Source organism: Pseudanabaena sp. PCC 9330 (genome assembly GCF_055795045.1).
Window position 1 is genome coordinate 1 of sequence record NZ_JAYFES010000012.1, and the last position, 57671, is coordinate 57671.

Below are 57671 nucleotides of genomic sequence, written 5' to 3' on the forward strand. Positions count from 1 at the left end.
CACCGACAACAAGACCTTCAATGGGCGGAAATTTGGGGCAACGTCCCAGGTTGTTGCCCCGCTGTCCCACCTTGAGATACTTAAGTTGACACCAATGACAGCGGTGCGCCCTGCCGCATCGGAGTTAGCCAAGCAGGGTTTGGTCCAAGACCAAATCCGAAATCCCCGATTCCCCCAAGGCCAACGCTAACGGCGATCGCCCCACCAGCCCCACACCACCGCCAGCCCCAGCAGCAGCGGCGTCAGCCAGTCGCCCCAGCGAATGTAGGGGGTCAGGGTTGGGCGGCGATCCAGCTCGGTGCGGTGGGTGAGGTAGGTCTGGGGTTCCCCCAGCCAGAGGGTGCGCCCGTGGTTATCCACCAGGCCCGAGAGGCCCGTATTGGTCACGCGCAGCGCCCAGCGATCGCTCTCTACCGCCCGCAGCACATCAAAGCCGTGGTGCTGCCGCATCATCCATACCGGGTAGGGGTCGTTATTAGAAGCGGTGACAATAAACTCGCCCCCGCTCTTCACCTGGGGGCGAAACAGGCGACTGTAGGCCGACTCGTAGCAGATGCCCACCGCGCCCTGGCCCAGGCTGGTCTCAAACCGCTGATTCGTGGCTCCCGGCACCAGGTAGCTATCCAGCGGCGACAGGCGGCTTATGAGGCGACCCAACACCGCCTCAAAGGGAACGTATTCTCCCAAGGGCACTAGCTGCACCTTGTCATAGTGACCGTAGGTTTGGCCGTCAGGACGAATTTCGAGAATGCTCTGGGTGTACTGGGTTTTGCCCTCTCCCGGCACAGGCGCAAAGGTGCCTAGCCATAGGGGCACGCCCCCCCGCTCCACCGTGCGCACAATGGCTGCAATCTGGGGCGAATTTAGATTCCACAACTGCGGCAGCGCCCCCTCCGGCGTCACCACCGCATCTACACCTTCAGCCACCAGCGCCCGGTAACCATCGGTGTAACCCTGAAGCGCCTGGTTGACCCCCTGGGGGGTGAGCTTTTCGCGGGTGGGTACATTGCCCTGGATCAGGCCGACGGCGATAGATTGGCCAGGCGCTGCTGCTGGAGTTGTGATGTAAAGGAAAGCGCCCAGGGTGTGACCCGCTATGGCCAGACCGATAGCGGAGAGGAGGAGAGAGTGGGAGAATTTTATTCCTGCCCTCTGCCTGCTGACGCCTGCTCCCGCTAAAGCCAAAAACCCATTACTAGCCACAAGAATAGCGGTAATGGCTCCCGGCCCCGAGAGCCTGGCCAAATGCAAAATCCACACATTGCTGGGGCTTTGGGTCAGGCTGAGGGGTGACCAGTCGAGGGGGCTGTGGTTGCGCAGGGCTTCGAGGGCGCACCAGAGGGCAGTGCCCAGCAGTACTAGCCAGAGCGATCGCCCCGGCCAGCGGCGATTGGCCCAGGCCAAGGCCCCACCCCAGGCCGCAATGCAGACTGAGCCCCAGAAAACGATAAAGATCCAAGACGAGAGGGCGATCGCCACGCTACTTGCCCAGGGCACCCCCATCCACATCAGCGGGTGCAGATGGGTAATCCACGCCAGAGAAATGCCGTAGTACACCAGCCCCCACAGCAGCCCATAGACTGTCGCTAGACCTGCTGACGGTGCTGCCAACACCACCCACCACAGCGGTGCTAGACCCACCCAGGCCAGAGGCCACAGGCTCCAGGGCGGTAGCGCCAGGGCCATTAGCCCGCCGCTGAGCACCACCAGCCCTGCCAAGCGCCAGCTCCAGCCCTGGGCTATGGTCTGCCAAAAAATCTGTGCTGATTTCACTTAGTCAGCATTGCTCACATTGTCGCCGTCTGAGAGATGACCCACCCGGCTGGGCTCTAGGGTAGTAGACCGACCGCAGCAGCGATCGATGCCCAAACTGTCAAACAGCAGGTCGCCCACGGCGTTAGCCACCGAAAACTCGCCGTAGAAACTCTCAGAAAAATCAAAGGCCTGCAGCTCGGTCAAAATGGCCATCACCAGCGAACCCACATCGTTTTCGCCCTCCATGCGCTGACGCACAAACACCTGCGCCACCCGAGTGGCAATGGTGTCGTTGGCGGGTTCGGGCAGGTATTCGGCATTGAGCCAGGTGAGCAGAGCCGACTTGAGCCACTCGCCCTCTCGGTACACATCGTCTGGGGGCGGCAGCATGATCGGGTCGAGAGGGTCAGTCATCGGCAGGCTGAGATAACCGTCTTAATCACCCTCAATATTACTGCCTGGGGCTGGCAATCTGCGGGTTGTGTCTAATCTCTAGTGTCGCGCCGCAAACAGGTGATCAGCTGTTTGCAAGCTCTGTGCCGTCGTCGTTGGCTAGATAGTTGTCAAAGCTATGAAACCTGGGCCGCGTTCATACCATGGAGATTAGGAAGGGCGATCGCGCTCCATCCACCTCAACCAATCTTCAGTGCAGAGACCTCTGCACATCACCCGCTCAACTTAGGACAATGCTGATCAAGAAAATACCCAAGGATTTTGCTTCCTGCCGACGGCGCAGGCTACATCGGGGTATCTTTTCCCCCGAGATTTCCTTCAAGCCCTCCAACCCTCCCAATCTTATTCATCTTTCTCGCCTTACTGGGGCTTTCGGTGCCTTAGGGTAGAATCAAGGCCAGTCTGTGACAGAGTATCATTAAGAAAGTTGATGTAAGTAGGTTGGCAGAAGCGATGCCCTACCGGTGCTAACCTTCATTCAGCATGCAGACCTGAGCACGCAGATAGACAGATAAGGAGACGCCAGAGCGAATGGGAAAAGTAGTTGGCATCGACCTGGGCACGACCAACTCAGTGGTCTCTGTAATGGAGGGTGGCAAGCCGGTAGTGATTGCCAACGCCGAGGGCATGCGCACGACCCCTTCGGTGGTGGCCTTTAGCAAAGAGGGCGAGCGCTTGGTGGGGCAAATGGCCCGACGGCAGGCGGTGCTCAATCCCCAAAATACCTTCTACGGCGTCAAGCGCTACATGGGTCGCCGCTACGCCGAGCTTGACCAGTCGTCCAAGCGGGTGCCCTACACCATTCGCCGCGATGATCTGGGCAACGTCAAAGTTCGCTGCCCTCGGCTAGAAAAAGACTTTGCCCCCGAAGAAATTTCGGCCATTGTGTTGCGTAAGCTGGCGGATGAAGCCAGCCGATACCTGGGCCAGCCGGTGACCGGGGCAGTGATAACCGTGCCCGCCTACTTTAACGATGCTCAGCGCCAGGCCACCCGCAACGCCGGGCGCATCGCCGGGCTGGAGGTGAAGCGCATTCTCAACGAGCCGACGGCGGCAGCGCTGGCCTACGGCCTTGATCAGGTGCAGAATGAAACCATTTTGGTGTTTGACCTGGGGGGCGGCACCTTCGACGTATCCATCCTCGATGTGGGCGATGGGGTGTTTGAGGTGCGTTCCACTTCTGGAGACACTCAGCTCGGCGGCACCAACTTCGACACCAAAATTGTTGACTGGCTGGCCGATGAATTCCTTGAAAAAGAGGGCGTTGACCTGAGGAAGGATCGCCAAGCGCTCCAGCGGCTGACCGAGGCAGCGGAGAAAGCCAAGATCGAGCTGTCGGGCGTGGCCAGTACTGAAATTAGCCTGCCGTTTATCACCGCCAGCCCCGACGGCCCCAAGCACATTGAAACTCGGCTGTCGCGATCGCAGTTCGAAGGTCTCTGCGGTGACTTGGTCAGTGCTCTACGGGCTCCCCTCAAGCAAGCCCTCAGCGATGCTGGGCTGACTCCCAACGACATCGACGAGGTGGTGCTGGTGGGGGGCGGCAGCCGCATGCCCATGGTGCAAGACTTGGTGCGCGGTCTGATTGGCCTCGAACCCAGCCAAAATGTGAACCCCGACGAAGCGGTGGCCGTGGGCGCTGCCGTGCAGGCGGGCATCATCACTCAAGAAGTGCAAGACATCATGCTGCTGGATGTCACCTCGCTGTCGCTAGGGCTAGAAACCATCGGCGGCGTGATGAAGAAGGTGATTCCGCGCAACACCACGATTCCGGTGCGGCGATCGGATATTTTCTCCACCTCTGAGAATAACCAGACCTCCGTGGAAGTCCACGTGCTCCAGGGCGAGCGCGAGATGGGGGCCGACAACAAATCCCTGGGTCGCTTTAAGCTGATGGGTATTCCCCCCGCCCCGCGCGGGGTACCCCAGGTGCTGGTGTCTTTCGACATTGACGCCAACGGTATTCTGCAAGTCTCGGCGATGGATAAGACCACCGGGCGCGAGCAGAGTTTGACTGTGCAGGGCGCATCTAACCTGGAAGAGGGCGAAGTGCAGCGGATGATCCGCGAGGCAGAGGAGTTTGCCGAAACCGATCGCCTCCAGCGCGAGCGGGTCGAGAAGCGCAACCGGGCCGAAGCCCTCACCTTCCAGGCCGAGCGGCTGCTGCGGGAGGTGGCCCTCGATTTTGGCATGCAGTTTGCCCGCGATCGCCGTCGCCGCATTGAAGGTTTGGTGCAGGAACTGCGCGACTATCTAGAGCAGAGCGACGAGCGCGGTATCGACATTGCCCAGGCCGAACTGCAGGACGAACTCTACGACCTCAACCGCGAGGCCTATCTATACGAGGCTGAGGATGCTCCTGAAGGCGGCATTCTCGGCCAGATTGGCAACACCCTGAAGAAAACCTTTTCCTTTGACGACGACCTGGAGGCGCGGCCCAACTACGGCTACCAGGGGTCATCCTCCTGGGGCAACTGGGACGACGACTGGGACTACGACAACCGGGGCCGCGCTCCAGGCCAGAGCTACGGTGGCCAAAACTATGGCGGCCAGAGCTACGGTAGCCCTGCCTATGACAATCGCGCCTACGGCACCACCGGTTACAGCGGTCAGGCCTACAACAATCAAGGCTATGATGACCGGGCCTATCGCGATCAGGGCTATGGCAGCCAGGGCTACAGCGAAGGCGGAGCCGTTTCCCCAGATAATCGCCAACCTCGCTCCCGAAATGAGTCAGGCTATGGTGGCTACAGCGACAGCCGCGATGCCGATCGCGCCTACGGTAGCTCAGGATACGATCGCAATTCTTCTCCATCGAGAAATCGCCCCTCTGAGCCTGGCCCGGCCCAGCCCCCTAGCTCTGGCTACGATCGCCCAGACTATGGGCCAGACTACAGCCGAGACTATGGTGGGCAATCCCAAGGTGCTGCCCCTGGTCGCTCTAACCCAGGCAGCGCTGACTATGGCTCCTCGGGCTATAGCGATCGCCGCTACGGCCAGGGCGAGGCCGACTACTCCAATGCCGGAGCCAATACCCGTGCCCCCTCGGCCCCCGACCGCTCGACCGATCGCGGCTACGGTGACCAGGGCTATGGTGACCAGGGCTACGACCCCTATGCCAGTGAACCCTCGGCGGGCAATCGACCCCCCCAGCCCAACACTTGGGACGACGACCCCTGGGGGGCATCTGCCGCCCCTCGCCGATCCCCTGAGCCCCCGGCTCCCGACCGTCGCCCTCGGCAGCCGTCGCCCGAGGCGCGCCCGACCCCCGGCTACGACGACAACTGGAGCGATCGCGACGAGTGGCTTTAGCCAAGATCTCCCGCTTTAGCCGCCCGGCTTTAAATGCCACCCCTGATTTCCTCCACCCCTATCCACCCACCCCTCGATGGAGAACTTTCGGAATTACTACGCCATCCTGGAGATTTCTAGGGAGGCGACAACCAGTGATATTAAACAGGCCTACCGCAAGCTAGCCCGGCAATATCACCCCGACCTCAACCCCGGCGATCGCGCTGCCGAAGAGCAGTTCAAACTGGTCAGCGAAGCCTACACCGTACTCTCTGACGACGAAAAACGCGCCCAGTACGAAAAATTTAGCGAGTACTGGCAGCAGGAGGGCTTTAAGAAAGGCCAGGGCAAATCTGTAGTTGGGGATATTTTTAGCGGTCGTATTTCCCTTGAAGACTTTGGCTTTGGGGAATTTCCTGACTTTAATGTGTTTGTCGACCAGCTCCTCAACCGCCGTTCTACGGTACGACGGGGAGACGGGGTAGGTGAAAATGGCGCAGCTTCCGATCGCAATTTTACCGATTACAGCCCAACCACAGCCCGCGATTCGCGCGATGCCGAGGCCGACCTCACCATTCCCCTCGAAAAGGCCTTTCGCGGTGGGCGTGAGCGCATTCGCCTAGAAGATGGGCGATCGCTCGAAGTCAATATGCCCGCAGGCATGGTCACCGGCCAGCGCATTCGCCTGCGAGGCCAGGGTCTGGGCGGTGGTAACCTGTACCTGCGCATTGAGGTCGATCCGCACCCCTTCTACACCCTGCGTGGCAACGATGTGTACTGCCGATTGCCCATCACCCCCAGCGAAGCCGCCCTCGGTAGCACCATCGATATTCCCACCCTCGGTGGCCCGGTGCGGACTAGCCTGCCCCAGGGAGCGCAAACGGGGCAGGTCATTCAGCTAGCGGGTCGCGGTTACCCTGTTGGCAGAGAAAGTCGCGGCGATCAGATTGTGGAGTTAGCCGTGGTGGTGCCGAGGGAGTTGGGCGATCGCGAAAAAGCCCTCTACGAAGAACTCCGCCAGACCGAGCGCTTTCGCCCCCGCACTGGCCTGATATGAAGTCGGCATGCCCCACGCCAGGTTCACCGCAGATGCGTCGGTCTACCCCTACGAGAGGCAATCGTTACGAATCTTGGGGGGCGACGATCGCAATTGTCCCCACCATGCCTGCCTCGGCGTGGCCAGCGATCGCGCAGTGCAGCTCGTAGGTGCCAGGGCGCTCGGGTACAAACACCCACTCGGCGATCGCCCCCGGCTTTAGCTCCAGCTCGTGAATAGCTCCTTTGACCTCTACTCCAGCCGCCTGTACCTTTTGAGTCCAGAGACCATCGGCAAAGTCTTTAGCGGTGAAGTAGTGCTTCTCAGGGCTGGGGTTGTCGAGCACCAGGCGGTAGGGTTGACCAGCGACAAACTCGAAGTGGTCTGGCTCAAACCGCAGACTACCCGCAGCATTACCCAGGTGTACGATAACGGGCGCTGGGGGGGTGGGTGCTGCGATCGCGGCTCCTCCCAGCCCAACGAACAGGGCTGCTAGGCCTGCCAGGGCGATCGCCACGAGCCATTGCCGCCACCACTCCGCTGACCTCAGCTGTTGTCCAATCATGGGGCTTGTTCCTATAGATACCCCAAGGGAAGATCGTCGGGGTAGAGGGTCTTTAGGGATTCTATCGCGTGCCGGGTACTCGGCCCGATAATGCCGTCAATGGCACCGCTGTAGACCCCCACCCGCTGAAGAAACTCTTGTAACGCCTGAGGCCGCTTTTGCAGATCTTGCCACAGGCTATCGGCCCAGGTTTGGCCCATGATGCGTCTGAGTTTTTGCTGCTGCTGTTGCAGATCGTCTTCGGTCAACAGATGCAGGTGCTCGCCTACCCAACAGTCGGCCTCGTCTAGCCAAAAACTGAGCAGCGGGTCATCCACAGCCTGGGCCAAAATATCGGCCATGTGCTCTTCGGCAGCGGCAGACAGGCTCGGTTCAAGAGCGAGGGTACAGTAGTCAATCAGCGTGGAGCGATACCGCTGAAGTGACTGTCCGAGCCTATGGGCAGAGATATCCCTAGCGGAGAAACGGGCTGTGGTCAACCGCTTTGGAGCAGCCGGTGTACCCGCCGTAGATAGAAAGGGATCGTCTCCGGGCGATCGCCCATGGTCTAGGCTCATGACTCCTCGCGTGGCTCCTTTAGAAAAGCAGACTAATAGAAAAGCAAACTCAACAAATGAAACAGCGAAGCAACTACAGACCCAAAAACAACCCTGGGTCGCTCGGTTGGAGGAGGTGCCGCCCGAGGCCCTACTCGCCAGGCAACTCTCCAAGCCCTGCCCCTAGCATTCTGTTACTGGAGGTAGAAAGGGGGCGAGAGCGTCAGCGCTAGTGTATTAGTGACCCAGTCCCTGGGGTTGTGACAGGTATTCGGTAAGTTTCTTGACGGCTGCCTCCAGAGACTTGGCTGGCTATTGTGCTGGCATGTATTTTGCGTAGTTTCCGCAATGGCCACGGTCACGTTGGAGAACTCTATATCACTGATTAGTGAGTGATGCCGCACCTAACGCCCTAGGGACTATGAGCCAAGTTGACGACACCAGTGGTTCCCATGAGTTACGCTTACCCGCCAATGCTCCAGCCCCAGACGTGTTTGATCAAGCCCTGAGTGACATTCTCGGCAAAGATAACCCCAAAACCTACCCAATTCTCAGTGCGATCCAGAGAACCCTCAAGCAGTACCACCTGGCTGACCAGTACGAAGTTTATGAAATTCTCCACGAAGCCTATCTGAGGGGTAAAAAAAAGCTGCAAGCGGGAGCAGTCATTCATAACCCCTACGCCTGGCTGCGGGCGACAGCCTTCAACATTGTCTACGAGCGCAAACGCAAGCAGCGCAGCAGCGCCACTGACCCCCAGTTAATCGAGGCCGTCTTGGCAGATCCGCGATTGACTCTTATGCAGCAGCAAATCCTCAACAGCGAGATTGACCTGCTCTACGAGGCGCTGGCGGTGCTGTACCAAGAAGACCCAGAAGGTACCTGTCTGCTGTACCTGCGCCATGTGCGCACCCTGTCGTGGAGTCAGATTGGGCAGTGGCTGGCTGCTGAGGGGCAGCCATTGCCCAACGATGCCACCCTGCGCCAGCGAGCCTCGCGGGCCAAGCGTCGCCTGCGCACTATCTTTCTGAAGCGACAAGGTCGAGCTGCCGCCTAAACTTTCCGACGGACGATGGGGCTACTCCAGGCAGCTCCATCCCGCCTGGCCAGCAGCACCCCAAAACGGCATGATAGACACAGCAATAGTAGGGGAAATTCGCCATGAGCAAGTTCTGGACAGGGCTGCGCGACTCTAAGCTCATGCTGTGGGGCATTATTGGGGCGCTGTTGGTGGGGCTGCTTGTTCCTCTGCTGTTTTTGCTGCCTCGGCGCAACCAAGCCAATGCTCCAAATAGCCCCCAAGCCCGCCAGGCGGTGGTTACCCAAGTGATTGGATCGATGGATCGCGCCAGCGTGATTGGCTCATCGCCCACCAAGGGGAACCCTACCGCGCCCATTGTGCTGTTTAAGTTCTCCGATTTTCAGTGCCCCTACTGCACCGTGGCGGCGGGCTATATGAAAGAGTTTGTGGGCAACCACGAAGATGACATTCTCTATGTCTATAAGCATTTTCCGCTGAGGCAGATACACCCTGAGGCAATGCCTGCGGCTAAGGCGGCTTGGGCTGCCCAGCAGCAGGGGCAGTTTTGGCTCTACCACGACGGGCTGTTTGTCAACCAAAGCCGTCTGGGCGAAGACCTCTACCTCGAGCTGGCCGAGGCAATGAATCTCGATCTAGAGAGGTTTAACCGCGATCGCGCCAGTTCCGAGGCCGCCGCCGCTATTCAGCAAGACTTAGATCTAGCCCAGCGGCTTCAGCTCCAGGGCACGCCCTCGTTTATCATGAACGACCTGCTGATACCGGGCGGTGCGCCCCTCCAGCTGTTTGAAGAAATTTTTCAGCAGATCAATGAGCAGATTAACCCCGTATCTTTAGGGGGTTAGCTGACTGAGCTGGGAATTGCCCCGCTGAGAACGTGCCAGTTGATTGTGCCAGTTGGGGCACCTGCTGGGAAATAAGGTCATTTGGGGCCGCTTTGATAGGGCTGGGCGATCGCACTTTAGCTCTCCAGATCTCCGAAAGCCTTGATATCAGGGTATTTGACTGAGAGTGCGACAGTGTCTGGCGATCGCACCGTATTCTCCACTACAGAAAGTGTCATGCCTCTGCCAAGGGGCACCTATCTCCAAGGGCTATAACAGTGTCATGGGCGCAAGCGTAACGCTGCTCCCGCCCCTCCATCCCCCAGCGTCAGCCGCCACGGGATGGCACCGCTACACCGTCGACAACACACAGTTTGCACTTGGAGAATGACTATGAAAACCCGCCTTATCGCTGCAATGGCTCTCGGTCTGGCCACCGTCTCTGTGGCTGCTCTCCCTATGACCGCCAGCGCTCAAGAAAGAACCACTGACTACAACTACGTAGGGGCCGGTGTCGGTATCGGCGACCTGGGCACCGGCGACTTTGGTCTGTCTATCAACAGCAAAGTCACCGTGTCCGACAACATCTCGGTACGCCCTGGCGTGATCTCTGACCTCAACTTCAGCGGCAACGGCGAAACCGTCTTCCTGCTGCCGGTCACCTACGACTTCAACGGCATCACTCAGAATGGTCGCCTGCTGCCCTTTGCCGGGGCTGGCCTATCGGTGTCAACCGAGGGCGAGGGTGCCGTCGGCCCGCTGCTCACCGCTGGGGTTGATTACCGCATCACCGATCGCGTCGTAGCCAACGGCACCGTCAACTGGTCGATCTACGGCAACAGCCAGGTCAATGGCACCGTCGGTCTGGGCTACACCTTCTAGCCTCCTGGCCCTTGGTTAGCTGCCAGCCCAATCCCCCATCCGGCTCACACAATCTCGATTTACAGTCGGTAACCGGCAAGGGTATTGCCCAGCAATACCCTTGCCAAACGGGGGCACACAGACGGGATCGGGCAAACGTTACCGCTCAACCACAAAAGACACCGGGCATTTATGGATAAACCCTAAACGCCCGGTGTCTTATTTTTACTTAAGGGGAACGCTGCTAGCGAGGTTTGGGCTGGTAGTAAACCGGCGAACCCTGGTCAGCCACGTAGTGACAGGCCCGAGACGATCGCACAAAGCTCTGCCAAACCGGCTCGCTAGAGGACCGATAGTAGTCACCCAAAATGGGCTTGATCGCCTCCGTAGCTACCTTCAGATGGTAGTGGGGCATCGTTGAGAAAATGTGGTGGGCAACATGGGTGCCAATATTGTGGTGAATCGAGTTTATCCACCCGTAGTCGCGATCGATGGTCGACAGGGCTCCCTTGAGAAAATACCACTCCTCTTGGCGATACCAGGGAATGTCAGCCTCGGTATGGTGTAAAAAGGTGACAAGGTCTAGCCACACGACAAATACCAGGTAGGGCATTACGTAATAGATCACCAAAAATGCCAGCCCCTGGCTAATTCCTAACCATCCCAAAAATAAAACCATCGCCGACCAGCACAGGGTACTCATCAGCACATCCTGCCGCTCCGATGGGCGAAACAGCTTGCTGCTGGGCAAAAAGTGCGATCCATCTCGCCCTGACGAACGAAAAAATAGGTAGAACGGATAAGCAATGAGCGATCCATAGAATCGTAAAAACTTTGGCACTGGCTGCATCGCCCGGTAGGTTTTCTCAGGAATGGGATACCAGCTTTCATCGGTGTCGATATTGCCAGTGTTGGCGTGGTGGATGCGATGGCTAATGCGCCAGCCGTGATAGGGCACCAAAATCGGTGTGTGGGCCAAATGTCCAATCAGGTTATTCAGCCATTTATGGCGGGAAAATGATCCGTGGCCGCAGTCGTGCCCCACCACGAACAGCGCCCAAAACATGGTTCCCTGGGCCAGCCAAAAAATCGGGAAAAACAGCCACGAGTTCAGCGTGGCGGCCAGGGCATACAGCCCGGCAATAATGCCCAGGTCAAGGGCGAAGTAAGCCAGCGATCGCGGGGTCGAAGGCTTGAAACAGTAGTCAGGAATAGCCGCCTTAAGGTCTTGAAGGGTAAAATTTAACTCCTGGGCCGAACGAATGTAGGCCGACAGCTCTACGTCCGTAGCCTCGGCCGAAATGCGATCTACTTGCACGAAAATACCTGTTTAACCGTAGGGATGAGCGCCCGATTCTGAAAGTCAGAAGAATGAGCGGGCGTTACATAGCTTAACTTTTCGCGGCATAAAATTCCATTTCGGCCTTAGAGCCTATCCGAAAACAGATGGCATGGCGGAAGAGTAGCGGTAGCGTGAGGATGTAGCAACAACTACCCATACGATGACCACCGCTGAGATTGACGCTCGATACCAAGTTCCTGATGCGTTGTGGGAACGGCTTCAGCCCTTGATTCCAAAGGATCCGCCGAAACCCAAGGGTGGGCGGCCTCGGATGGATGACCGTCAGGCATTAGACGCCATTTTCTACATCATGGTCACCGGCTGTCAGTGGAAGGCCCTGCCTCGATGTTTAGGGGCCTCCAGCACGGTGCATGACCGCTTTCAGGCGGCACCTTTGCCCGCTTTTGGCAGGCGTGCTTGGCTGAATACGCGAAGGTTGAAGGGATCGACTGGGACTGGAACAGTATGGACGGCGCGCTGGTCAAAGCGCCGTTGGGGGGAAAAAGAGACCGGCCCTAATCCCACTGACCGAGGGAAATCGGGCACCAAGCGCTCTGTCCTAACCGATGGTAACGGCATTCCGCTGGCCCTTGTGGTAGCTCCAGCCAATCGACACGACATGAAACTGTTTGAGGCTACCCTGGAGGCTCAACAGATGGTTCCGGCTGACCTTAAGGCTGAAACCGCTCGGCATCTTTGTCTTGACCGGGGCTATGACTATCGGGAGGTCCGGCGGATTCTAGAGCAATGGGGCTATGTCGGCCACATCCCGCCCAAAGACGAGCGTGACCTTATCATCCGTGACATTCCAAAGTATCGGGCTCGTCGATGGGTTGTAGAACGGACTCATTCCTGGATGAATCGGTTTCGACGGCTTTTGGTCCGATGGGAGAAGAAAGCCGACAACTACCTCGCCTTTCTCCACCTGGCCAGTGCGGTCATCACATTTCGCTCAGCTGGAGTTTTCGGATAGGCTCTTAGAGCCAGCAACATTTTTGCCTGGGTCTGAGACGAGAGACCCAGGCGAGAGCCAGCGAAAGCTCGAGACAGCTAGCTGGGGATTAGCTCTAGGAGCGGCCCCAGTATGGGGTGATCTTCAACCCATACTGACACCGACCCGCCATGGCAGCGAAACTCTGCCCAGCCGTCGTCGTTGGTGGAGATGGTTTGCTTAATATGCCCAGTCAGGTCGTAGAACGTGGTGTTGGGCTTGCCGACCTCCATCCACTTGGTGCCCTCCGAACCATTGCTTAACACCACCGCCATTGCCCTGGGGTGGGCGTCGGTGCCAAGGCGGGTCCAGCCCACCACGTTGGGGTGGTCAAAGTAGTCATACTGGGGGCCGTAGGCAAAGTGTTTACGACCGATCAGCAGCCGATCCAAAATTTCCCGGTGCGAGTCCATCCAGATCTCATACTCGTTGCCATCCCTACCTTTGTCTTTGTATTGGGCGCCATAGTAGTCGCAGTAAAAAATGCAGGGGTAGCCCTCCTCCCGCAGCAAAATCAGGGCGTAGGCCAGGGGTTTAAACCAGGCTTCTACCACTGACTCCAGCGCCTGGAGTGGCTGAGTATCGTGGTTTTCTACCAGGGTAACTGCCAACAGGGGCATTTCTTTGACCACGGTATTGTCGAAGATAGTGCGCAGGTCGTAGCCACTGCCGGCCTTACTAGCCTGGTGAAAATTGTTGTGCAGCGGTGCGTCAAACAGGTTGAGACAGCCGCCGGAGTTACCGGCATACCAGCTCAGCGCGCCCAGGTCGTAGGTCCAGTACTCGCCTACGCAAAATAAGTCTCGCTGGGAGTAATTTTCTAGGTGGGTCAGCCAGTCTACAAAGAAATCCCCGCAGATGTGCTTAATGGCATCTAGCCGAAAGCCATCGACACCAATGTTGTCGATCATCCACTCGCCCCAGTATTTCAGCTCACCCAGCACCTCTGGATGGTCAATGTCGAGGTCGCAACCCATCAGGTAGTCAAAGCTACCCAACTCCAAGCTCACCTTATCTTCAAAGGTTTTACCCTCAATCAGCCACACGGCACCGTAGTCGGGCTCGTAGCTGTTGTAGTCCACTGCATCAAAGTGGTACCAGTGCCACTTCATACTCGAGTATTGGTCGCCCCGCCCCGGAAAATTAAAGCCTGTCCATGATTTAATTTGGCGCATCTCACCCAGGGGTCGATGGCGATCCCTCGGATCCATAGGCGTCGCATTAAATTCTTCCTCAAAATCTGCCGCCATCTTGTGGTTAAACACCACATCGGCATAGATATTAATCCCCAGAGCGCGGCAGGCTTTTACTGCTGCCACATACTCATCCTTGGTGCCGTACTTGGTGCGTACCGATCCCTGTTGGTCAAACTCCCCCAGGTCAAACAGATCGTAGATCCCGTAGCCCACGTCAAAGCCGCCGCCGATCCCCTTGTGGGCCGGGGGCAGCCACAGGGCGGTAATGCCAGCCTCTGCCAAGGCCTGGGACTCTTGTTCCAGCCGGTTCCAGTGGTTACCATCGGCAGGGGTATACCAGTGGAAGTACTGCATCATCGTGCCGTTAAGCTCACCCCTCTTGTGTCGGCGACGCAAGGCCTCTGCGTTTGTCTCCAGCCATTCTCGTAAGGAGGCCTTAGCTGAGTCAGCCGCCTCAGTTGTGAAGGTAGATCCTAAAGACTTAAAGGTATCCTTGAGCTGCCGAAAGGGGTTAGACATAGCTGCCACCGTGGGATGCGTTTCTAATCACAATAAGCGCAAATCTTAAGAATTTGACAAAAGGAATGTAGTAGATTAAGACGGCGTCAACAGACAAATAATGGGGTCTGATTAACGGCTCTGGTGCTATTGCATCTCCTAGCTAATAGTCTGGAACAATATAGGTCTGGACTATTGGCTGGGATGTGGGTCGGTTTGTTGGCGTTACCCCGGTCAGGCACCTAACTAAAAGAATTTATCTATTGGGCAAGTTTGTTATGCTACTTGCTCTACTCAGTAATCTACGGAGATCCGATCTTTAAGTTCATTGTGCTGCGATTTGTGCTGCGATCGCACACATTATCCCACGATCAATTCCAGGCCATCTCAAAATTTTTAACCGCTTGACAACTTAGCCAACCACGCCATAAACGACCCTGTAAAATATCCGTGATCTAGGTCAATCTAGTTGCCCTAACCATCGCCATATAATGGATGATGCGTAAACTACATAACCCCAAAAATGCCCCTAGTTGGTCAGACTAAACCCAAAAAAGTTGGCAAAGTATAAAAAAGAATGACCCTGGCTGAAAATATACGGATAGAACTTCTTGGGATTAATCTAGCCCTCACAAAACTGTATCAATCCTGTGAAAACAAGCTACAAAATCTAGTCCAGACTATTTTCTTTGATTTGATGAGAGTAGGTCATCTGTCTTTCCGCCCCCGGCTTCCACCGATACCTGGGAGTTGTGCCACAGACAGCACCCCGACCGTCATCATAGAGATCGCATTGGCTCGTCTAAACCGTTCTGATGCCTCCTGCATCCCCCAGCAGGTTCCCCTCGCCCCCAGCCTCCTCTGATGACTCCTACCTGCTTAATTTAAGGAGTACACATTTTGACTATGGCTACATCGGCACCCCATCCATTAGATGCATCCCAAGTAGGCGTTTACGAGTGCGCGATCACCCTCAAGCTCCGGCTGTTAGAAGACAGTCAGGTCATGGCCGATCGCGATCATCTCCTCGAGCTGCTCATAGATGCCTTTTCCTACGGCAGCGACGAGTTTATGGAACAGCTAGAGGCCCAGGTAGAGGTCAACCAAGTATCTGAAATGCAAGCCTCACCGCTAATGCGACGGCAACTCATCCGGCTGCGTAACCTGCCGACCGCTTGATGGTGGCCGCTCAGCCTTTACGCCTTGGCCCCTGAGCCAGAGGCTGTTGAGGTAGATCTAGTTTCCTCAGGGCGCTAACCTGCGTATATTTATTAGTAGGGTTTTGGGGAGTTGCAGCGCATTTCCCATGCCAGTCGTTGCTAATACTTAGGCCCATGAATAGTCAGTCCCCGCAACAGCTTCTTGCCCGGTTAGTGCAGCCCTGGTGGGGCGGCTTTATGAGTCTAGTTTTGTCGGTGGTGTTGGCATTGGGGCTAGCTGTGTCCCCCGCCGATGCTTTAGCCGTATTCCAAATGCCGACGGTGGCTGCGGGCGATGCTACTTGGGTAATTGACGAAGCCAATATCATTAGCCGCATCAACGAGGGCAAAATTTCGGGTCGCCTGGGTGACTTGGCTTCCTCCACTGGCAACGAGGCTCGCCTAGTCACCATCCACCACTTTGACTATGGTGATACCGCTCAAACGTTTACAGACAAGTTGTTTGAGCGCTGGTACCCCACCCCAGAAGTCCAGGCTAATCAAACCCTGCTGGTGCTCGACGAAGTCACCAAGACCGTCGGCATTCGGGTCGGCGATCAGTCTGCGACCTTGTTAGATGAAGCCGTTGCCACCAGCGTTGCCCAAGAGACCGTGCTGTTTCCCCTACTAGAGGGCGATAAGTACAACCAGGCATTTCTATCAGCTAGCGATCGTCTGGTGGCTGTTCTCAGCGGCAAAGAAGACCCTGGCCCCCCTGCCTTTGACGATTCTTTTGACAGCGAAGGTACCTTTGCCACCGCCGAAGAAACCGCCGAGAACAGAGGCAACACAACGATTCTTCTGGTGGTACTACTGGTGCTCGCCACGGTTATTCCCATGGCTACCTATTACTGGTACGCTGGCTTCGGCAATTAGTTTTGGCTAAACTCCTGCCTTAGGGTATCAGGGAGCTGTGGTTGCCGCTTTTGTTATAAACAGAGACTCTATCTACTGAAAGTCTTTGGTTCAATCGCACCGACAATATGGCTGATCGAGCTATTGGCGCTTTGTGGTGGTCGGATTGCTTTCATCAACCACCAGAGGACAAGGGCTGCCGTTGTGGTTGTCTGGTGGCACTAGACCTACTAAATGGGGTACCGGACGAGGGGTATAACCCACCAGAGAATCGCCCCGGTATGCCAGAGATGTGCTGGCACCTGAGTCCAGCATTACTGCATCCCGCAGCCCTGCCTGGTGCAGCAGTTCTCCCAATTCCACTGAGTCGATCATGGTGTGGGTTACCCCGACCACGGGCTGTCCCGCCGTGTTAATTCCCCAAAAGGCCCGGTGGCGGCGTGCATCGTAGTCAAAAAGGGTGCCAAAAGTGCTGGCAGGCTGGGGCAATCCATCTTTTACCAACCAGGCAGCGGCTACAAACGCGTCCGTAACCCCAGATAGCTCCCGGGTGAGACCCGCTAGAGTATTGTGACGATCAGCATCAAATGGTACAAACAGCACGCGGTGAGGCGCCATCAACACTAAAGGCCGACTGTTGAGCTTAGGGTTTTCACCAGCGTAGCCAGGGATAAATTGGCGGGTGCTCTGGCTCAGAACTGGGCCAATCATCACGTTAGAGTCAAGATATTCGAGAGAGAAAAAGCCTCCGTCCACGGCCCCAGTGATGTTAGAACCCGCCAGTATTTCCGGCAGTTGATAACGGCTGTTGGCATGAATAGTCACCGGATGGCCACCACTAATTAACGTAAAAGACTGTCCTTCCACGTCAAATTTTTGCTTGTCTACGGGGGTAGCAAAATTAAACTCAGAGTCAGCCACCGCCACCGGAGCGGCTGCCGTTGCTGGAGCTCCGCCCCAAGCCACATCCACTAGATTGTTCAGGCTTGACTGACCAAAGCGTTCAATGGCCAGTAGCGATTCTGATGCCCCCGCAAACTGCTCATTTTGCTGACGCATGGTAAACGCTGCCAGATATCCCGCATCGGCTACAGCCTGGGCAACACGCTCATCGTAGTGGCCAGTGGGGTAGCTAAAGTAATGGATGGGAACTCCCAACTCACTTTCTAGCCGCTGTTTAGACTCCACTACCTCATAGGCTAAATCTTCGTCATTGAGCTCGCGCAGATCAGCAGGATGAGTCACGCTGTGAGAGGCAATGGTCACCAGCGGATCAGCTGCCATGGTTTTTAGCTGATCCCAAGTGAGCGTCGACCGACCGACGACCTCGCCGTCAACCTTGCCAGGAAACACAAAGAATGTGGCTGGCACCTGGTACTTTTGCAGCAGCGGCAGAACATGTTCATAGTGGCCTGCGTAGCCATCATCGAAGGTGATCAGTACGGGTTTTTCGGGTAGCGGTGCCCCGGTGCGCAGATGGAGCACCAGTTGATCGGAGCTGATCGGCGTCAAACCATTATCTAGAATAGTTTGAAGATGGGTCTCAAAGTCCGCAGGGGTGAGGTCAAAAAAAACCTCTTGGGAATCCAGTACATCGTGGTACATCAGCACCGGCACTCGCGCCTCAGCCGCCTGAGGATGTAGGCTGGGCCAGGGTGCAGCAGCAAGCTGAGTGATCGCATTGGCACCGAGAGTAGACGCCTCAGGGCCTAGTGTTAATGGCCGAAAGAGCTGATTACTGGACTCAGATCTGGTATCCACTGCCTGCGTTATGGCAACTGGGCGTCGGCATAGCCGCTCACTATTGGCTACCGTAGGAAATGCCTCGGCTCCCGGAGCGTCGACCAGGGTAAAAAGCTTGGTATCTAAGGGTTGGGGCTGTCCACCCCCTGTCGCGGTCACAGCGCCGCTGCCACCGAGATTTAATGCGCCAGCCAAGGGCACTGCGGCTCCCAACAAAAACGCCCCAGAACCCAGTGCTACCAGCGCCCGAGCTCTAGCCGATCGCCTGAAATTTGTCTTTTGAGCGCTCTTAACCATCATCCTCACACGCTGCTGGCGCCTAGACCCCAGCAAAAACCCTTTTCATATTACTGGGGAAAACGAGGTTTGTTTGCTTTGAATCGATTGTTTTGGGTTAAAGCTCCGTTAAGCCTATTGCCTAGTCTTGGGTCTCGATTTAACGGTCTCAGCGTAGTATGAAACAAGCCTGCACTGCGCGATCGCCCATGACCATCACCATTGCTTACCTAGGGCCTGAAGGCACCTACTCCCAACTGGCCGCCCTAGCCTACAGCCTTGACCTCGAGCAGCATAGCCCTGATCCTGTAGAGCTGTTGGCCATGCCGAGCATTCCTAGAGCCATGCAGGCCACGGTCGAGGGCGTTGCCACCGTCACTATTGTTCCGGTCGAAAACTCCACTGAAGGGGGTGTGACGACAACCCTCGATAGCCTCTGGCAACTCCAGCGGTTGTCAATCTATCGGGCCATGGTTATGCCCATTCGCCATGGGCTGCTTTCCTACGCTAAGACCCTCGCTCCCATCCAGCGGGTTTACTCCCATCCGCAGGCGCTTTCCCAATGCCAGCGGTGGTTAGAGTACTACTTGCCTCAGGCAGAGCCCATCGCTACTCGCTCAACCACAGAAGCCCTGGAACATCTGGTCGACAACGATACTGTCGCTGCCATTGCCTCTCAGTGGGCGGCTCAGCTCTACAGCCTGCCAATTTTGGCTCACGACATCAACGATCACAGCGACAACTGCACAAAATTTTGGGTGCTCACTGCTGACCGACCCAGCCCAGCCGCCGCAGACGGCCAGTACACATCCCTAGCTTTTAGCCTGCCCATCAATGGTCCTGGTGCGTTGCTGAAACCTCTAGAGGTCTTTGCTCGCTATGGCATTAATCTGAGCCGTATTGAATCGCGCCCAACCAAGCGATCGCTGGGAGAATACCTCTTTTTTGTCGATTTAGAGACCAGCCATTTAGAACAAAAGAAACAGCAGGCCCTAGAAGAGCTGCAAAGTTGTACCGAGGCTCTGGTCAATTTTGGCACCTATGATCTGGTCACCATAGATCCAAGCCTGGCAGCAGCTAAAGCCAAAACTCAGCTGTCTTAGTTCCTCCATACCCAGCCTAGGTGATCTATAGTTTTCCTACAGATCGAACTCCCCTTATTGACCTGGATCTGATTTATTTGCAAGCTTAGAACGTTCTACTCTAGAACTTCTTTCAGGGCCGTCCGGGCCGCCAGGTGATTGCGGGTAGAGGTTAAAATCTCAGCCTCTCGCTCTAGGCGAACACTGGTGTCGTCCATTTCTAGCAGCGCCTGCTGCTCCAGCGCTACCCCATGTAGGTTACTGGCTACCCAGTAAGACAGCTCGATAGGAACATCAGGAATGTTGTCGGGCAGATCAATATCTTGGTCAGTAAGCTTGGCGGATAGATGTACCACATCCCGCAGCAGACGATCCACATCAGAAGCTAGGGGGCTGAGATCTTGATTGGTGGGTTTGTCTTCTACCCACTCCACTAACCCTACCCGATAGGGCTTTTCCCGCACATAGCTAAGCAGTCGAAACCGCTGCTGCCCAATAGTCAGAATTTTGAGGCGATCGTCGGGCAGTCGCTGATAGTGAAGGATCTCAGCACAACACCCAACATTAGCTGGTTGGCCAGTGGTCGGGTCAAGCATCAGTACTCCAAAGCGGCGATCGCTTTGGAGTACTGTATTCATCATGATCCGATAGCGAGGCTCAAACACATGGAGAGGCAAATGCCGACCGGGAAACAAAACCAGTTCAGGTAAGGGGAAAAGTGGTAGCTCTCGCACAGATATGGACTCGGAGAATGCCATTATCGCCTCTTGCGGGATTCAAGCCAGCCATGCCAGGGCGGCAGGCGTAACACTTGTTTACATAAAGCTATTCTAACCCAACTCACCTTGGGAATGCTGCGCCTGCTGACCTTGCCTAGATCACTAGTGAACCTGGCTAAATAAGAACGTCCCTGGGGAAGGGTTATCTCCCGCAGGGACGTAACCACTAGATTAGAGCTTGACTTCAATATCAACTCCAGCGGGCAGATCCAGCTTCATCAGAGCATCAATGGTCTTGGAAGACGGTTGATAAATATCGATAATGCGGCGATGGGTGCGGCTCTCAAAGTGCTCCCGAGAGTCTTTGTCTACGTGGGGAGAACGCAGCACACAGTAAATACGTCGCTTGGTAGGCAAAGGAATAGGGCCAATTGCTGTAGCGTTGGTGCGATTGGCGGTGTCAACAATTTTTTCGCAGGAGGTATCAAGTAGTCTGCGGTCAAAAGCCTTCAGGCGAATGCGGATCTTTTGTTGCTGGATAGTAGCCATAGGTATGAACCAGATTGAATTGTCAAGGTACAGATGGAGTGCAGAAGCCTTATCAGTAAAAGACAGGAGCAGATCAAAGGCTGCTCCTGTCTTCAGAAAAATAGCCTGAGCTACTTCAGAATTTTGGAAACTACGCCAGCTCCCACGGTGCGACCCCCCTCGCGGATAGCAAAGCGCATGCCCTGCTCAATGGCGATAGGGTTTATCAGCTCTACAGTCATTTTGATGCGATCGCCAGGCATAACCATTTCGGCGGCACTACCATCGTCAGAGGTAAAGGCCATGATACTACCGGTTACGTCGGTGGTACGCACATAGAACTGAGGCTTATAGCCAGGGAAGAAGGGAGTGTGACGACCGCCCTCTTCCTTTTTGAGAATATAAACCTCAGACTCAAACTGGGTATGAGGGGTGATGCTGCCGGGCTTGGCCAACACCATGCCACGCTCAATGTCCTCTTTTTGAAGGCCCCTGAGTAACAACCCGGCGTTGTCACCGGCCATGCCTTCCTCAAGGCTCTTCTTGAACATCTCAACCCCGGTAACAGTGGTGCTACGGGTGTCGCGAATACCAACCAATTCAACGGTTTCGCCAACCTTGATCTTGCCACGCTCAATCCGACCGGTAGCTACGGTACCCCGACCCGTGATCGAAAACACGTCCTCAACTGCCATCAAGAAAGGCTTATCGATGTCGCGCTCAGGAGTAGGAATGTAATCGTCAACGCTGTCCATCAGCGCCAGGATCTTGTCGACCCACTCGTTTTCGCCGCGGGCAATTTTAGGTGTAGCTGTCAGAGCTTCAACTGCCAGCAGAGCAGAGCCTGAGGTGATGGGAATATCGTCGCCAGGGAAGTCGTAGGAGCTTAGCAGCTCGCGAACTTCAAGCTCAACCAACTCCAATAGCTCTTCGTCGTCAACTTGGTCTTGTTTGTTCAAGAACACCACAATACTGGGTACACCCACCTGCTTAGCCAGCAGAATGTGCTCCCGAGTCTGAGGCATGGGGCCATCAGCCGCAGAACAGACCAGAATAGCGCCATCCATCTGAGCGGCACCAGTGATCATGTTCTTCACGTAGTCAGCGTGTCCAGGGCAGTCTACGTGAGCGTAGTGGCGAGTTTCGGTCTCGTACTCCACGTGGGCGGTATTGATGGTAATACCACGGGCTTTCTCTTCAGGAGCCGCATCAATCTCGTCATATTTGCGAGCCTTTGCGCCGCCAGCGGCTGCCAGGGTCATGGTGATGGCGGCCGTCAGAGTGGTTTTGCCATGGTCAACGTGACCGATGGTGCCGATGTTGACGTGGGGTTTATTGCGTTCAAACTTTTCGCGTGCCATTTACGTTACGTGTCCTTTCCTTTCTAAGCGTTCCCAGTGTTTTTAGAGATAATGGCCTCAGCCACGTTCCGAGGAACTTCGCCGTAGTGGCTAAACTCCATCGAAAAAATGCCCCGACCCTGCGTTTTAGAGCGGATGTCGGTAGCATAACCAAACATCTCAGCTAAAGGGACATGGGCTGCAACCTTTGCAATACCAGCCTCTGCCCCCATACCCTCGATCTGGCCCCGGCGGGAGTTCAGATCTCCCATGACGTCGCCCAGAAAATCTTCTGGAACTTCAACCTCGACCTTCATGATCGGCTCTAGAAGGACGGGAGACGCCTTTAAGACGGCTTCCTTCATCGCCATTGACCCAGCGATTTTAAAAGCCATCTCAGACGAGTCTACATCGTGGTAAGACCCATCTACTAGAGTAACCTTTAAATCAATTACTGAGTACCCAGCTAGAATACCAGATTCGCAGGCCTCTTTCATGCCCTGCCCTGCGGGAGCGATATATTCCTTCGGAATTGTCCCCCCCACAATCTTAGACACGAACTCAAAACCGCTGCCCTCTTCAGCGGGCTCTACCTCGATTACCACATGGCCATACTGGCCTTTGCCCCCGCTCTGACGAACAAACTTTCCCTCGGCGCTGGTGGCTTTGCGAATGGTTTCTCGGTAGGCCACCTGGGGTGCCCCAATGTTGGCTTCTACCTTAAACTCTCGCAACATACGGTCAACTAGAATGTCGAGGTGCAGCTCGCCCATGCCCGCAATTACGGTCTGATTGGTCTCTGGATTGGTGCTAACTCTGAAGGTAGGATCTTCCTCTGATAGAGATTGCATGGCCTTAGAGAGCTTGTCCATATCTGCTTTGGTCTTGGGCTCTACGGCTACAGAGATCACTGGTTCAGGCACAAACAGCGACTCTAAAATAATAGGATTGGCAGGATCACAGATGGTATCGCCGGTGAAGGTGTCTTTAAGGCCGATAGCGGCACCGAGATCGCCCGCCCGCAGCTCATCTACTTCGATGCGATCGTCAGCTTTCAGCACGATCAGGCGGGAGATCCGCTCTTTTTTGTCTTTGGTGGCGTTGTAAATATAGCTGCCTTTTTGTAGCACCCCAGAATAGACGCGCACAAAGGTGAGCCGTCCGTAGGGGTCGGCCATAATTTTGAAGGCCAAAGCTGCTAAGGGAGCATCGTCGTCAGCAGGGCGCGTCGCCTCTTCTCCGCTGGGCAAATGGCCCTGGATAGGTGGTACCTCGATGGGCGAAGGGAGATAATCCACCACAGCATCTAGCAGGAGTTGTACACCCTTATTCTTAAAGGCAGAGCCACACAGTACGGGCACTATCGTGCCCTGGATCGTGCCTCTGCGCAGAGCAGTCGAAATTTCGGCTGCGGTGAGGGGTTGCCCCTCAAAGTACTTCTCCATCAGGGCGTCGTCAGCCTCGGCTACGGCCTCAACCAGTTTTGTGCGATACTCCTCGGCAACCTCAAGCACATCAGCGGGGATTTCGGTATCGTCAAAATCTTGGCCAAGATCGTCGTGGTAGACTCGGGCTCGCATGGTGACGAGATCGATCACACCTTGAAAACTGCCCTCTGCCCCAATAGGTATTTGTATTGCAACGGCGTTGGCACCTAGGCGATCGCGCAGCTGGTCGTAGACTTTAAAGAAATTGGCCCCGGTGCGATCCATCTTGTTGATGAAGGCAATGCGCGGCACACTGTAGCGGTTGGCTTGGCGCCATACAGTTTCGGACTGGGGCTGAACGCCACCCACGGAGCAAAAGACGGCAATTACACCGTCGAGCACTCGCATAGAGCGCTCGACTTCAATGGTGAAATCAACGTGGCCCGGAGTATCAATAATATTGATCTGGTGTTCACGCCAGCTAGTACTGATAGCCGCAGCAGTAATAGTGATTCCCCGCTCCCGCTCCTGTTCCATCCAGTCGGTGACGGCAGTGCCTTCATGCACCTCGCCAATTTTATGCACCATGCCTGAGTAAAACAGGATGCGCTCGGTTGTAGTAGTCTTGCCAGCGTCAATATGTGCGGCAATACCAATATTTCTAACCTGCTTCAGGGGAGTAACTCGTACCACAACTACCTCTTTTCAGTCTATGGCCCGCCGTTTTGGCATGCCTAAGCGAGTTTATTCTAGGAATCTAAAACAGCGATCGCCAAGGAGCCGAAATTTGAGAGTGTAACAGTTACTCTCAACGAGCCAGGGCTGGTTGAGAAATTAATAGCGGTAATGAGCAAAGGCTTTGTTGGCCTCGGCCATGCGATGGGTTTCTTCGCGCTTGCGCACGGCACCGCCGGTTTCGTTGGCTGCATCCATTAGCTCGTTGGCCAGCTTAATAGCCATCGATTTGCCAGGACGCTGACGAGCAAACTGGGTCAACCAGCGCAGAGCAAGAGCCACACTGCGTTCCGAACGCACTTCCATGGGTACTTGGTAAGTAGCACCGCCAACTCGGCGAGCCTTGACCTCAACTAGAGGGGATGCATTGCGCACTGCTCGCTCAAAAACATCCAGAGGATCGCCACCGCTGCGCTCTTTGATGATGGCAAAGGAATCATAGATAATTCTGTCGGCCAGGGACTTTTTGCCGCTGGTCATTAGCCGACGGCTCATCATGGTGATCAGCCGACTGTTGTAAACGGAGTCGGGGGGGATCGGACGCTTTTGAATAACAGTACGGCGAGACATGAGACAGATTCCAGTGATTTGTAAAGACGAACTGTACGGAAATGATGCGAAGAAAACGGCGCTAACAGCAATCTGCTGGGGGACGGAGACAAGGTTATAGCTAATTGCTTCCCAGATCGGGAACTGGCTACCCGGGCCGTGGGTAAAGTGTGGCTGCGCCTAGAACCCTTAGGAAAACCCGAATTAGCTGTGTCTCAACCAGTATTTAGGCTTTAGGGCGCTTAGCACCATACTTAGACCGGCCTTGGCGGCGATCTTTGACCCCAGCAGTGTCGAGAGTGCCACGAATAATGTGGTAACGAACACCGGGCAAGTCTTTGACCCGACCGCCGCGAATCATAACCACGGAGTGCTCTTGCAGGTTGTGCCCAATGCCAGGAATATAGGCAGTAACCTCAAAGCCAGAGGTTAACCGTACCCTCGCCACCTTTCGCAGGGCCGAGTTAGGCTTTTTAGGAGTGGTAGTGTACACACGGGTGCAAACCCCCCGCCGCTGGGGACAGCTCTTCAAGGCAGGAGACTTGGTTTTCTTCTCGGCTTTTTGGCGCTCACTCCGGATGAGTTGCTGAATCGTGGGCATAGGGTTTTGCTGCTGCTACTTTTCGGATAAAACTCAAGTTTTCACAAGATCTAATGCTAGCACTCTGGAGAAACTTTGGTCAAATGCTTTTGGCTCAGGTTGCTGGAACCGCAGTTTCCAATGCGGATGATGGATAGTCGGCACAGTCTTGGGTGGTCGGGCTGTCAGCTCTCAGGGAAAAGGCGTTGCCACAGCCGCAAGTGCTCTGGGCGATGGGATTGACAAATCTGAAGCCACCCCCCATTAGATCTTCGGCGTAGTCAATGACGAGGTCTTTTACGAGATCGAGTTGGACTGTGGGTACAGCCAGCCAGAGATCGCCACAGTCCAGCGATGTGGTGGGCTGCTGGGGTGCGGTTGTTGTGGTTAGGCAGTAGGTCCAGTCTGCGCAGCCTCCTGGTTCGAGGGTGAGGTAAACCGTTGCAGGCTGCGTCGCCGATTCGGAAGGGGTCTGATGACGTAGCAAACGGTGTAACTCTTGGGCCGCAGCGGGGCGAATTTGAACCATGGGCAAAATTCTCATCACAACTAAAAACGGCGATAATGCTGACCTTAGCATTATCGCCGTTACCTCAGTGATAGCCGCTTGTTAGAGTCTGACGGGGTGTACAGACGATGAGGCGAGGAGATGATCTCCGGTGGAGCTGGTTCTAGTTGGACTCGGCTCGGGAATAATCGTCCTGGAAGCGGACAATGTCGTCTTCGCCCAGATATTCGCCGTTTTGCACTTCAATCAGTACTAGGGGAAGAACCCCAACATTCTCAAGGCGGTGCTTTGTGCAGGGAGGAACGTAGGTGGACTGGTTGGTAGACAGGAGAATTTCTTTGTCTCCGCAGACAACCTTAGCGGTGCCAGAGACTACAATCCAGTGTTCACTGCGGTGATGGTGCATTTGTAGGCTTAGGCGATGGCCGGGTTTGACCTCAATGCGCTTGATCTTGTAGCCTCGGCCTTCCTCAAGCACTGTGTAGCAGCCCCAGGGACGCAAACCAGTTTCAGCAATTTCGCTGCTGTTGTTAGTAGCTAGGGTCAGCGTGGTGGGCTGAATAGAGTCTTGCAGTTTTGGCATAGTAAATTTTCCTGCGACCTGAATAGCTTCGATAGTGAGTTTTGGTTTGACGGCTTTAGGTCATTGCCTCAATGATGAGATGGCCCACTCCGTAGGACTGTAGATAGATCTATTAAGTTTAATCATGAGACTCGCTAGCTAAAGGTAAAGCAGCGTTCTCAGCAACAGTCTAGCAAGGCCAGATTGATTGGTCAGGAGCTCAGCTCAGGAATTTGGTTAAGCATACGAAGTCTTTACACTCTCAACTATGGGCCTCATCTTCCGGAGACTCATTTCTATCATCCCTACAAGGAGGGATTTTTTGGGCGCGGTGCGATCGCTGTCTTGCTGTTGGGTAGGGCTATGGGGCATCACTGGGATTTGAGGCCTGTCTTAGAACGGCTGTGAAACTATGGGAAAAACAGGCCAATGCCATTGTTGACTCGAGCTGCGGTCTCAGGAGGGCGATTGATCAGTCTGCCGCCGAGATAGAGGCTGGCGGAGCTGCCACCGTCAAGGTTTAGAGCTTCAGTGCTGCCTAACTGGAGCATGATTTGAGCTAACTGATCAAGGGTGGGGCCAGGGCCAAGGGGACTGTGGTGCACGGCCACCAACAATAGCTCGCCAGTGGCGGTCAGGCCGATGGCGCTGCGGGGGGCGGCCTGAGTCCCAAAGGTAGGGCTGAACTGCTCTAGGCCAGAGTCCAGCACTAGGGTGCGATCGCGAATCAGCAGCGGTCCACCGCCCATTAAGTGAGGAAAGGGCGCCATGGTCGCTGGCAATAGATCAGAGTCGAGGGACACGGCCTGCCCCGGGGGCATTGCCTGGGCCGCTGTGGCGAAAGACCGTAGGGCTAGTAGATAGCCGTTAACGGGAATGGGTAACCCTGAGGCTCCGATGGTAGCGGCGGGCTGCTGAGCGGTGACGAACCCATCGACTACTGTGACGACGGTTTCTTCTGCCAAAATGGGACGGTAGGTGGCCCCCCAGGCAGAGGTATATAGCCCAATGCCAGCCTGCACGTAGCCGCTGTTAATGGTTTGAACTGGAAAGCTTGGGCCACCGGATACCGTCAGGGTCTGCTGTAGAAATAGGCGCTCCATGCGCACCTGACCTTGGTCGTTCCAGCCGACGACGCCCCGGCTGAGGATGGGGCCTGAGATCCAGTCATTGTTGACGCGTATCGCTCCTAAGGGGTATTGATTGTTGCGGTTGAAGAAACCGGCGTTGATGGCGGCGGTAGCTTGCCAGCGCTGGGCAATGGTGGTCAGGGGCGCAGTGCCCACCGCTGTGGTGGGATCGGGCCAGATTGGGCGCAGGCTGGCTTGGGCGGGATCAATTTGCAGCCAGTAGACCGGAAACGACTGCCCGGCTACGGCCACATACCGCTGCTGCCAGCGCAGGCCTGGAGCCCAGGCGATGCTGTGGGGTTGGAGATGATCGGCCCGACTGTCGATGATTATTTGGGGCGGGCTGGCCTGGGTGGTCACTCGGGGCGGATGACTGCTGTTGGCCTGTAGCCGAATGCCACTGCCGAAGGGAGTAGCACTGAGTGTGCCGAGATAGGGGCCGGGAGGAGCGGCGATCGCTGTCTCAACCACGCCAGATTGGGGGATAGCCCCAAGGGTGAGGGATAGGGCTCCGGAGTTTGGCCCCAGGCTGGCGAAGGCTGGCCCAGACAGATCGATTGCCAGCCGCTCACCGCCAGGTATCAGCTCGCGGCGCAACGCTAGCACCTGAGCTGGAGGCATCGTGATTTGTAAGGTGTTACCGAAGGGCTGCACCTGCCAGCCGTATTGCTGGGCTATGGGGGTAATGTCTAAGAACCGATAGCCATCTTGTACCCAGGCAGGCAGATCGATCGCCCCTGCCGGGTCGGTAAACCACTGAACTGGCTGGAACTCGGGCTGGCCGCTGCTCAGTAGGGTGACCCCTAGGCTATTGACCAAGCCATAGTCAGCCAGCCCGGTGTAATCTGCGGTGGCTATCCAGGGTGAGGAGAAGGGGATGCCATTGATCGTGATAGTTTGGCCCTGGGCGGCGATCGCTCCAGCGTTAACTGCTGCTGAAGAGGGCCGCTGAGCAGTCGCGGCCAAATGCGTGATGGCGATATCGGTGCCTAGCAGGCTCAGCGCGATCGCCCCCGCTGAGATCCATCGTCGGTAGGCGAACTGAGGAGAAAAGGCTAAATTTGGCGCTGCCAGTCTGACCATAGATCAAATTGTGGGATAGGTACATGGGCTAGCTTCTGGGACAGTTGGTCGCTGCGGGCCAGTAGCCATGAGACGAGGAAAATAGAGCCGTTTCTGAAGCAACTATCACCGTTGATATGCGGTGTGACTCGAAGAAGCTGGACTTTCACTAAAGACTAAGCCTAAGGTTTGTAAACTCCCAATAAAGTCTGTAAATTATAAGTAAAGCAAATATAGGTCGGTGCTGTGTGCGCCAGCGTTTGACGCCAGAGGGGACGAGGTTCGCTTCTGGCTTTCTCAGTCTGTGTTTGGCAGTCGAGATGCGATCGCCCTCTCTGCGTCTGGGCATATCCATGACTCATGGGGCAAGTTGGCCGAGTTTTGCTTGCTCTGTGACCGATGAACTAGCTCAGTCTGTGCGATGCTGCCAGTCTAGTTCTCCTGGCGGATGACGGATTTTGCTGCCCCATTGTTCGCTGTTTCATCATTCTTTATTTCTATCCATGGGACGTACACCTGTGAATCAACCCTACCAACCTCGACACCATGCAACTTCTGATTGGCCAAACTGGGGGCCAAAGTCGCTGGTGGATGAACGTGATGCCTGCGGCGTGGGCTTTTTGGCCGATCGACAAAATCGCGCCAGCCACGATTTGGTAGCTAAAGCCTTGGCCGCCCTCGACTGTATGGAACATCGGGGCGGGTGCTGTGCCGACCAGGACTCAGGCGATGGGGCTGGGGTGATGACAGCGATTCCGTGGGCGGTGCTGAACCGCTGGGCGGCAGGGGCGGCTTTGACCGCTCTGGATATTGAGCGCACCGGGGTGGCGATGATCTTTTTGCCTAACCATGAGGCCGCTGCCGCCTTTGTGCGCGATACCTTCAATCGGGTAGTGCAGTTGGAGGGGCTGACCGTAGCGGGCTGGCGGGTAGTGCCGGTGCAGCCCCAGGTACTGGGGCCGCTGGCTAAGCAGTTTCAGCCTCGCATTGAGCAACTGATGATGGCCTCGACTACGGAGACGGGGGAAGATCTGGAGCGGCGACTCTATTTAATTAGGCGGCAGGTACTGCACTTGGTAGCCCAGGCGGGGGGCGATGCCCTCGACGGTGACGCCCTGGCGGCCCTCAAGGATTTCTACGTTTGCTCTTGCTCTTGTCGCACCATTGTCTACAAGGGCATGGTGCGGTCGGCAGTGCTGACGGCTTTTTATGACGACCTGCGCGACCCAGATTATGTCAGTGCCTTTGCGGTCTACCATCGGCGCTTTAGCACCAACACAATGCCCAAGTGGCCTTTGGCTCACCCCATGCGGCTACTGGGGCACAACGGCGAGATCAACACCCTGGTGGGCAATATCAATTGGATGATGGCCCGCCAGGCAGATCTATACCACCCGATCTGGGGCGATCGCTGTGATTTGCTCAAGCCCATTGTCAATGCTGACAACAGCGATTCTGCCAACCTCGACAATGTGATGGAGCTGCTGGTGCGATCAGGGCGATCGCCCCAAGAAGCCCTGATGATGATGGTGCCCGAGGCTTACAATAACCAGCCCGAACTAGATGCGTACCCTGAGATCACAGACTTCTACGAATACTACAGCGGCCTGCAAGAGCCCTGGGATGGCCCTGCTCTGATTGTGTTCAGTGACGGTACCCAGGTAGGGGCCACGCTAGATCGTAACGGTTTGCGCCCGGCCCGCTACGTGGTGACCAAAGACGATCTGCTGATGGTGTCGTCAGAGGCGGGGGTGCTAGACGTGGCCCCGGCAGACATTCTGGAGAAGGGGCGGCTTGGCCCTGGCCAGATGATTTCGGTAGATTTGCACACTAACGAGATTCTCAAGAACTGGGCGATTAAGCAGCGGGTGGCTACCCGCCATCCCTATGGCCAGTGGCTTCAGGATAATCGGGCTGCGGTACAGCCCCAGCTGTTTAGCGAGGCCACCCTCTACGCTGCTACCGATTTACTGCGTCAGCAGAGTGCCTTTGGTTACACCGCCGAAGATGTCGATATGATCATTCAGGACATGGCGGCCCAGGGCAAAGAGCCGACGTTCTGCATGGGTGACGACACCCCCCATGCGGTGCTGTCTGACAAGCCGCACCTGCTCTACGACTACTTTAAGCAGCGCTTTGCTCAGGTCACCAACCCGGCCATTGACCCCCTGCGGGAGCGGCTGGTGATGTCTCTGACTACTCAGCTAGGGAGCCAGGGTAATCTGCTCGATGAGCAGCCGGAATATGCTCGCCTGCTGCACCTAGAAAGCCCGGTTATCAATGAGGTAGAGCTTGATCAGATTCATGCTTCAGGCTTTGCTACTGCTACGCTATCGACGCTGTACTCTATTGCTGGCGGCCCTGCTGGCCTAGAACAAGCGGTGGCAGACCTGTGCGATCGCGCTGATGCAGCGGTCAAAGCTGGCAATGTAATTTTGGTTTTGAGCGATCGCGTCGATGGGCGGGGTAATCCTGCTCCCCTAGCCGCCGAAACGAGCTACATTCCACCTCTGCTGGCAGTAGGGGCCGTGCACCACCACCTCATCCGCAATGGGCTGCGCATGCACAGCTCCCTGGTGGTTGACACTGCCCAGTGCTGGAGCACCCATCACTTTGCCTGCCTGATCGGCTACGGGGCGAGCGCTGTGTGCCCCTATCTAGCGCTGGAATCGGTGCGCCACTGGTGGGCAGACAGCCGCACCCAAAAGCTGATGGAAACAGGCAAGCTGCCAGTTTCTACCCTCAACGGTGCCCAAGATAACTACCGCAAGGCGGTGGACGCCGGGTTGCTGAAAATTCTCTCAAAGATGGGCATCTCGCTGATCACCAGCTACCGGGGAGCGCAGATCTTTGAGGCGATTGGCATTGGCCCTGACCTGCTCAATCTGGCCTTCCGAGGTACTACCTCGCGCCTGGGGGGTATTTCCCTGGTGGAATTGGCCCAGGAGACCATTCACTTCCATCAGCGGGCCTTCCCAGAGCTCACGGCAAAGCGGCTGCAAAATATGGGCTTCGTCCAGTCGCGGCCCAGTGGCGAGTACCACATGAACAACCCCGCCATGAGCAAGCTGCTGCACAAGGCGGTGGCGGAGCGTCAGTACGATCACTACGAGCTTTACCGGGCCCAGCTAGAAGGGCGCCCCATCACGGCCCTGCGGGATCTCTTGGACTTTGAGAGCGATCGCACCCCCATTCCCCTTGAGCAAGTAGAGCCGGTAGAGGCCATTATGGGCCGCTTCTGTACTGGCGGCATGTCCTTGGGGGCGCTGTCGCGCGAGGCCCACGAGGTGCTGGCGATTGCTATGAACCGCATTGGCGGCAAGTCCAACTCTGGCGAAGGGGGCGAAGACCCGGTGCGCTTTAAGGTGCTAGCCGATGTGGACAGCGAAGGCAACTCCCCCACCTTCCCCCACTTGCGCGGACTCAGGAACGGTGACACCGCCAGCTCTGCCATCAAGCAGGTAGCCTCAGGGCGTTTTGGAGTCACCCCCGAATACCTAATGCATGCCGACCAGATTGAAATCAAGCTGGCCCAGGGGGCCAAACCTGGGGAAGGGGGCCAGCTACCGGGCAAAAAAGTGAGCCCCTACATCGCCATGCTGCGGCGATCGAAGGCCGGCGTAGCGCTGATTTCGCCGCCGCCCCATCACGATATCTACTCCATTGAAGATCTGGCCCAGCTAATCTTTGACCTGCACCAGATCAACCCCAAAGCTGGGGTATCGGTCAAACTGGTGTCTGAAGTGGGCATCGGCACGATCGCTGCCGGGGTCGCCAAGGCCAACGCCGATGTGATCCAGGTGTCGGGCCACGACGGCGGCACCGGGGCCTCGCCGCTCAGCTCGATCAAACATGCTGGGGTGCCCTGGGAGCTGGGCCTCACCGAGGTGCACAAAGTACTGATGGAGAATGAATTGCGCGATCGTGTCACTCTGCGCGTTGACGGTGGCCTCAAAACTGGCTGGGACGTGATCATGGGTGCCCTGATGGGCGCTGAAGAGTTCGGCTTTGGCTCCATTGCCATGATTGCTGAGGGTTGCATTATGGCGCGGGTGTGTCATACCAACAACTGCCCCGTGGGCGTGGCCACCCAAAAAGAAGAGCTGCGTCAGCGGTTTACGGGCGTGCCTGAGCACGTAGTCAATTTCTTCTATTACATTGCCGAAGAGGTGCGATCGCTGCTAGCTCGCCTGGGCTACCGCTCCTTAATAGACATCGTGGGCCGGGCCGATCTGCTCCAGGCTCGCGCAGGCGTCTCCCTGGCTAAAACCCAGGGGCTCGATCTCTCGACACTAATGAATCTGCCGGATACGCGAGACGATCGCTCCTGGCTGACCCACGACGCCGTCCACAGCAACGGCCCGGTGCTCGACGACGAGATTTTGGCCGACGCCGACATACAGGTCGCCATCCAATCTCAGGGCACTGTGGCCAAGACCTACCCGGTGGTCACCATCAACCGCACTATCGGGGCAAGGGTGGCTGGTGTCATTGCTGAAAAGTACGGCAACTCTGGCTTTGAAGGTCAGCTAAATCTAGCTTTTGATGGCAGTGCTGGCCAGAGTTTTGGAGCCTTTAACCTACCCGGCATGACCCTCACCCTGGTGGGTGAAGCCAACGATTACGTGGGCAAAGGCATGCACGGCGGCGAGATTGTTGTTAAGCCGCCAGCGGGGATTGTTTACGACCCCTCCACCAACGTGATTGTGGGCAACACCTGCCTCTACGGTGCGACGGGGGGTACCCTCTACGCCCTGGGCACTGCTGGAGAACGGTTTGCCGTTCGCAACTCAAAGGGCCAGGCTGTCATCGAAGGCGCTGGCGATCACTGCTGCGAATACATGACCGGTGGGATAGTAGTGGTGCTGGGAACCGTAGGCCGCAACGTGGGGGCCGGTATGACCGGTGGCCTGGGCTACTTTCTCGACGAAACCGGCGGATTCCCGGTGCGGGTCAATCCTGAGATTGTCAAAGTGCAGCGGGTGATTACCCCTGCTGGTGAGGCCCAGCTCAAGGCACTGATCGAAGCCCATTTGGCCCACACCGGCAGTCCTAAAGCTGAAAAAATTCTTGCCAACTGGGGTGAATATCTGCCTTTGTTCTGGCAAGTAGTGCCTCCCTCAGAGGCCGACACCCCTGAAGCCAATCCAGATACTACCAGCCTAGAGAAGGTGCTGAGTTCTAGCCAATCCTAGGATTCTAGGGAGTAGGGGATAGGGGATTCCCTCTACTCCCCACTGCTCATCCCTATGGCGGCATCTCGGTGTGTTAAAGTAAACCTCTGGTTAATGGCATGTCGTGAACAACGAGCGCCAGTACGGGCAGAGTGTTTATAGGGCCGAGTGCTAAGTCTGTTAGACGACTCGTAGAAAGCACAAGGCTCTTGCTAGGGTATTCCCTTTCGTCCACTGCCATCTTTTGTTTGCTGATCACACCTGCCCCGTTGTCTGAGGTTATTGAATGTCTAAGCGTCGCAATCCTAAGAAAGAAAAAGCCTTACGAAATCAAGCCTATGCCCGCAAGTTCCGCAAAAAGCGGACGGGTAATCAGCGCTTCTTCCGCCGCAACAACACTGGCGCAACGGATGACGACAACAACGAAGAGAATAAAGAGAACAGCGATTACTCCAACAGCAACAATTAGGCGTAATCATCTCAGCCGTCCTCCTGATCTACGGAACTCTCCCCTCCCTTGGAGGGGTGGGGGTAGGTCAATCAGCAGCACAGAAAAGCTGACCTCATCCAGGGCCTTAGAGAGTTTCTAGGAACGAAGATGTCGCCTGAAAACTAGGACTCCTTAGTTGTTGATAATTTACAGTGGAAGTGCTCGGGCGATCGCAGCGGCGGCTTGTTTCCCCGAGGCAATCGCACCCTCTGCATTTCCCCCGTTGCACCAGTCCCCACAGCCAACCAGATTGGGTAGAGCTGGGGAGCTTAGAACGGGGGAATTTAAGCATGTTTGGGCAAAGCCATAGCGCCAACGATGCACCTGCATCCAGGCTGGATTACCAAGCTCAGCCTTTAAAGTTGCTGCCGCAGTGGCCAGCAGCTCTTGACCCACTGGCTCTAGGTCAGGGCGATCGATAGTTTGAGTTGCATAGGCTGCACTGCTGTGAATCACCACTACCGGTTCTTGGGGATCGGTACGTTTACTGCTGTCTAGACCCACCCATCGCAGGGTTGGGTGAGCCTCTCCCGTAACCAGCCAGCCGCCTGTGCCCCCCTTTTTTGCCGCCAGACATGGGGCGTGCCGAGAGCCGTAGCCTGCCATGATGGTAATGACTGGCTCAAAGTCTACAGGCTGAAGCTGTTGCACAAGATCTTTCAACTCCTCGTGATGCTGGGCTGCGGCAGCGATCAAGGCGATCGCCTGGGGAGCAGGGATGGCTACCACCACCGCTTTGGCCTCAAGGACGGTGGTGGCGGGAACATCGCTACCGAGAGATTCTCCGCTGATGCGCCACCCCTGGGTGAGCGGCGTTAACGATGTGGCCCGCCAGTAGCGCTGGATGTTCAGCCCTGGGGCAAGAGCCTTAGCCACTGCGCTCATACCCTGGGGTGCAACGTAGAGGGTGCCTGTTGCTACGGGGCGTAAAGTTCCATTGGCGCTGAGATCAAAGGCCTCTGGCTGCCAGGGCTGCAAAACGCCCTCGGCCAACAATCGGGGTATGGGGCTGAGGGAGGGGGCGGCAAAGGGCTCTAAATAGCGGCAGCCATGGTCGATGACGGTTGAGCCCAGGCGGCGGGTAGCCAAGCGTCCCCCCAGTCCGCGCGACTTGTCGACCACCGACACTGAGAAGCCATGCCGTTGCAGCTGGCTAGCTGCCGTCAAACCGCTCAGCCCTGCGCCAATGACCACCACATCTTGCATAGCCGCTTCCCCAATTTTGGTCTGTCGCCTTTGCCCAACATCCTATCTTGGGGAATTGTGTAAAAATATAGAACAGTTTGTAAAAACGACAAGCCTAAAAAACGGTGGTACTCAGTGGATGAGCTGCGATCGGCCCTGGAACTAGCAACAAATGAAGAACTTCAGGCTCTGACAGAGATGCTGTTTCGGCCTCGGTTTAACCCGCTTGACTACCTACAGCAGGCCGCCCCTCTGACTGTGCAGAGCGGCTCCCGGCAGCAGTGGCTCGATCGCCTAGAGCAGCGCTTTCGCTTTTTGGCAGCGGATGGCTTGACAGTTATCCATGGCCAAAGCCAGCAGGTCACTTATCGCCAGACTCTGATTCAAATATGTCACTACCTCAAGGTGCCCTACGCTGCCGCTTGGTCTACCGATGAGCTAGAGGCAGAGGTGTTTTTGCATCTGCTGCGGAGCAATCTAAGCAAGCTGCCCCAGACGGAGCGCGATCGCCTGCAGCAATCCCTGCAACAATCCCTGGCACAGTCAGCCCAATTTCAAGCCTTACCCTTAACGCTGCAAGCCGATCCTCTGGGGCTTTTGGCTAAAGGCAGCGGTGTGGTGGCTGTGAGTGCCTTACTCCAGCCCTGGCTATTGCACCAAATTGCGCGCCAGATGGCCCTGCAGGTTGCCCGCTACGAGATCGCCCGGCAGGCCGTTGTCAAAGGGGGCGGTACGGTGATGGCTCAAATTCATCAGCGGTTGGCTCTGCGCATGGCTTCTCGAGGGGTAGCCGTCAGTGCTGCTCGCTACGGTGCTACCAAAGCCATATTTTCGGTACTGGGGCCAGCCCTGTGGGGCTGGTTTTTAGCTGACCTGGGCTGGCGGGCTGTCGCCACTAACTACAGCCGGGTTATTCCGGTGGTGTTTACCCTGGCTCAAATTCGCCTCACCCGATCGACCGAAGATTGGAAACTTGCCCCAGGGTAGGGCGTTTTTAGCCTATGCCCGTTGCCAATTGCTCTGCCCGTGGGATGTTATGCCTGACGCCAACCCCAGAACTAAAACCCACTACGACCAGTTGGGGGTCAAGCCTACCGCTAGCCCTCAGCAGATTCGGCGCGCCTTTCGCGACCTGAGCAAGCTTTATCATCCCGATACCACCGAGTTGCCAGCAACCGAAGCCACCGAGAAGTTTCAGCAGCTCAACGAAGCCTATGCCATTCTCAGCAGCCCCGATCGCCGCTGGACCTATGACCAGCAGGTTGGCTATTCGCGCATTTCAGTCATGCAGCCCCTAGAGTCTCTCAGCCGTCCGGCGGCACCCCAACGCCGCGAACCCGCCAACATGTATCTAGACCCGACCGATCGCCCCCTCTCTGCGGGGGAAATTTTTGCTCTGTTTATTCTCGGACTGACCTTTGTAGCCTGCCTTGCCTTAGTGGTTACTGTGAGCTTAACCAGGGGAGACTATGCCGCAGATCTAGAGTTGGAGTTAGATGTCGCCGCTCAGGCAGCAGAAATACCTTTGACTAACTCCCTCAGGCTTCCCGCCCTTGCTGCGCCTACCCTATCTAAACCAGAAGCCACCTCCAAACCACCCTCAATGCAGGCACTACCCCTGCCTCAAGTCCTCCAACCGACTGAGCCTCAGACGCCCTCGTCGCCAACTTGGCTGTAGTTCTAGCGGGTCTTGGCTCTTCACCTACCAGGGGCTAACTAAAATCTAAAGTTCAAAATCTAAAATCGGTATATTGCTCTATGCCTCTCCCTGCTGCTGCGACCCCTCTCTACAACCACCCGCTGCCCGACATCGAAACCTGGCTGAGTCAGCACGGCTGCACCCAAGACACAGACGCCTTACACTGCTGGCATGTCGTCTGTCCGCGCTGGGAGGCCGAAATTTTGCTGGAGACAGATTGTATTGTCGTGCGCTACATTAGCGCCGGTTCTGACGATAAAGACATCCGGAGAGTCTTTAAATATTCTTTAAGTCGCCAGGATCTAGAAGAGGCTATTTTTGCTGGCCCTTAGAGCCTAACCCTGCTGTCAAACGGTCACCAATCAGGCTATAGAAGTGAACCTACCGGCTGGGCGATCGATGACATCGCCCAAAGCCTAGCTGTCTTTTATCAGCCACCCCCCTATGCCTCGCCCTGTCCTCTACGTTGCCATCACCAACCACGGGTTTGGCCATGCCACCCGGGCTGCCGCGATCGCAGCGACGGTCACGGCCATTGAGCCCGAGGTCGATGTGGTGCTGGCGACGACGGCTCCCCAGTGGCTGCTCGACGAGTACCTGCCGGTGGAGTACGAGTATCGCCCGGTGGCCTTTGACATTGGGGTGATTCAGCCCGATAGTCTGACGATGGATTTGACCGCTACCCTGGCTAAGCTGGAGGCTATTCAGACCCATCAGCAGAAGACGATCGCCGCCGAAGTCGCCTATCTGAAGCAGCGGGGGGTGAACCTGGTGCTGGCAGATATTCCGCCCCTGGCGACGGCGATCGCCCACGCTGCCGATCTCCCCTGCTGGATGGTGAGCAACTTTGGCTGGGATTTTATCTACCGTGCCTTTGGCCCCGAGTTTGCAGGCGTTGCCAACTGGATTGGAGACTGCTTTGGGCAGTGCGATCGCCTGTTTCGTCTGCCCTTCCATGAACCCATGGCTGCGTTTCCGGTAGTGGAGGATGTGGGGCTGACGGGCGGTACCCCCCGCTACGCCGCTGAGGATCTCAGGGCGCAGTGGAATTTGTGCTGTCCCCGCGATCGCACCGTGCTGCTCACCTTCGGCGGGTTAAGTCTCCAGGCCATTCCCTACGATCGCCTGGCGCAATTTTCCGACTGGCAGTTTCTCACCTTTGACCTAGACGCCCCTACCCGGCCCAACCTGTTCAAAGTGCCCCGCCAGGGCTACCGCCCGGTAGATGTGATGCCCCTGTGTGGCCGCATGATCTCAAAACCGGGCTACAGCACTTTTTCTGAAGCCTGTCGCCTAGATTTGCCTGTTATCACCATCACCCGAGACGATTTTGCCGAAGGCCCGATTCTCATTGAGAGTTTGCAAAACCACAGTTGGCACCGGGTGGTTAGCCCGCGGAAGTTTTTTGAGGATGACTGGGATTTTGTCAGTGAGCCCTTAGAGCCGCCCCGAACGCAGCAGGCTCTGGCCAAAGACGGCAATGGGCATATCGCTAGGGCGATTGTGGACTATCTGGCGATCGCGTGATGCTGGTCTGGGCGGCGCATGGGAGGGATGTATTCCACCCCTCCATCCCATCACTCTCCTCGCCCGGTCGGCAGCACTGGCGGGCTCTGGTACGGCATGGGAATGTACTGCACCGTCGGCCTTCCCATCATGGGCTGAGGATAGAGATCCATCAAGCTGTAGATCTCTAGGGGTAGGCCCACGGTTACGGGCAGCCCCATATCGGTAGCTTCTTCTACGGAGATGGGGTAGTCGTGGGTGACTTGGCCCGTAGTGAGGCGATCGATAATTTTGTCGATGTTGGCCAGATCCACCTTTTGTCGAGGGATGGCATCCTCTAGCAGGGTGCGGACAAACCGCTGCACCTGGGCGATCGCCTTGCGGGCCACATCGGCGGTAATCAGGGTTTGGTCATCGATTTTTTCGGGGGGTTTGGCCTCTAGCACTGTGAGAATGCTGGCCGCCGCCACATTGCCCAACTGGGGGTCTACCGGCCCCAGAACCGCGTTTTCATCCATCACGATCTCGTCGGCGGCCATGGCCAGCATGGTGCCGCCGCTCATGGCGTAGTGGGGAATAAACACCGTCACCTTGGCCCCGTGACGCAGTAGGGCACGGGCGATCTGCTCGGTGGCCAACACCAGCCCGCCGGGGGTGTGCAAAACCAGATCGATTGGCACATTTGACGGGGTGAGGCGAATGGCCCGCAGAATTTGCTCCGAGTCTTCGATGTTAATGAAGCGAGAAATGGGAATGCCCAGCAGGCTGATCGACTCTTGCCGGTGAATCAGAAGAATCACCCGGCTGCCCCGCTGCTGCTCCAGATTGCGGATTGCCGCCAGCCGTCGCGACTCCACCATGCGCCGCTGAATCGCCGGTTGTACCGACAAGACGATGAGAAATATAAAAAACAGGCTGATGAAGGTCATGGGCTGACGAAAAATACAACACTGGAGTCAGATCTACCTGCCCAGCCTTGTAGCTCCGAAGGAGATTGCAAAAGGCGGCTTAGGCTTGCGCCTCTAGCATCTCAGAAATGGCGTGGCGGTGGGGAGCCTGCCGACCCCTTTCTAGCCTCTTTTGAGTTAGAAAACGTTATCCCTACCTCTGCAACCCCTGGCTATGATGACCCATGGAATGCAATTGGACTCGGCACTGTGAATCTACCCTCTGTAGCGTTTCTCACCACAGGGCTAATGGCTCTCAGCCTATCGGCGGGCTATGGGGCAGATCTATCTTTCGCTACCCCCGACGGTCTATTTCGCTTGGGGCCAAATGCTGACGATCGCCAGACTCTGCTGCCCGGCGGCGATCGCCCCTTCAACAGCCTGACCTGGTCGAATGACGGTCTGCACCTGGCGGTAGTGCAAAACTATGGCGAGGTCTACCGAGTGAGCCCTGGGGCGGCTGGCCCAGAGCTGGTTTTTTCTAGCGACTGCCCGCGTCCGCCCAACCTAGCGGTGGCGTGGCAGACTACCGCCCCGACCCTGGTCATCAAAGAGCAGTGCCCTGCATCTATTGCTGGCCTACCTGCCCAGATCAGTCTCTACCGCAGCTCTGCCACGGGGGAGATGACGCCTGCGATCGCCCTGCCCGACAACCTGACCTCCGACGTATTTTTATCGCCCGATGGCAGTCAGGTAGCCTACGCCGCTGGCGAGCATATTTTTGTAGCCGGGCTAAATGGCAGTAGCCCCCGACAGGTCACCCAGACCCCTGGCATCTACGGGGCCGCCGGTAGCCCCCTAGCTTGGTCACCCGACGGCACCCGCCTCGCTTTTTACGAGGGCAACTATCCTCTCCAGCGGTTGAACGTGGTCGGGGTTGACGGCAGCGATCGCCGCTTGCTCACCCCCGACCCCAACTTTCAGATTTATCGCAGCCGACTGTTGTGGTCTCCAGATAGCCGTTACATTACCTTCTATCGCCCCCACAACCCGCCCTTTAGCAACCAGGAGGTGGTGGCCCTGGTCAGCATTGCCTCAGGTGAAACCCAGGTACTCACCCGCCCCGGCTTCTACGACGCTCTCAGTTGGTCGCCCGACAGCCAGCAGTTGGCTCTGGCCTCAGGGGTACAGGCCGGGCGGCAGGCGCTGTTTAGGCTCGACCTGGCCACCCAAGAGTTTACAGCTCTCACCAACCAGCCGCTGCAAACTATCTTAGAAAGCCAGTGGGCTCCCGAGGGCGACTGGATCGCCTTTACAGCCACCCCCAATGACGACCCCTTTGGTACTCAGGTGCTGTACCGGGTGCGCCCCGACGGCAGTCAGTTTGGCCCCTTGACGAGCGATGACGAGTACGTGTACCCCTTCACCTGGGTGTCTGACCCTGCCAGCAACTGAGCGTCAGGTGACCTGCTCTAGCTGACGCTGCACTTCGCCCTGGCGCTGCACCGCCGCCAGCGCCTGCTGCACCACCTCGACCCCCGCCCCCGCCCGGTAAGATTCTGCGGTCAATATTTGCTTCCAGAGGCGGCTGCCGGGTTGACCGGCAAACAACATCAGCATGTGGCGGGTAATTTTGCCCAGCTTAAGCCCCTGGCGTACCCAGTGGTCAATATAGGGCAGCATCGCCTCTACCACCTGTTGGGGCGATCGCGGCGAAGTTGTCGCCCCAAAAAACGGCCCATCGACCTGGGCAAATAGGTAAGGGTGGTCGTAGGCGGCACGCCCAATCATCACCGCGTCTACTTGGGTGAGCTGTGCTGTGGCTTGGTCAAGGTCGGTAAAGCCGCCGTTAATCTCAACCCACAGGTGAGGGAACTCTCGCTTGAGCCGGTGGACATCACCGTAGCGCAGGGGCGGCACGGTGCGGTTGTCCTTGGGGCTGAGCCCCTGAAGCCAGGCCTTGCGGGCATGGACGGTAAAATGGCGACAGCCGGTCTGGGCCACGGTGCTGACAAAGTTTGCCATGTCGTCGTAGCGATCGCGGTCATCAATGCCAATGCGGTGCTTGACGCTCACCGGCAGGGAGCTGGCGGCCATCATCGCCGCTATACCGTCAGCCACCCGCTCGGGCTGAGCCATGAGGCAGGCTCCAAAGTTGCCGCTGCGAACGCGATCGCTAGGGCAACCCACATTGAGGTTGATGGCGTCATAGCCAAAGTCGGCGGCAGCGCGGGCGCTGGTGGCTAGCATGGCTGGGTCATCGCCCCCCAACTGAAGCACCAGAGGACTTTCGCTGGGGGTAAAGCCGAGCAGATGATCGCGATCGCCGTGCACAATCGCCTGGGCCGTCACCATCTCGGTGTAGAGCAGAGTGCGCTGGGTAATCTGCCGCATAAAGTAGCGGTAGTGGCGATCGGTGCGATCCATCATGGGCGCGATGCTCAGGGGCACCTCGATGGCCTTGGCCGTATTGATGCAATTTTCCGCAGTGCTGGTGGCGACGCCCATTGAGCAGCTAATTTAGAGTTCTACTTCTAGAGTTTAGTTTGGCTTAGCTTAGCATCGCCCTCCTGGCCTTGCTTCTGGTCCTTGGGAGATTTCCCTGACTGCGATCGCCCGATGTAGTGTACATTATGAGAAAATTGTGACAGCTTTTTAAGTAAACGATTTAGGAGGGTAAGCCCTATGGATTGGCGCGTCGTTGTTGTTCTTCTGCCGATTGCAGTGGCCGCAAGCTGGGCTGTGTTTAACATTGGTCGGGCTGCCCTAGGGCAACTGCAAGACTTCCTCAACCGGGAAGCCTAACTGGGTGTTGGCCGCTGAGCTGCTCAAACCCTAAGAATGCCCTGCGGCTCAAGCTAGCCAAGGTCAACTAGTCAAACATTAAATTAGCCAGATCTGCTAGCAGTTGACCAAAGGCAATGCCTCGGTGGCTGCTAGCTTCTTTTTGGGCCGCAGACATCTCCGCAAAGCTTTTGCCCAGGGCCGGTACGTAGAAAATGGGGTCGAAGCCAAACCCGCCTTCGCCGCGAGGGGCAAGCAAAATTTCACCCTGGCAGATGCCCTCGGTTTCTAGGGCGATCTCACCCTGGGGGTTGGCCAGGGCTAGGGCACAGACAAACTGGGCGCTGCGATCGCGATCGCCTGAGGTCGCCATTTCCGCCAGCAGCCGCTCAATTCTCGCGGCATCGCTGTCGGCGTAGCGGGCTGAGTAGATGCCAGGGGCACCGCCGAGGGAGTGCACCTCTAGGCCAGAGTCATCGGCGATCGCCCACTGCCCGAGCGCCTTGGCTACCCCGGCGGCCTTGAGGCGAGCATTCTCTAAAAAAGTCGTGCCGCTTTCGTCGATCTCGATCGACTCGGGCTTGAGCTGTAGCTGCCAGCCAAGGGGGGTCAGATAGACCTGCATTTCTTTGAGCTTGCCGGGGTTTCCGGTGGCCACAATAACCGTAGGCATGGGTAGTAAACAGTCCGTTACAGCGAGAGGCTGGGTTGATTGTAGAGCCTGGCCTAGGGGCATGAGTAGCGCGATCGCCAAATACACATTGGGCCTAAACCTGGTAGCTTGGTTGAACAGTCTTCGCCATCGCAAAGGTTTTCACCCTTGACCCCCCAGCGCTCCTCCCAAAGCTCCAACTACTGGACGCTTGCCCCCTACGTGCGACGCGAGTGGCGCACCATTGCTCGGGCGCTGGTGGGCACAGTCATATTTGTGGCCTACTGGCCGGTGCTGGCCTGGCTGTCGGGCAATATTCTTGAACAGCTAGCGGCGGGCAACGTGCCGGTGATGGCTCGCTTCATTGCCATCACCATGGCTGGGTTTGCCCTGCAAAAAATTGGCCAGTACATTCAAGATTCACTAATGGCCAAGGCCGCCCTAGAGGTGGCTTTTAACCTGCGGCGCGATGTCTACACGCACATTCACCGGCTCAGCCTCACCTACTTTGAGCGCAGCCAAACGGGAGATCTGTCCTACCGGCTCACCGAAGATATCGATCGCATCGGCGAAGTCGTGCAGAAGCTGTTCCACGACTTTTTGCCCTCGGTGCTGCAATTGGTGGTGGTGCTGAGCTATATGGTCTATCTCAACTGGCAGCTCACCCTGACCGCCCTGGTGCTGGTGCCCATTTTGGCGGTGATGGCCGGATGGTTTGGCGAAAAAATGCTGCAATTTTCGCGGCGCAGCCAAAACCTGGTGTCTGACCTGTCGTCGCTGGTGACCGAGGTGTTTAGCGGCATTCGCCTGGTGCGGGCCTTTGCCGCCGAAGACTACGAGGTCGAGCGCTTTACCCAAGAGGCCGAGAAAAACCGCCAGGCTAAGTACAAAGCGGCCTGGCTGCAAGCGGTGCAGTACCCGGTGGTGGGCTTTACCTATGCCCTGGTGGTGATGGGCATTTTGCTGGTAGGAGCCTGGCAAATCGCTGAGGGCAACCTGACGGGCGCCTCCTTTGGCAGCTATGTGGTGGCGGCGCTGATGCTGATCGACCCGGTCAACCACGTCATTATCAACTACGGCGAGTTTAAGCAGGGCGAGGCCTCGGTCGATCGAGTGATCGAGCTGCTGAATATTGAGCCAGCGGTGCGCGAATTGCCCACTGCCATTGAGCTACCCAAGGTGACCGGGCGGGTCGAGTACCGCAATGTCAGCTTTGGCTATGAGGCCGGTGAGCCGGTATTAAGCAATCTCGACCTGCTGGCTCTGCCCGGCGAGCAGATTGCGCTGGTGGGCTCTTCGGGAGCGGGTAAGTCAACCCTGGTGAACCTGCTGCCCCGCTTCTACGACCCCCAGGCGGGCCAAATTTTGATCGACGATGTGGATGTCTCTACGGTGACGCTGCGCAGCCTACGGCGGCAGATCGGCATTGTGCCCCAAGAGACTACGCTATTTTCGGGCACGATCGCCCAAAACATTGCCTTTGGCCAAAAAGATTTTGATATCGAAGCGGTTGAAGCCGCCGCCCGCATCGCCAACGCCCACACCTTCATCAGCGAGTTTTCCCAGGGCTACTACACCTGGATGGGAGAGCGGGGGGTAAACCTCTCAGGGGGGCAGCGGCAGCGGGTGGCGATCGCCCGGGCTGTTCTGCTCAACCCCCGCATTCTGATTCTCGATGAGGCCACCTCGGCGCTAGATGCCGAGTCTGAGGCCCTGGTACAGGAGGCTCTAGAGCGGTTGATGAGCGATCGCACCGTCTTCATCATCGCCCACCGCCTGGCCACCGTCCGCAAGGCCGATCGCATTTTGGTGATGGAAAAGGGCCGGGTAATCGAGTCGGGCACCCACAGCGAGCTGCTCACTAACCAAAGTCGCTACGCCCAGTTCTACGCCCAGCAGTTTGCGGGCAATGACGCCGTTTAAACCACCCTGTCATTCAGCCTCGTGTCATCTCGCCTGGCCAAGTATTACCCTAGAGTCAGTAATTACTGCTGGTTAATCATGACATCGCCCCCGGCCACCGGTCTTGGCCCCACCTCAGAAAAAACGGTTTATCAGGATAGTTGGGGCGATCGCCTGTTTATCTGGTTGTTTAGCCGCAAAATGGCCCAGGCTGTCGGCCAAGACACTGCCCTCAGCGGCTATGACGGCTTTGTGGATCTATCAACGCAAATTATGCAGGGGCGCAATGCCCAACAGCAGCAGGCCCTAGTCGCCGTGGTACTAAAGTCTCTAGTGCCCAGCCAGGTCCTGTGGCTGATTCGTACGCTGTTTGCCCCCACCCGGCTGGTGTGCGAGCTCAACGCCTGGTTTGCTACCCGGCTGTTTGAGTGGCTAGTCGGCCCCTGTGAGGTCAAAACCGTCGAGTTTACCGATGCCGAGGGCCAGGTGCAGCTGCAGCGCAGCGGCGTACACATCAAAAAATGCCGATATCTAGACGAAAGCCGCTGCGTCGGCATGTGCGTCAACATGTGCAAGCTGCCCACCCAGCGCTTTTTCACCGAAGACTTTGGCATTCCCCTCACCATGGTGCCAAACTTTGAAGACTTTAGCTGCGAGATGATCTTCGGCCAGCCGCCGCCGCCCTTGGCAACTGAAGATGCCTACAACCAGCCCTGCCTGGTAGATCACTGTTCTCTGGCAAACCGCGATCCCCAGCCCTGCCCCAAGGTCAGGCTTTGACCGGTAGGGCGTACCCCGAAGCCTATGTCATACCGAATCCGAATTCCATACCTCTGATTTCCAGCCGACCCACCTGTAGGGCGTTGGCGTAGCCTGGCCGTAGGCCTTACCGCTGTTCGCCCTGCTGAATCGGGGGTCGGCGAGCAGGATTTGGTATCAGCTATCTGTATATCCCTGATTGGTAGGGGCTTTGAACTGCAAAGCCCCTACCAGGTATTGGTTTTAAGCCGGGTTTTTGTGAGTCGGATCTGCTATTAGCGCCCAGCTGCTCCGACTAAGTCTTTTGCTAAAAAGTTCTGCCAACTGGCGCTGAGATCGTCGCTGCCGCGTTGAGCCTCCCATGGGCCGCTGTCGAAGCCAGCAATCGTCCACTGCCCGGTGATGCGATCGCCATCGGCAGAGACGGTGCCAACGTAGTCGATCGCCGGCGCACTCTGGGCTAGGTAGCGCTTCACAAACTGCACCTGTCGCCCCGTCACCGTACCGCTGATCTGGGCCTCGCCCAGGTAGCCATCGTCGAGAATGCTGCCGCTGAGAACATTGCCCCCCTGTACCAGGGTGGCTTCAAAACGGGTGGGCCTATCCCGTTGCCAGTAGGTGCCGAGCCACATGCCGCTTAGATCCGTCATAGGCACAAGTCTGCCATAGGGCCAGGTTTTCGCACAGCCCTGGGGGTAAGATAGCGACCATTCTTTAACGGCGACAAACTTCTGGTCAGCGGTCAAAACCCCTGTTTGCAAGGCTTGGCAGATAGCCAAAGGTCTCGATTGCCCTCCGGTGGAACTGCATATGACAGAAAGGACAGTTCTAACCCTACCGGCACGGGAGACTCATAGTTTTGCTGACAGTATAGACAGGCTACCCCACAGCGTTCGACGCGCGTCACCTATGGTCAAACCTGCGGTAATTCAAGCTGCTCATACAAGGCTTTGAGCTTCTTCTTAGTCGGGTCTACCTCAGTGCCACCGTGAGGATGACGGTCACTTGCGCTACCACCACTTGGTTAGGCTCTCGTCCATTACCCAGATGGCCCATCGCTAGCGCTGCCAGCGCCAGGTGAAGATTAATTTCGCTTGGCCGCAAAATAGTACAATTGAACCATAATAATTTGGCGCCTTGTTAATCTCCCTCCCATCACACCCCATAGCTGACGCCATTGTCAGTACCCTGCGCCCCGGTATATCTGACGATACCCCTCTGCTGCACTATTTGGATACCCAGTCCCAGCCACCCCCTTGGGTTTGTGCAAATTATTGACCCGGCGTGCGAAGAAAACCAATACTGGGGCGATCTGCCGCCGAACTTGCGGGCGATTGACATTTGGATTGGCAACGCTGCTTTGGAGGCGACGATTGCGCGGTCTATCGTCTCACCCGAGCCAATAGGACCAATGATCTCACACCCATGGAGAACACCGTCTATGGCAATGCCTGAGCAGCGAACTATCCCGATGCTGCGACATTCTTGTATGCGATCGTAGCAAGACCTTTGATCTCGACGCTTTTGATTTTGATGAAAACCCAAATTCAACCCATCCCTGAGGAAAACACCATGCAAGTGAATCCCTACCTGGTTTTCGACGGCACCTGCGAAGCGGCCTTCAAGTTCTACCACCAAGTTTTAGGAGGCGAACTGGGCGACATGATGACTTTTGCCGGTTCTCCAGCGGAAAGTGAGGTGCCGCCAGAACTGGGCGATAAAATCATGCATACCCAGCTTACCCTTGGCGACTGGGGCATCATGGGCTCTGACTGTATGCCCGGTCAGTACGAAACACCCCAGGGGTTTTCGGTGTCGCTCCAAGTACCTGACACCGCCGAGGCGGAGCGCATCTTCAACGCCTTAGCCGAGGGAGGGAAAGTTCAAATGCCGCTGGCCGAAACCTTCTGGGCCAAGCGCTTTGGCATGGCAATCGATAAATTCGGCATTCCCTGGATGATCAACTGTGGTTAGGTTGCTCTATCGATGGCTATCGCCAGAACCCTAAAAGACATTCCGCTCGATCATCTCTACAGCCTCAACTCCCCAACAGCCGTAGTGGGCAGGGGAGTTGAGGGGGCGAGAGCCCAGACTTAGAGATCGCGACTGAGGGCCGGTGGGGCTGCGTTATCGGGGCGATCGACCTCAAAGACTTCGGCGGCACCGCCGTTGAGCACCGTAATCACCTGGGGCGGGGTGGCATCGGGGGGGTAGACCAGGTCAATTTCGAGGTCTTGGCGAGCCTCAGCAGGAATAGTGAGCCTCAGCAGTGGGTCGCTTTCCTGGCCCCGGCGCTGCACCAAGTGCACATAGTGGGTGCGCTCAATGCCCATCTGATTTCTAAACTTCAGACGCACGGTGCCGCGAAAGAAAATTCGATCTTCAGGCGGGCGACGAAACCTAAGCCCTTGCACGAGCTCTTCGTCTCGCAGGGGGGTTTGAAACTTGAGGCTGATGGTCTGATCGACATCTCGATTGTTGTAGAGGGGCAGCTTGAGGTTGTAGCGCACGCCGTAGTTGCCGTGGGCGCGGTAGGCCGTATCGGGATAGCGGGCCACCATAGGCGCACTCTGAATTTGACCGGTGCCAAAGGTGTTGCGATCGACCGAGCTGACCACGTAGGAGAAGGCATTGCCCGGTGCCGGAATAGTCAACACATTGGCATCGGGGGAGTCGGTCAAGGTGGCTTGCCATCTCGACCCTTTGGCTACCCCAGCCACCCGACCATAGTAAAACCGACCAAAGCGATAGGTCTCAGGGTCAGTAGGGGGAATGTCGCGGGGGCCAGCCAGTTGCCCTTGCTTGAGCACCTGTAGCCAGTCTTGCAGCGTGGGCACGCGCTCATTGCCATTGGGCATCTGGTCGGCATAGCGAGCCAGGCTAGCTACATGCACCGGGCCAGTGCTGGTGAGGTACATCATGGCGGTGCGACCGTTGCTGGGCACAGGCCGCGGGGCCACAGGAGTCGGGGCAGCACCATTTTCACCGGTTTCGGGGTTGATCTGGGCGGCGGCGGCGGTCAGGGTGACCGCCCGCACCGGCGGTTTAGGGATCATGCTGCCCTGGGGATGACTGCCGTTGACAGGCACCGTCAGCTGGCGCAGGGGAATGGGGGTATTCATTAACAGCTGTACGTGGCCGGGGGGCACGGTGATGCGGTCGGGCCAGTGGGGCTGGTTGGCCCCGCGCAAAATGTCGGTGGTGGTGCGGCTGCCAGGGCCAGCAAAGACATTGCCATTGGTGCTCAGCCGAGCATCGGGCAGGTTCACAAAGGGGGCCTCTTGGCTGAGGTAGCTCACTCCCTGATGCACGGTGATATCGACCGGTTCGCTGCCGGGGTTATGAACCACGATGCCCATGAAGAGGGTGCGGCGATCATCGGAGTTAATGCCCCGGGCAATGTGGTGAGCAAAAATGTCAAAGCGACCGTTAAAGGCGTAGTTGAGGTGAGCCTCAGGAGAGGCCATACCGTCTTTTGGAAAGGTGGACAGCAAGATACCGTTTTGCTGCACCACCTCGGGGCTGTTGCTGTTAAACACCGGCACCTCGTCGAGCCCGCCCGGCAGGGGCCGCACCTCTTGGTAGCGAATCACCTCGGCGTAGGTGCCGTCGCGGGGAATGACCACCGTTTTTGCATCGGTGGCGGGGATAGCTTCACCCTGGGGCAGTTGAGCAAACAGCGGAGAAAGGGTGATAGCAGCTAACGCACTCAGCATGGATAACCCGTGGAACGACCAAAATACTATTGTTTCAGTTTGCCCAGGTAGAGTAAGCCTGAAGCAGTAGATGTAGACCCTCTAGGTGGGTTAACCCTCGGACAGGCAGCTTGATAACCGAGGACAGGACCAGGGAAGTTGGCCCGTAGTTAACACCGACCTGGAACAGCGGATATCATCTGCGCCCAAGATTTTAGCTTTAGGCTACAGATTGACCCGATCTACCATACCACCTAGGTGGAACGGGTATTTCTCCCCGTTTCTAGGGAAACTACCGAATCTTTATAGAATTTTTAATTGGTGACTATTGGCTCTGTAGGGGCGCGTCGAGCACTTTGGTGAGGCGATCGCTGACATCCTCTAGATAGGCCAGGGTGGCGATATCGAGCCGTCGCCCCTGGCGGCTAATCTGACGCTTGACTGCTGTTTGAATCTGCCGCAGCTGATAGCGGGCCAGCACCCGCGCCTCTTCGGGGGCACCAAAGGTAAACTGCTGGGCCACAAACGCCAGCAGGTCGGTCACGTCTTCCCCAGAGCCGTGGCTGCGTAGCACCAGGCTAGTGAGGATGTTGAGGTGGTGGCGCTGCAAGCCCTGGCGCAGGCTGGGAATGGCAGTGGCGTCAGGGTCGGGGCTAAACACCTCGGCCCAGATGGATTGGCCCATGGTGTCAAATAGTTCTGCCAGGGGAAGGGGGTCTTGGCCCCCTGGGTTAAACTCGCCGTCGCGCAGCCGCCCCAGGCGATAGCCATCGAACAGATTGGAGAGGGTAAAGGCCTGGGTAAATAAAATGCGATCGAAGATCGGGTAGTCGATGCGATCGACAAAGGGATTTTGGCCCCAGTGCAGCCAGCGATTGGGTGCCAGACGGTTGACTAGATCTGGCGACAGGGTGAGGGCGTCGGGGGCAAACACTCTATCTTTGAGCAGCGCCAGAGCCCGCCGCTGCTCGGCCGCAGAGATTAGCTCAAAGGCTGGCTGACCGCGCGAACTCCAGGGATCGGCTCGGGTAAAGCGCTGACCGCCAATGTAGTTGGCGATGGTGTCTGCCTGCATGTCGTAGTGAAAAAACACGAGGTTGACCCGCTGGCGAAGCTGGCCGTAGCCCTCACCGGGGTTGACCGAAAACCAGTCAAGGCGATCCCAGATGGCTTTGGCGATCGCCATTTGACCCTCTGCATAGGCCAGAGGGTCATTGCTGAGATCCCAGGCGCTGGCTTTGGGGTCGATCAGGGTGTAAGCGTCTTCGTCGGGGGCGTAGGCTAGATCTGGAGAGCCAGATCGGTCGGCGATCGCCTGCAACTCTCGCTGGGCGGTGGCGCGGGTGACGGGCCGGTAGCCGTATTCGATCGCCCAGCGATCGTAGGGGCCGAGCTGGGTGGGAAAGTAGTCGCCCTGGGGCTGCCCCGGCGGAGCCAGGTTGGGGGGTAGGTAGTCCATCACCGAGCTAACCATGCCCTGGGCCTGGGTGGCGGTCGGGTCGTTGAGGTCTGCGGGCGGCAGCAGGGTGCTGCCCAAAAAGTTGTGGCGCAGCCCCAGCACATGGCCGACCTCATGGGCGGTCAGCACCTTCAGGTACTGCTGAATGTAGGCCGCTTTGGTCTCGCGGCTGGTGAAGGGAGGGGCCAGAGTAGCAATAGCCAGACTGCCAAAGGCGTTGGTTTGGGTCGATCGCAGGGCAGCACAGTAGTCAAGGGTATCTAGCCGCTGGAGTGCTGAAGCCGCTGGGGTTTGGCCCTGACGCGCCAGTAGGCGATCGCCCAGAGGGTGGCCACAGGGCATCAGTCGGTCGGTCGCTCCACCGGCCGCCGCCAGGGTGTCGTACTCTAGACCGAGGTCACTGACAATGCTGGCGTCGAGAATCACGTCGGCGTCGAGAATTTCGCCGGTCAGGGGGTTGACCCGCGAGGGGCCGAGGCCGCTGGCCCAGGGTGACAGCGAGTCTGACCAGCGAATCACGTTGTAGCGCACATCGGCAGGATCCCAGCCGGCGTTGGCCGGCATTTGGCGCACCTCAATCGCCTGGCTAAAGCCCGCCTGCTGAAAGGCCCCATTCCACCAATCAATGCCCTCGCCAATGGCGGCACGATACTCCTGGGGAGTGGTGTTTTCGATCCAAAAGACCAGGGGCTGTTTGGGGGGCGACAGGGCGGCGTTGGGGTCTTGTTTCTCTAGATGCCAGCGGTGAATGTAGCGCACAAAGGGGTCGGTGATGCCGGGCCGTTGGGGAGCGCGATAGGCGGTGACAAAGTAGCCCACCCGCTGGTCGGCCAGCCGGGGCAAAAAGGTGGGATGGTTGGGCATCGCCGACAGGCTGTAGCGCACCCGCAGGTTAAACCCCCGACTGTCGGGAAGGCTGGAAAGGCCGAGGTCAAAAGGTGAGGGCGCTGCGCTACCGCCAGCAAACCCCAGCACTGTCCCGAGTTCGATATTTTCGGGGAAGGTCTGGACTGGCCCCAGGTAGGAGGCCTCACTGCTAACGCTGTAGCTGCCCAGAGCCCAGGGAAACTGGTCCGAGAGATTGACCGGGTCGCGGTTGATCAAAAAATCTTTTAGGTCGATCAGCAGTTCGCCAGTGCCGTCTTGGATAGCTTGAATGGGCAGGGTCATCAGCACCGAGTCGCCAAAAGACTCTCGCAAGAGCTGCTGGGCCTGGGGCTGGGGGTTACGAATGTAGACATTGGGCACCGCCACCTGAAGGCGATGGTCGGGAATTTGGCGAAACTGAATCATCAAGTCGTTGACCGGCCAGCCGCGAAATAGCCCCAATTCTCCCAGCCCCGACTCTAGGTTGGCCATCAACAGCAGGTTTTGGTTGAGCTGGGCGGGCTGAATGCCCAGCAGGGCGCGGTTGCGTTCTAGGTCGTGGTAGACGGTGAACAGCCCCTTGGCCACCGTTAGATCTTTGATCACTTCGTCAAAGGGTTTGAGACTGCCGGTTTCGGTGGTGGGAGTCTCGTCTGAGCTTTGGGTTTCGGTGGTGGTCGCCTTATCGTCGTCGACCTGGGCGTAGAGGGTGGGAGCGATCGCGCCCTTGGGAGGTGTGGCTGTGGCGCGATCGCCCTGCCCCAGGGCAAGCAGCACCGCGATCGCTAAACCCAAGAGAAATATCAGCCCCGATCGCGCACTCTGCTTCACTGGCAGCACCCCTTAAATTCGCTTCAGCGTTACCCCTTAGGTAGAGGCATTTAGTGTTGTCATATGATAGACCCCATTGCCCTGGCGATTCCTCTACGGCTACCACTGGCGGCGATAGTCATGCTCGACGTAGCGCTTGATCTGCCGAGCCATGCGGCGAATGCCTTCTTTTTCATCCCGGCGAATGAAGGGGAGAAAGATTGGGGAGAGCAATCCAGAGATGCGCTCTTGGTGGATGTATTTGGTGCGGTTGGGGCCGATATCTTCTAGCTCAAAGGTGTGATCGCTCCTAAAACCGGGGCCCTGGGCGACCCACCTCAGGCAGCGGTTGGGTTGCACTACGACAATGCGGGGCTGAAACTCTGTTTCGTCATCGCCCTCGCGGCGGCGCAGGGCCAAAAAGATTTCGCCCCCCGGCTGAATGATCAAGTTGGGGTCGCAGTCGTAGAGAAAGGTATTCCACCGGTGCCATTCCTCTTTGCGGACGAGGGCATCCCACACGGCAAAGCGAGGGGCGTTGATGGTGGTTTCGCTGTAGAAACTGGGCATGGCGATGGGGGGGTAGCCAGAAACCGAACGTCAGGAATCGTGCATAGGTAACAGACGCTACTGCTATCTTCACACAGACTAAGGGTGCACGAATGAGGGCAGATTAGCAGGTTAGAGCGTTGATCGAGGCGATGTCTCAGGTGGGCTGATTACAGCTGCAAAGCCTGGCTGAGGTATTTAGCTAAAACACTCCTACACTGTGTAGTTGGCCTTCATTGTTCCCTCAAGACGGCATTTCTTCTTACGCTGGCACGATCGCCCAAAGGTTTTCCATGGCAACTCTTACCCCTAACCCCAGTTATAGTCTCAGTCTGCGGCTCAAAATTCCCAATAAAACCGGCATGCTGGCTCAGATTACCCAGGCGATCGCCGAGGCGGGGGGCAACCTAGGCGACTTTGAGCTAATCAGCCGCAATCGCTACGATCTGATTCGAGAGCTGCACATCGATGCCTCTAGTGAGACCCATGTGGAGGAGATTATTGCGGCGGTCAAAGCGCTCGAAGAGATTGAGATTTTAGAGATCTGCGATCGCACCTTTCAGATTCACGAGGGCGGCAAGATCAGCGTTGAGAGCAAGCTGGAGTTGCACAACCAGGATGACCTGGCCATGGCCTATACCCCCGGCGTGGGTCGGGTCTGCATGGAGATTGCCGAGCACCCCGATCGCGTCTACGACCTCACCATTAAGGGCAACACCGTGGCTATCGTCACCGATGGCAGCGCCGTACTGGGTCTGGGCAACCTCGGCCCCGAAGCCGCCCTGCCGGTGATGGAAGGCAAGGCGCTGCTGTTTAAAAAATTTGCCGGGCTAGACGCCTTTCCGATTTGCCTCGACACCCAAGATACCGACGAGATCGTCAAGGCAGTCAAGCAGCTGGCCCCGGTGTTTGGCGGCGTGAATCTGGAAGACATCAGCGCCCCCCGCTGCTTTGAGATCGAGTCGCGGCTGCGCCAGGAGCTCGATATTCCGGTGTTCCACGACGACCAGCACGGCACGGCGATTGTCACCCTGGCGGCCTTGGTCAACGCCCTCAAGCTGGTGAACAAATCGCTCACCCAGGTGAAGGTGGTGATCAATGGGGCCGGGGCGGCGGGGGTGGCGATCGCCAAACTCCTTCAAAAGGCCGGGGCCAGCACCATTCTGCTGTGCGACTCCAAGGGCATTCTCTCTACCAGCCGCGACGACCTCAACGCCCAAAAACAGGAGTTTGCGGTGCAAGCATCGGGCACCCTAGCCGATGCCATGGTGGGGGCCGATATCTTTTTGGGGGTCAGCGCGCCGGGGGTGGTCAGCGTCGAGATGGTGGCCTCGATGGCCCCAGACCCGATCGTCTTTGCTATGGCCAACCCGATTCCCGAAATCCAGCCCGAGCTGGTGACCGACAAGGTGGCGGTGATGGCCACGGGCCGCAGCGACTATCCCAACCAGATCAACAACGTGCTGGCCTTTCCGGGGGTGCTGCGCGGCGCACTAGATTGCCGGGCCCAAGAGATCACGCCGTCGATGTATCTAGAGGCGGCCTATGCGATCGCCGCCCTGGTCAGCCCCCACGAGCTTACCCGCGAGCACATCGTTCCTTCGGTGTTTGACGAGCGGGTGTCCACTGCCGTTGCCTCAGCGGTCAAACACGCTGCCCGAGTCGATGGGGTAGCGAGAAAGTAGTAACCGTTAGGCATCGGGGTTGGCGATCGTCAACCCCGATGCCTAGCAGCCTTCAGAACTGAGGTAGTAGTGCTGGTTATTGCTTAGGACACCAGCCTCTTCCCTTCGCCAGAACTGCGACAGTGCAATGGTGTAAACCATTGCGCCAAGCTGATTTGACCTGTCCTAACCCTGGCCATGGATTTAGTAATGGCCAGGGCGCTGAGCGGCCTAAAACCCACCTAAATTATGAGGCAGACTATCATAGTGTAAAAATCTCAAAAGTCAAGAATTTCCGCTCAAAGTCGCCTTTTTCATCGGTGATCAGACGTTACGTAGCTATATTGCCTGCTGTTCAGTCTTGGCAAGTCAGCGCTGAACGTTGCTATATCACGAGGAAAACTATGACGCTATCTGCGTGTTCAATGTGCAAAAATGCTGCCGATGGCATCTGCTTGCTTGGGCAGAGCTACATCGATATTTACCAATCTGTGCAGGCTATTGGCGACGCTCAAGAGCGCGAGACAGTGACTCAACAACTGGCCTGCTGCTCTTTTTGGGAAGAGTCTGACCTAGCCAAGCAAATTAGCCGTGAGGTGACCCTCAGCCAGCATGCCTGGAATCGGATTGCTTATATCAAGCTGCAACAAGCTGACCAGGAGGTGTTTGCAGGGTTGATCAGTGTAGCGCGTAGCGTGCTGTACAGCTCCGGGGAGCCTCAGGTACAGCCCGTTCAGGTCAACCGACCCCTGCCCGCTGCCTCAGAAGCCTCTGTCACCACAGACAATGCCGCAGAGACTCCCCCGGCTGATGACTTGGCTCCCGAGGTACTGATTACTAAACATATAGAGGCGGAGGCTCCGGCTGAAACACCCCTCCTCGCAGTCTCTCCTGAGCCAACGGTGGAGGAGGAATTGGTCGGTGGGCCACCGGAAGATCAGCAACCTCAGATCTCTGCTGATACTGAGCGTGATCCGGTAGAGCAGGCCATGAGAGAGCTATGGAACGTTGCGATCGCAGCCCACACCCATCCGCCAGATGCAGAGCTACCGACTGCACAATGGGGAAGGGGTTCAGGGCGGATTTCTGAAGAATCAGTTGTCCCTGCTAACCCTGACACAACGCCGGATCTCTCGATCGCTTTGCAGCGACAGCCACTGCCAGGTATTGCATAAGGCACCATCACCTGGGCAAGAGCCGTGCTTGCCCTCGGTGATTGCTGAGCGCAAAACAGGTCGATAAACAACCTCAAACATCTCTACTGAACTCAACAGTGCATTCGGTCTCCGCTTTTTCTACCCAGGCACTGTTGAGTTCATTTGATCTATAAAAACAACCTATTCGCAGGCAGTCTCTGCCTCAACTTTCCAAGATTAATCAGACAACCAAAATTTTGAAAATTTATATCGATCTTGGCAGTGAAGATTCCCATGCAAAAACTGTCGAAATAAATCCGCTACCGATCTTACCGATCTAAGTAATATTAATTTTTTCTAATTAAGTATCTTTCAAAAATCTTTTGAAGGATACTTTGGCCGCTTTCACTTTTCGAGCATTACAAACACCTCAACACAAAGAATTTCTTTGCATTTAGCCGCTAAAAGGGGTTGGGCAACTAATCCCTAGGGGGTATCACCCCTCATAGCTCAGGGATGATACTCTTCTTGCTACTTGCTATTAGCTCAGGGATTATAACCATAGTTCACGCATTCAAGAACGAGGTGCACTAATTTAGTTCTATTGATTGACGGACAAATGTACTGGTAAAGCCAATACTAAGATCAGTAGAATCTAAGCCGCATCAAGTCGAAAGAGTGCCCTGCTGATATCGTTCACGGAAGTAACTATGCGCTCAAATCAGGATGCCAAGAAAGTTGATATTGACACCTACTTCAGTGATGTTGATGACCATGCCGCAGTTGTGAGTCGGCGTGTTCGCCCCAGCACCCCACAAGATCAGCAAACTCTAGAATTTTTAAAACAACTGCTGATCACTCCTCCGGATCCCGAAAATCCAGTTCTAAAGCCCTACCAAAATGAGCGATCGATGCTGGCTGTAGATCGTGATTTCAGCGTCTTTGAGCTGGAGACGGCCTACGGTGCCGCTTGTAAACTTAAAGATGAGCTTCAAGAAAAATCTCCCCAAGCCATAGCACCTTCAACCACCCCAGCTGTCAATGTCGAGGTATCACAAGCACAGCTTACCAAGTCAGGCGTGAAGTGGGTCAGACGTAGTATGGGCATTGCAGCGGCGCTAACCATTACGGCTATATCAGTCGATTTTTCATGGCCCTATGTATCAACCTGTCTAGCTGAAAAATGCTATAGCTCTTTGCTAGACGATCTGCCCAACATAGCTCAACACGTTAGCCAACACGTGAATACTAGTCGGCTAAAAGTTTTGAAATCAGAAATCTTAAAAAAAGAAGCCGATCCCCAAGTCAATTCTCAAGCCGATTTCCAAAGTGAAGGATATTTTTCCGAAAGTTTGAATTATGCCTATGCTGCGGCAAAACTAACTCAGCATGCCCATACTAGCGAAGACTGGCAGCAGATTGTTTCTCTATGGAAACTTGCTGTCAGCAACCTTGAAAATATTTCACCAACGAGTGACTTATATGCCAAAGCTCAGGCCAAAGACGATCTCTACCGTCGTAATCTAGCTTACTCCCGCCAAGAGCAAGAAATGGCCCCCTTTAGAGCAAGTGTTAAGGCCGCAGAAGAAGCCTCACAGCTTGCCAACAAAGCTAAAACTAGAGAAGAATGGCAGACCGTAGCCAACAAGTGGCAAACAGCCCTTACTCTGATGCAGACTGTGCCTACAAGCAGCGAGCACTACGCAGTAGCCGAGAGCAAACTTGTAGAATACTCTACTAAGTTTGCCTACACTCAAAAGCGTTATCTCGA

The 57671-nt window shown here is 56.7% G+C and carries 46 protein-coding genes and 2 pseudogenes (1 of these 48 running past the window's edge); 24 read left to right on the plus strand and 24 right to left on the minus strand.

Translation table 11 applies throughout. The features are described 5' to 3' along the window. Positions 1–186: 186 nt before the first annotated feature. Together lnt and AC0QKW_RS00055 are read right to left on the minus strand one after the other, a co-directional pair. Positions 187–1773: an apolipoprotein N-acyltransferase gene (gene lnt / locus AC0QKW_RS00050; RefSeq protein WP_473149034.1), complete on the minus strand. Its 1587-nt coding sequence runs from the start codon at positions 1771–1773 to the stop codon at positions 187–189. A gap of 69 nt (positions 1774–1842) precedes the next feature. Beyond that, positions 1843–2169: pseudogene (locus AC0QKW_RS00055) on the minus strand (hypothetical protein); the annotation flags it as partial. A gap of 570 nt (positions 2170–2739) precedes the next feature. Here AC0QKW_RS00055 and dnaK point away from each other — a divergent pair. Then, positions 2740–5520 carry a molecular chaperone DnaK gene (dnaK, locus tag AC0QKW_RS00060; RefSeq protein WP_473149035.1) on the plus strand — a complete coding sequence of 927 codons (2781 nt, stop codon included), beginning with the start codon at positions 2740–2742 and terminating at the stop codon, positions 5518–5520. A 76-nt stretch (positions 5521–5596) separates the two neighbouring features. Further along, positions 5597–6556, plus strand: coding sequence for a DnaJ C-terminal domain-containing protein (locus tag AC0QKW_RS00065; RefSeq protein WP_473149036.1), 960 nt, complete (start codon positions 5597–5599; stop codon positions 6554–6556). Positions 6557–6620: 64 nt separating this feature from the next. On the opposite strand, the gene AC0QKW_RS00070 is transcribed toward AC0QKW_RS00065, so the two are convergent. Together AC0QKW_RS00070 and AC0QKW_RS00075 are read right to left on the minus strand one after the other, a co-directional pair. After that, positions 6621–7100 (minus strand): biphenyl 2,3-dioxygenase, encoded by a 480-nt coding sequence (locus tag AC0QKW_RS00070; RefSeq protein WP_473149037.1) that lies wholly within the window; start codon positions 7098–7100, stop codon positions 6621–6623. An 11-nt stretch (positions 7101–7111) separates the two neighbouring features. After that, positions 7112–7657 carry a peptidoglycan-binding domain-containing protein gene (locus AC0QKW_RS00075; RefSeq protein WP_473149038.1) on the minus strand — a complete coding sequence of 182 codons (546 nt, stop codon included), beginning with the start codon at positions 7655–7657 and terminating at the stop codon, positions 7112–7114. A 400-nt stretch (positions 7658–8057) separates the two neighbouring features. Here AC0QKW_RS00075 and AC0QKW_RS00080 point away from each other — a divergent pair, with 400 nt between their 5' ends. From AC0QKW_RS00080 to AC0QKW_RS00090, 3 genes are all read left to right on the plus strand, one after another. After that, positions 8058–8693 (plus strand): RNA polymerase sigma factor, encoded by a 636-nt coding sequence (locus AC0QKW_RS00080; RefSeq protein WP_473149039.1) that lies wholly within the window; start codon positions 8058–8060, stop codon positions 8691–8693. Positions 8694–8797: 104 nt separating this feature from the next. Further along, positions 8798–9520 carry a DsbA family protein gene (locus AC0QKW_RS00085; protein WP_473149040.1) on the plus strand — a complete coding sequence of 241 codons (723 nt, stop codon included), beginning with the start codon at positions 8798–8800 and terminating at the stop codon, positions 9518–9520. Between the two features lie 372 nt (positions 9521–9892). Then, complete coding sequence (locus tag AC0QKW_RS00090; RefSeq protein WP_473149041.1) at positions 9893–10381, plus strand: hypothetical protein; 489 nt, start codon at positions 9893–9895, stop codon at positions 10379–10381. Between the two features lie 223 nt (positions 10382–10604). On the opposite strand, the gene AC0QKW_RS00095 is transcribed toward AC0QKW_RS00090, so the two are convergent. Continuing rightward, positions 10605–11678 carry a fatty acid desaturase gene (locus tag AC0QKW_RS00095; protein WP_473149042.1) on the minus strand — a complete coding sequence of 358 codons (1074 nt, stop codon included), beginning with the start codon at positions 11676–11678 and terminating at the stop codon, positions 10605–10607. A gap of 184 nt (positions 11679–11862) precedes the next feature. Here AC0QKW_RS00095 and AC0QKW_RS00100 point away from each other — a divergent pair, with 184 nt between their 5' ends. Further along, the gene (locus tag AC0QKW_RS00100; protein ID WP_473149043.1) at positions 11863–12675 is read left to right on the plus strand and encodes an IS5 family transposase; all 813 of its coding nucleotides are present in this window, start codon (positions 11863–11865) and stop codon (positions 12673–12675) included. A gap of 77 nt (positions 12676–12752) precedes the next feature. Here the strand turns inward: AC0QKW_RS00100 and AC0QKW_RS00105 are convergent, their stop codons facing one another. Then, entirely contained in the window at positions 12753–14408 is a 1656-nt protein-coding gene (locus AC0QKW_RS00105) for an alpha-amylase (RefSeq protein WP_473149044.1), read from the minus strand. 885 nt (positions 14409–15293) lie between these two features. Here AC0QKW_RS00105 and AC0QKW_RS00110 point away from each other — a divergent pair. Next, a complete protein-coding gene (locus AC0QKW_RS00110; RefSeq protein ID WP_473149045.1) occupies positions 15294–15566 on the plus strand; it encodes an Npun_R1517 family heterocyst differentiation transcriptional regulator in 273 nt (90 codons plus the stop codon). Between the two features lie 155 nt (positions 15567–15721). Beyond that, a complete protein-coding gene (gene psb32, locus AC0QKW_RS00115) occupies positions 15722–16462 on the plus strand; it encodes a photosystem II repair protein Psb32 (RefSeq protein WP_473149046.1) in 741 nt (246 codons plus the stop codon). Positions 16463–16582: 120 nt separating this feature from the next. On the opposite strand, the gene AC0QKW_RS00120 is transcribed toward psb32, so the two are convergent. Beyond that, positions 16583–18202: a polysaccharide deacetylase family protein gene (locus AC0QKW_RS00120; RefSeq protein ID WP_473149047.1), complete on the minus strand. Its 1620-nt coding sequence runs from the start codon at positions 18200–18202 to the stop codon at positions 16583–16585. 467 nt (positions 18203–18669) lie between these two features. On the opposite strand from AC0QKW_RS00120, the gene pheA reads away from it, so the two are divergent. Next, on the plus strand, positions 18670–19563 hold the full coding sequence (pheA, locus tag AC0QKW_RS00125) for a prephenate dehydratase (RefSeq protein WP_473149085.1): 894 nt from the start codon (positions 18670–18672) through the stop codon (positions 19561–19563). 95 nt (positions 19564–19658) lie between these two features. Here pheA and AC0QKW_RS00130 read toward each other — a convergent pair whose 3' ends face one another. The 9 genes from AC0QKW_RS00130 to AC0QKW_RS00170 all read right to left on the minus strand — a co-directional run bounded on the left by AC0QKW_RS00130 (position 19659) and on the right by AC0QKW_RS00170 (position 28703). Then, positions 19659–20300, minus strand: a complete 642-nt coding sequence (locus AC0QKW_RS00130; protein WP_473149048.1) for an LON peptidase substrate-binding domain-containing protein — start codon at positions 20298–20300, stop codon at positions 19659–19661. Positions 20301–20492: 192 nt separating this feature from the next. Continuing rightward, positions 20493–20810: a 30S ribosomal protein S10 gene (rpsJ, locus tag AC0QKW_RS00135; RefSeq protein ID WP_017300626.1), complete on the minus strand. Its 318-nt coding sequence runs from the start codon at positions 20808–20810 to the stop codon at positions 20493–20495. Positions 20811–20920: 110 nt separating this feature from the next. Then, complete coding sequence (gene tuf / locus AC0QKW_RS00140; protein WP_473149049.1) at positions 20921–22150, minus strand: elongation factor Tu; 1230 nt, start codon at positions 22148–22150, stop codon at positions 20921–20923. A gap of 23 nt (positions 22151–22173) precedes the next feature. After that, on the minus strand, positions 22174–24249 hold the full coding sequence (gene fusA / locus AC0QKW_RS00145; RefSeq protein ID WP_473149050.1) for an elongation factor G: 2076 nt from the start codon (positions 24247–24249) through the stop codon (positions 22174–22176). 141 nt (positions 24250–24390) lie between these two features. Further along, positions 24391–24861: a 30S ribosomal protein S7 gene (rpsG, locus tag AC0QKW_RS00150; protein WP_473149051.1), complete on the minus strand. Its 471-nt coding sequence runs from the start codon at positions 24859–24861 to the stop codon at positions 24391–24393. 205 nt (positions 24862–25066) lie between these two features. Then, positions 25067–25441, minus strand: a complete 375-nt coding sequence (gene rpsL, locus AC0QKW_RS00155; RefSeq protein WP_473149052.1) for a 30S ribosomal protein S12 — start codon at positions 25439–25441, stop codon at positions 25067–25069. A 94-nt stretch (positions 25442–25535) separates the two neighbouring features. Beyond that, a complete protein-coding gene (locus AC0QKW_RS00160; protein ID WP_473149053.1) occupies positions 25536–25949 on the minus strand; it encodes a HesB/IscA family protein in 414 nt (137 codons plus the stop codon). Positions 25950–26091: 142 nt separating this feature from the next. Further along, the gene (locus tag AC0QKW_RS00165) at positions 26092–26511 is read right to left on the minus strand and encodes a phosphomannose isomerase type II C-terminal cupin domain (protein WP_473149054.1); all 420 of its coding nucleotides are present in this window, start codon (positions 26509–26511) and stop codon (positions 26092–26094) included. Between the two features lie 389 nt (positions 26512–26900). Further along, positions 26901–28703, minus strand: a complete 1803-nt coding sequence (locus tag AC0QKW_RS00170; protein ID WP_473149055.1) for a phosphodiester glycosidase family protein — start codon at positions 28701–28703, stop codon at positions 26901–26903. Between the two features lie 482 nt (positions 28704–29185). Between AC0QKW_RS00170 and gltB the strand changes: the two genes are divergently transcribed. Next, the gene (gene gltB / locus AC0QKW_RS00175; protein WP_473149056.1) at positions 29186–33877 is read left to right on the plus strand and encodes a glutamate synthase large subunit; all 4692 of its coding nucleotides are present in this window, start codon (positions 29186–29188) and stop codon (positions 33875–33877) included. A 265-nt stretch (positions 33878–34142) separates the two neighbouring features. After that, positions 34143–34325, plus strand: a complete 183-nt coding sequence (locus tag AC0QKW_RS00180) for a hypothetical protein (RefSeq protein ID WP_473149057.1) — start codon at positions 34143–34145, stop codon at positions 34323–34325. A gap of 168 nt (positions 34326–34493) precedes the next feature. Here the strand turns inward: AC0QKW_RS00180 and AC0QKW_RS00185 are convergent, their stop codons facing one another. Then, positions 34494–35552, minus strand: a complete 1059-nt coding sequence (locus tag AC0QKW_RS00185; protein ID WP_473149058.1) for an NAD(P)/FAD-dependent oxidoreductase — start codon at positions 35550–35552, stop codon at positions 34494–34496. Positions 35553–35666: 114 nt separating this feature from the next. Between AC0QKW_RS00185 and AC0QKW_RS00190 the strand changes: the two genes are divergently transcribed. The 4 genes from AC0QKW_RS00190 to AC0QKW_RS00205 all read left to right on the plus strand — a co-directional run bounded on the left by AC0QKW_RS00190 (position 35667) and on the right by AC0QKW_RS00205 (position 38757). Beyond that, positions 35667–36518 (plus strand): YaaW family protein, encoded by an 852-nt coding sequence (locus tag AC0QKW_RS00190; RefSeq protein ID WP_473149059.1) that lies wholly within the window; start codon positions 35667–35669, stop codon positions 36516–36518. Between the two features lie 49 nt (positions 36519–36567). Then, a complete protein-coding gene (locus tag AC0QKW_RS00195; RefSeq protein ID WP_473149060.1) occupies positions 36568–37209 on the plus strand; it encodes a J domain-containing protein in 642 nt (213 codons plus the stop codon). Positions 37210–37289: 80 nt separating this feature from the next. Further along, the gene (locus AC0QKW_RS00200; protein WP_473149061.1) at positions 37290–37562 is read left to right on the plus strand and encodes a DUF3143 domain-containing protein; all 273 of its coding nucleotides are present in this window, start codon (positions 37290–37292) and stop codon (positions 37560–37562) included. 112 nt (positions 37563–37674) lie between these two features. Then, positions 37675–38757: a glycosyl transferase gene (locus tag AC0QKW_RS00205; RefSeq protein ID WP_473149062.1), complete on the plus strand. Its 1083-nt coding sequence runs from the start codon at positions 37675–37677 to the stop codon at positions 38755–38757. A 50-nt stretch (positions 38758–38807) separates the two neighbouring features. On the opposite strand, the gene AC0QKW_RS00210 is transcribed toward AC0QKW_RS00205, so the two are convergent. Continuing rightward, a complete protein-coding gene (locus AC0QKW_RS00210) occupies positions 38808–39665 on the minus strand; it encodes an SDH family Clp fold serine proteinase (RefSeq protein WP_473149063.1) in 858 nt (285 codons plus the stop codon). Positions 39666–39893: 228 nt separating this feature from the next. Here AC0QKW_RS00210 and AC0QKW_RS00215 point away from each other — a divergent pair, with 228 nt between their 5' ends. Then, positions 39894–41078 carry a hypothetical protein gene (locus tag AC0QKW_RS00215; RefSeq protein ID WP_473149064.1) on the plus strand — a complete coding sequence of 395 codons (1185 nt, stop codon included), beginning with the start codon at positions 39894–39896 and terminating at the stop codon, positions 41076–41078. Positions 41079–41081: 3 nt separating this feature from the next. On the opposite strand, the gene dusA is transcribed toward AC0QKW_RS00215, so the two are convergent. Continuing rightward, complete coding sequence (dusA, locus tag AC0QKW_RS00220) at positions 41082–42131, minus strand: tRNA dihydrouridine(20/20a) synthase DusA (protein WP_473149065.1); 1050 nt, start codon at positions 42129–42131, stop codon at positions 41082–41084. A 177-nt stretch (positions 42132–42308) separates the two neighbouring features. Here dusA and AC0QKW_RS00225 point away from each other — a divergent pair, with 177 nt between their 5' ends. Then, positions 42309–42428: a photosystem II protein Y gene (locus AC0QKW_RS00225; protein WP_106871929.1), complete on the plus strand. Its 120-nt coding sequence runs from the start codon at positions 42309–42311 to the stop codon at positions 42426–42428. A 67-nt stretch (positions 42429–42495) separates the two neighbouring features. Here AC0QKW_RS00225 and rdgB read toward each other — a convergent pair whose 3' ends face one another. After that, complete coding sequence (rdgB, locus tag AC0QKW_RS00230; protein WP_473149066.1) at positions 42496–43080, minus strand: RdgB/HAM1 family non-canonical purine NTP pyrophosphatase; 585 nt, start codon at positions 43078–43080, stop codon at positions 42496–42498. A 147-nt stretch (positions 43081–43227) separates the two neighbouring features. Here rdgB and AC0QKW_RS00235 point away from each other — a divergent pair, with 147 nt between their 5' ends. Next, positions 43228–44982: an ABC transporter ATP-binding protein gene (locus AC0QKW_RS00235; RefSeq protein WP_473149067.1), complete on the plus strand. Its 1755-nt coding sequence runs from the start codon at positions 43228–43230 to the stop codon at positions 44980–44982. A gap of 78 nt (positions 44983–45060) precedes the next feature. Next, positions 45061–45741 (plus strand): DUF4033 domain-containing protein, encoded by a 681-nt coding sequence (locus AC0QKW_RS00240; protein WP_473149068.1) that lies wholly within the window; start codon positions 45061–45063, stop codon positions 45739–45741. A gap of 254 nt (positions 45742–45995) precedes the next feature. Here the strand turns inward: AC0QKW_RS00240 and AC0QKW_RS00245 are convergent, their stop codons facing one another. Next, entirely contained in the window at positions 45996–46370 is a 375-nt protein-coding gene (locus AC0QKW_RS00245) for a hypothetical protein (RefSeq protein ID WP_473149069.1), read from the minus strand. A 602-nt stretch (positions 46371–46972) separates the two neighbouring features. Here AC0QKW_RS00245 and AC0QKW_RS00250 point away from each other — a divergent pair. Together AC0QKW_RS00250 and AC0QKW_RS00255 are read left to right on the plus strand one after the other, a co-directional pair. Then, positions 46973–47077 (plus strand): annotated as a pseudogene (locus AC0QKW_RS00250) (GNAT family N-acetyltransferase); the annotation flags it as partial. 215 nt (positions 47078–47292) lie between these two features. Beyond that, positions 47293–47694: a VOC family protein gene (locus tag AC0QKW_RS00255; protein ID WP_473149070.1), complete on the plus strand. Its 402-nt coding sequence runs from the start codon at positions 47293–47295 to the stop codon at positions 47692–47694. A 119-nt stretch (positions 47695–47813) separates the two neighbouring features. On the opposite strand, the gene AC0QKW_RS00260 is transcribed toward AC0QKW_RS00255, so the two are convergent. The 3 genes from AC0QKW_RS00260 to AC0QKW_RS00270 all read right to left on the minus strand — a co-directional run bounded on the left by AC0QKW_RS00260 (position 47814) and on the right by AC0QKW_RS00270 (position 53121). Next, complete coding sequence (locus tag AC0QKW_RS00260; RefSeq protein WP_473149071.1) at positions 47814–49436, minus strand: DUF3370 domain-containing protein; 1623 nt, start codon at positions 49434–49436, stop codon at positions 47814–47816. A 304-nt stretch (positions 49437–49740) separates the two neighbouring features. Further along, the gene (locus AC0QKW_RS00265; protein WP_473149072.1) at positions 49741–52572 is read right to left on the minus strand and encodes a zinc-dependent metalloprotease; all 2832 of its coding nucleotides are present in this window, start codon (positions 52570–52572) and stop codon (positions 49741–49743) included. A 99-nt stretch (positions 52573–52671) separates the two neighbouring features. Continuing rightward, complete coding sequence (locus AC0QKW_RS00270; RefSeq protein WP_473149073.1) at positions 52672–53121, minus strand: SRPBCC domain-containing protein; 450 nt, start codon at positions 53119–53121, stop codon at positions 52672–52674. Positions 53122–53393: 272 nt separating this feature from the next. Between AC0QKW_RS00270 and AC0QKW_RS00275 the strand changes: the two genes are divergently transcribed. From AC0QKW_RS00275 to AC0QKW_RS00285, 3 genes are all read left to right on the plus strand, one after another. Continuing rightward, the gene (locus tag AC0QKW_RS00275) at positions 53394–54785 is read left to right on the plus strand and encodes an NAD-dependent malic enzyme (protein ID WP_473149074.1); all 1392 of its coding nucleotides are present in this window, start codon (positions 53394–53396) and stop codon (positions 54783–54785) included. A gap of 383 nt (positions 54786–55168) precedes the next feature. Next, on the plus strand, positions 55169–55939 hold the full coding sequence (locus AC0QKW_RS00280; protein ID WP_473149075.1) for a hypothetical protein: 771 nt from the start codon (positions 55169–55171) through the stop codon (positions 55937–55939). 671 nt (positions 55940–56610) lie between these two features. After that, positions 56611–57671 carry the 5' portion of a hypothetical protein gene (locus tag AC0QKW_RS00285; RefSeq protein ID WP_473149076.1) on the plus strand. It continues 19 nt past the right edge of the window, so the window shows 1061 of its 1080 coding nt (coding positions 1–1061); it begins with the start codon at positions 56611–56613; its stop codon lies off the right edge, out of view.

Coding starts and splice junctions, on each gene's coding strand:
- AC0QKW_RS00275 (WP_473149074.1), top strand. CDS start 53,394: ATGGCAACTCTTACCCCTAACCCCAGTTATAGTCTCAGTCTGCGGCTC.
- AC0QKW_RS00110 (WP_473149045.1), top strand. CDS start 15,294: ATGGCTACATCGGCACCCCATCCATTAGATGCATCCCAAGTAGGCGTT.
- AC0QKW_RS00170 (WP_473149055.1), bottom strand. CDS start 28,703: ATGGTCAGACTGGCAGCGCCAAATTTAGCCTTTTCTCCTCAGTTCGCC.
- AC0QKW_RS00065 (WP_473149036.1), top strand. CDS start 5,597: ATGGAGAACTTTCGGAATTACTACGCCATCCTGGAGATTTCTAGGGAG.
- rpsL (WP_473149052.1), bottom strand. CDS start 25,441: ATGCCCACGATTCAGCAACTCATCCGGAGTGAGCGCCAAAAAGCCGAG.
- AC0QKW_RS00105 (WP_473149044.1), bottom strand. CDS start 14,408: ATGTCTAACCCCTTTCGGCAGCTCAAGGATACCTTTAAGTCTTTAGGA.
- AC0QKW_RS00260 (WP_473149071.1), bottom strand. CDS start 49,436: ATGCTGAGTGCGTTAGCTGCTATCACCCTTTCTCCGCTGTTTGCTCAA.
- psb32 (WP_473149046.1), top strand. CDS start 15,722: ATGAATAGTCAGTCCCCGCAACAGCTTCTTGCCCGGTTAGTGCAGCCC.
- AC0QKW_RS00200 (WP_473149061.1), top strand. CDS start 37,290: ATGCCTCTCCCTGCTGCTGCGACCCCTCTCTACAACCACCCGCTGCCC.
- AC0QKW_RS00100 (WP_473149043.1), top strand. CDS start 11,863: ATGACCACCGCTGAGATTGACGCTCGATACCAAGTTCCTGATGCGTTG.
- AC0QKW_RS00195 (WP_473149060.1), top strand. CDS start 36,568: ATGCCTGACGCCAACCCCAGAACTAAAACCCACTACGACCAGTTGGGG.
- AC0QKW_RS00185 (WP_473149058.1), bottom strand. CDS start 35,552: ATGCAAGATGTGGTGGTCATTGGCGCAGGGCTGAGCGGTTTGACGGCA.
- AC0QKW_RS00080 (WP_473149039.1), top strand. CDS start 8,058: ATGAGCCAAGTTGACGACACCAGTGGTTCCCATGAGTTACGCTTACCC.
- AC0QKW_RS00090 (WP_473149041.1), top strand. CDS start 9,893: ATGAAAACCCGCCTTATCGCTGCAATGGCTCTCGGTCTGGCCACCGTC.
- AC0QKW_RS00205 (WP_473149062.1), top strand. CDS start 37,675: ATGCCTCGCCCTGTCCTCTACGTTGCCATCACCAACCACGGGTTTGGC.
- AC0QKW_RS00180 (WP_473149057.1), top strand. CDS start 34,143: ATGTCTAAGCGTCGCAATCCTAAGAAAGAAAAAGCCTTACGAAATCAA.
- AC0QKW_RS00225 (WP_106871929.1), top strand. CDS start 42,309: ATGGATTGGCGCGTCGTTGTTGTTCTTCTGCCGATTGCAGTGGCCGCA.
- AC0QKW_RS00240 (WP_473149068.1), top strand. CDS start 45,061: ATGACATCGCCCCCGGCCACCGGTCTTGGCCCCACCTCAGAAAAAACG.
- AC0QKW_RS00210 (WP_473149063.1), bottom strand. CDS start 39,665: ATGACCTTCATCAGCCTGTTTTTTATATTTCTCATCGTCTTGTCGGTA.
- AC0QKW_RS00085 (WP_473149040.1), top strand. CDS start 8,798: ATGAGCAAGTTCTGGACAGGGCTGCGCGACTCTAAGCTCATGCTGTGG.
- rdgB (WP_473149066.1), bottom strand. CDS start 43,080: ATGCCTACGGTTATTGTGGCCACCGGAAACCCCGGCAAGCTCAAAGAA.
- AC0QKW_RS00075 (WP_473149038.1), bottom strand. CDS start 7,657: ATGAGCCTAGACCATGGGCGATCGCCCGGAGACGATCCCTTTCTATCT.
- AC0QKW_RS00070 (WP_473149037.1), bottom strand. CDS start 7,100: ATGATTGGACAACAGCTGAGGTCAGCGGAGTGGTGGCGGCAATGGCTC.
- AC0QKW_RS00270 (WP_473149073.1), bottom strand. CDS start 53,121: ATGCCCAGTTTCTACAGCGAAACCACCATCAACGCCCCTCGCTTTGCC.
- AC0QKW_RS00160 (WP_473149053.1), bottom strand. CDS start 25,949: ATGGTTCAAATTCGCCCCGCTGCGGCCCAAGAGTTACACCGTTTGCTA.
- rpsG (WP_473149051.1), bottom strand. CDS start 24,861: ATGTCTCGCCGTACTGTTATTCAAAAGCGTCCGATCCCCCCCGACTCC.
- rpsJ (WP_017300626.1), bottom strand. CDS start 20,810: ATGGCTACTATCCAGCAACAAAAGATCCGCATTCGCCTGAAGGCTTTT.
- dnaK (WP_473149035.1), top strand. CDS start 2,740: ATGGGAAAAGTAGTTGGCATCGACCTGGGCACGACCAACTCAGTGGTC.
- tuf (WP_473149049.1), bottom strand. CDS start 22,150: ATGGCACGCGAAAAGTTTGAACGCAATAAACCCCACGTCAACATCGGC.
- gltB (WP_473149056.1), top strand. CDS start 29,186: ATGGGACGTACACCTGTGAATCAACCCTACCAACCTCGACACCATGCA.
- AC0QKW_RS00280 (WP_473149075.1), top strand. CDS start 55,169: ATGACGCTATCTGCGTGTTCAATGTGCAAAAATGCTGCCGATGGCATC.
- AC0QKW_RS00165 (WP_473149054.1), bottom strand. CDS start 26,511: ATGCCAAAACTGCAAGACTCTATTCAGCCCACCACGCTGACCCTAGCT.
- dusA (WP_473149065.1), bottom strand. CDS start 42,131: ATGGGCGTCGCCACCAGCACTGCGGAAAATTGCATCAATACGGCCAAG.
- AC0QKW_RS00245 (WP_473149069.1), bottom strand. CDS start 46,370: ATGACGGATCTAAGCGGCATGTGGCTCGGCACCTACTGGCAACGGGAT.
- pheA (WP_473149085.1), top strand. CDS start 18,670: ATGACCATCACCATTGCTTACCTAGGGCCTGAAGGCACCTACTCCCAA.
- AC0QKW_RS00255 (WP_473149070.1), top strand. CDS start 47,293: ATGCAAGTGAATCCCTACCTGGTTTTCGACGGCACCTGCGAAGCGGCC.
- AC0QKW_RS00130 (WP_473149048.1), bottom strand. CDS start 20,300: ATGGCATTCTCCGAGTCCATATCTGTGCGAGAGCTACCACTTTTCCCC.